The sequence below is a fragment of the Staphylococcus pasteuri genome (assembly GCF_030547725.1).
GTDB classification, from domain to species: domain Bacteria; phylum Bacillota; class Bacilli; order Staphylococcales; family Staphylococcaceae; genus Staphylococcus; species Staphylococcus pasteuri.
In genome coordinates, this window is the sequence record NZ_JAUOQO010000007.1 from 57672 (window position 1) to 115342 (window position 57671).

Annotated in this window: 72 protein-coding genes and 1 pseudogene (2 of these 73 cut by a window edge); 62 read left to right on the forward strand and 11 right to left on the reverse strand. The window is 31.9% G+C overall.

The features are described from left to right. Positions 1-394: the beginning of an MFS transporter gene (locus Q4528_RS09190; protein ID WP_046467151.1), read on the reverse strand. The gene continues 812 nt to the left of window position 1, outside the view; 394 of the gene's 1206 nt are visible here — the first part of the coding sequence; it begins with the start codon at positions 392-394; its stop codon lies beyond the left edge, outside the window. Beyond that, positions 391-825 (reverse strand): MarR family winged helix-turn-helix transcriptional regulator, encoded by a 435-nt coding sequence (locus tag Q4528_RS09195; RefSeq protein ID WP_017638533.1) that lies wholly within the window; start codon positions 823-825, stop codon positions 391-393. The genes Q4528_RS09190 and Q4528_RS09195 overlap by 4 nt, the downstream gene beginning before the upstream one ends. A 178-nt stretch (positions 826-1003) precedes the next feature. On the opposite strand from Q4528_RS09195, the gene Q4528_RS09200 reads away from it, so the two are divergent. Further along, positions 1004-1765: a VOC family protein gene (locus tag Q4528_RS09200; RefSeq protein WP_072291831.1), complete on the forward strand. Its 762-nt coding sequence runs from the start codon at positions 1004-1006 to the stop codon at positions 1763-1765. Here the strand turns inward: Q4528_RS09200 and Q4528_RS09205 are convergent. Continuing rightward, positions 1762-2013, reverse strand: a complete 252-nt coding sequence (locus Q4528_RS09205; protein WP_046467153.1) for a hypothetical protein — start codon at positions 2011-2013, stop codon at positions 1762-1764. The two genes, Q4528_RS09200 and Q4528_RS09205, sit on opposite strands and share 4 nt — an antisense overlap. Before the next feature lie 211 nt (positions 2014-2224). Here Q4528_RS09205 and Q4528_RS09210 point away from each other — a divergent pair, with 211 nt between their 5' ends. Both Q4528_RS09210 and Q4528_RS09215 read left to right on the forward strand, forming a co-directional pair. Then, positions 2225-3475: a lipid II:glycine glycyltransferase FemX gene (locus Q4528_RS09210; RefSeq protein ID WP_017638530.1), complete on the forward strand. Its 1251-nt coding sequence runs from the start codon at positions 2225-2227 to the stop codon at positions 3473-3475. 118 nt (positions 3476-3593) lie between these two features. After that, positions 3594-6758 carry an efflux RND transporter permease subunit gene (locus Q4528_RS09215; protein ID WP_046467154.1) on the forward strand — a complete coding sequence of 1055 codons (3165 nt, stop codon included), beginning with the start codon at positions 3594-3596 and terminating at the stop codon, positions 6756-6758. Positions 6759-6802: 44 nt separating this feature from the next. Here Q4528_RS09215 and mspA read toward each other — a convergent pair whose 3' ends face one another. Next, positions 6803-7120 carry a membrane stabilizing protein MspA gene (gene mspA, locus Q4528_RS09220; RefSeq protein WP_017638528.1) on the reverse strand — a complete coding sequence of 106 codons (318 nt, stop codon included), beginning with the start codon at positions 7118-7120 and terminating at the stop codon, positions 6803-6805. A gap of 99 nt (positions 7121-7219) precedes the next feature. After that, positions 7220-7387: an SE1832 family protein gene (locus Q4528_RS09225; protein WP_017638527.1), complete on the reverse strand. Its 168-nt coding sequence runs from the start codon at positions 7385-7387 to the stop codon at positions 7220-7222. 127 nt (positions 7388-7514) lie between these two features. Between Q4528_RS09225 and Q4528_RS09230 the strand changes: the two genes are divergently transcribed. Beyond that, on the forward strand, positions 7515-8426 hold the full coding sequence (locus Q4528_RS09230; RefSeq protein ID WP_046467155.1) for an AEC family transporter: 912 nt from the start codon (positions 7515-7517) through the stop codon (positions 8424-8426). Between the two features lie 107 nt (positions 8427-8533). Here the strand turns inward: Q4528_RS09230 and Q4528_RS09235 are convergent, their stop codons facing one another. The 3 genes from Q4528_RS09235 to Q4528_RS09245 form a co-directional block, all read right to left on the reverse strand. After that, the gene (locus Q4528_RS09235; protein WP_046467156.1) at positions 8534-9325 is read right to left on the reverse strand and encodes a glucose 1-dehydrogenase; all 792 of its coding nucleotides are present in this window, start codon (positions 9323-9325) and stop codon (positions 8534-8536) included. A gap of 22 nt (positions 9326-9347) precedes the next feature. After that, positions 9348-10211: a GRP family sugar transporter gene (locus Q4528_RS09240; RefSeq protein WP_303521325.1), complete on the reverse strand. Its 864-nt coding sequence runs from the start codon at positions 10209-10211 to the stop codon at positions 9348-9350. A 189-nt stretch (positions 10212-10400) separates the two neighbouring features. Continuing rightward, the gene (locus Q4528_RS09245) at positions 10401-11294 is read right to left on the reverse strand and encodes a GNAT family N-acetyltransferase (RefSeq protein ID WP_070453648.1); all 894 of its coding nucleotides are present in this window, start codon (positions 11292-11294) and stop codon (positions 10401-10403) included. Between the two features lie 166 nt (positions 11295-11460). On the opposite strand from Q4528_RS09245, the gene Q4528_RS09250 reads away from it, so the two are divergent. Beyond that, complete coding sequence (locus Q4528_RS09250; RefSeq protein ID WP_046467158.1) at positions 11461-13599, forward strand: DNA topoisomerase III; 2139 nt, start codon at positions 11461-11463, stop codon at positions 13597-13599. A gap of 111 nt (positions 13600-13710) precedes the next feature. Next, complete coding sequence (locus Q4528_RS09255; protein ID WP_017638521.1) at positions 13711-15045, forward strand: NCS2 family permease; 1335 nt, start codon at positions 13711-13713, stop codon at positions 15043-15045. Positions 15046-15113: 68 nt separating this feature from the next. Here the strand turns inward: Q4528_RS09255 and Q4528_RS09260 are convergent, their stop codons facing one another. Continuing rightward, positions 15114-15506, reverse strand: a complete 393-nt coding sequence (locus tag Q4528_RS09260) for a hypothetical protein (protein ID WP_017638520.1) — start codon at positions 15504-15506, stop codon at positions 15114-15116. Positions 15507-15861: 355 nt separating this feature from the next. Between Q4528_RS09260 and rpsJ the strand changes: the two genes are divergently transcribed. From rpsJ to Q4528_RS09440, 36 genes are all read left to right on the forward strand, one after another. After that, positions 15862-16170 (forward strand): 30S ribosomal protein S10, encoded by a 309-nt coding sequence (rpsJ, locus tag Q4528_RS09265; RefSeq protein WP_001118667.1) that lies wholly within the window; start codon positions 15862-15864, stop codon positions 16168-16170. 27 nt (positions 16171-16197) lie between these two features. Further along, entirely contained in the window at positions 16198-16869 is a 672-nt protein-coding gene (gene rplC, locus Q4528_RS09270; RefSeq protein WP_017638519.1) for a 50S ribosomal protein L3, read from the forward strand. 28 nt (positions 16870-16897) lie between these two features. Further along, the gene (gene rplD, locus Q4528_RS09275; protein WP_046467159.1) at positions 16898-17521 is read left to right on the forward strand and encodes a 50S ribosomal protein L4; all 624 of its coding nucleotides are present in this window, start codon (positions 16898-16900) and stop codon (positions 17519-17521) included. Next, positions 17521-17796 carry a 50S ribosomal protein L23 gene (rplW, locus tag Q4528_RS09280; RefSeq protein ID WP_002450524.1) on the forward strand — a complete coding sequence of 92 codons (276 nt, stop codon included), beginning with the start codon at positions 17521-17523 and terminating at the stop codon, positions 17794-17796. Before rplD ends, rplW begins: the two co-directional genes overlap by 1 nt. 28 nt (positions 17797-17824) lie before the next feature. Beyond that, complete coding sequence (gene rplB, locus Q4528_RS09285) at positions 17825-18658, forward strand: 50S ribosomal protein L2 (protein ID WP_017638517.1); 834 nt, start codon at positions 17825-17827, stop codon at positions 18656-18658. A 67-nt stretch (positions 18659-18725) separates the two neighbouring features. Then, positions 18726-19004 (forward strand): 30S ribosomal protein S19, encoded by a 279-nt coding sequence (rpsS, locus tag Q4528_RS09290; protein ID WP_002450522.1) that lies wholly within the window; start codon positions 18726-18728, stop codon positions 19002-19004. A gap of 28 nt (positions 19005-19032) precedes the next feature. After that, positions 19033-19386, forward strand: a complete 354-nt coding sequence (rplV, locus tag Q4528_RS09295) for a 50S ribosomal protein L22 (RefSeq protein ID WP_029055861.1) — start codon at positions 19033-19035, stop codon at positions 19384-19386. A gap of 23 nt (positions 19387-19409) precedes the next feature. Beyond that, the gene (gene rpsC / locus Q4528_RS09300) at positions 19410-20066 is read left to right on the forward strand and encodes a 30S ribosomal protein S3 (RefSeq protein ID WP_017638515.1); all 657 of its coding nucleotides are present in this window, start codon (positions 19410-19412) and stop codon (positions 20064-20066) included. Positions 20067-20068: 2 nt separating this feature from the next. Next, positions 20069-20503, forward strand: a complete 435-nt coding sequence (rplP, locus tag Q4528_RS09305; protein ID WP_002450520.1) for a 50S ribosomal protein L16 — start codon at positions 20069-20071, stop codon at positions 20501-20503. Then, entirely contained in the window at positions 20493-20702 is a 210-nt protein-coding gene (gene rpmC / locus Q4528_RS09310; RefSeq protein ID WP_000644737.1) for a 50S ribosomal protein L29, read from the forward strand. Before rplP ends, rpmC begins: the two co-directional genes overlap by 11 nt. Positions 20703-20727: 25 nt before the next feature. Then, complete coding sequence (rpsQ, locus tag Q4528_RS09315; RefSeq protein ID WP_002432741.1) at positions 20728-20991, forward strand: 30S ribosomal protein S17; 264 nt, start codon at positions 20728-20730, stop codon at positions 20989-20991. 31 nt (positions 20992-21022) lie between these two features. After that, positions 21023-21391, forward strand: coding sequence for a 50S ribosomal protein L14 (gene rplN, locus Q4528_RS09320; RefSeq protein ID WP_017638514.1), 369 nt, complete (start codon positions 21023-21025; stop codon positions 21389-21391). Positions 21392-21426: 35 nt separating this feature from the next. Continuing rightward, positions 21427-21744, forward strand: a complete 318-nt coding sequence (gene rplX / locus Q4528_RS09325) for a 50S ribosomal protein L24 (RefSeq protein ID WP_002466469.1) — start codon at positions 21427-21429, stop codon at positions 21742-21744. A 25-nt stretch (positions 21745-21769) separates the two neighbouring features. Then, positions 21770-22309, forward strand: a complete 540-nt coding sequence (rplE, locus tag Q4528_RS09330; RefSeq protein WP_026083545.1) for a 50S ribosomal protein L5 — start codon at positions 21770-21772, stop codon at positions 22307-22309. Between the two features lie 22 nt (positions 22310-22331). Continuing rightward, positions 22332-22517 (forward strand): type Z 30S ribosomal protein S14, encoded by a 186-nt coding sequence (locus tag Q4528_RS09335; protein WP_001829713.1) that lies wholly within the window; start codon positions 22332-22334, stop codon positions 22515-22517. 30 nt (positions 22518-22547) lie between these two features. Further along, entirely contained in the window at positions 22548-22946 is a 399-nt protein-coding gene (rpsH, locus tag Q4528_RS09340; RefSeq protein WP_002450517.1) for a 30S ribosomal protein S8, read from the forward strand. Positions 22947-22970: 24 nt separating this feature from the next. After that, positions 22971-23507: a 50S ribosomal protein L6 gene (gene rplF / locus Q4528_RS09345; protein WP_017638511.1), complete on the forward strand. Its 537-nt coding sequence runs from the start codon at positions 22971-22973 to the stop codon at positions 23505-23507. 31 nt (positions 23508-23538) lie between these two features. Continuing rightward, positions 23539-23901 carry a 50S ribosomal protein L18 gene (gene rplR / locus Q4528_RS09350; protein ID WP_017638510.1) on the forward strand — a complete coding sequence of 121 codons (363 nt, stop codon included), beginning with the start codon at positions 23539-23541 and terminating at the stop codon, positions 23899-23901. Between the two features lie 20 nt (positions 23902-23921). Continuing rightward, on the forward strand, positions 23922-24422 hold the full coding sequence (gene rpsE / locus Q4528_RS09355) for a 30S ribosomal protein S5 (protein ID WP_002450514.1): 501 nt from the start codon (positions 23922-23924) through the stop codon (positions 24420-24422). A 16-nt stretch (positions 24423-24438) separates the two neighbouring features. Beyond that, on the forward strand, positions 24439-24618 hold the full coding sequence (gene rpmD, locus Q4528_RS09360) for a 50S ribosomal protein L30 (RefSeq protein WP_002432330.1): 180 nt from the start codon (positions 24439-24441) through the stop codon (positions 24616-24618). A gap of 16 nt (positions 24619-24634) precedes the next feature. Then, the gene (gene rplO / locus Q4528_RS09365) at positions 24635-25075 is read left to right on the forward strand and encodes a 50S ribosomal protein L15 (protein ID WP_017638509.1); all 441 of its coding nucleotides are present in this window, start codon (positions 24635-24637) and stop codon (positions 25073-25075) included. Beyond that, positions 25075-26370: a preprotein translocase subunit SecY gene (gene secY / locus Q4528_RS09370; RefSeq protein ID WP_017638508.1), complete on the forward strand. Its 1296-nt coding sequence runs from the start codon at positions 25075-25077 to the stop codon at positions 26368-26370. Before rplO ends, secY begins: the two co-directional genes overlap by 1 nt. Positions 26371-26387: 17 nt before the next feature. After that, on the forward strand, positions 26388-27038 hold the full coding sequence (locus tag Q4528_RS09375; protein ID WP_029055863.1) for an adenylate kinase: 651 nt from the start codon (positions 26388-26390) through the stop codon (positions 27036-27038). 194 nt (positions 27039-27232) lie between these two features. Continuing rightward, positions 27233-27451 (forward strand): translation initiation factor IF-1, encoded by a 219-nt coding sequence (gene infA, locus Q4528_RS09380; protein WP_001829792.1) that lies wholly within the window; start codon positions 27233-27235, stop codon positions 27449-27451. A gap of 31 nt (positions 27452-27482) precedes the next feature. Further along, positions 27483-27596 carry a 50S ribosomal protein L36 gene (rpmJ, locus tag Q4528_RS09385; RefSeq protein WP_000868342.1) on the forward strand — a complete coding sequence of 38 codons (114 nt, stop codon included), beginning with the start codon at positions 27483-27485 and terminating at the stop codon, positions 27594-27596. A gap of 22 nt (positions 27597-27618) precedes the next feature. Then, positions 27619-27984, forward strand: coding sequence for a 30S ribosomal protein S13 (rpsM, locus tag Q4528_RS09390; RefSeq protein ID WP_002450510.1), 366 nt, complete (start codon positions 27619-27621; stop codon positions 27982-27984). A gap of 23 nt (positions 27985-28007) precedes the next feature. Further along, positions 28008-28397, forward strand: a complete 390-nt coding sequence (rpsK, locus tag Q4528_RS09395; RefSeq protein ID WP_002450509.1) for a 30S ribosomal protein S11 — start codon at positions 28008-28010, stop codon at positions 28395-28397. 76 nt (positions 28398-28473) lie between these two features. Further along, positions 28474-29418 (forward strand): DNA-directed RNA polymerase subunit alpha, encoded by a 945-nt coding sequence (locus tag Q4528_RS09400; RefSeq protein WP_002450508.1) that lies wholly within the window; start codon positions 28474-28476, stop codon positions 29416-29418. 16 nt (positions 29419-29434) lie between these two features. Continuing rightward, a complete protein-coding gene (gene rplQ, locus Q4528_RS09405) occupies positions 29435-29803 on the forward strand; it encodes a 50S ribosomal protein L17 (protein ID WP_017638506.1) in 369 nt (122 codons plus the stop codon). Between the two features lie 331 nt (positions 29804-30134). Beyond that, positions 30135-30944, forward strand: a complete 810-nt coding sequence (locus tag Q4528_RS09410) for an energy-coupling factor transporter ATPase (RefSeq protein ID WP_303521341.1) — start codon at positions 30135-30137, stop codon at positions 30942-30944. Beyond that, the gene (locus tag Q4528_RS09415) at positions 30941-31801 is read left to right on the forward strand and encodes an energy-coupling factor transporter ATPase (protein WP_017638504.1); all 861 of its coding nucleotides are present in this window, start codon (positions 30941-30943) and stop codon (positions 31799-31801) included. Before Q4528_RS09410 ends, Q4528_RS09415 begins: the two co-directional genes overlap by 4 nt. Then, a complete protein-coding gene (locus Q4528_RS09420; protein ID WP_046467162.1) occupies positions 31791-32597 on the forward strand; it encodes an energy-coupling factor transporter transmembrane component T family protein in 807 nt (268 codons plus the stop codon). Before Q4528_RS09415 ends, Q4528_RS09420 begins: the two co-directional genes overlap by 11 nt. A 5-nt stretch (positions 32598-32602) precedes the next feature. Then, on the forward strand, positions 32603-33406 hold the full coding sequence (gene truA / locus Q4528_RS09425) for a tRNA pseudouridine(38-40) synthase TruA (protein ID WP_046467163.1): 804 nt from the start codon (positions 32603-32605) through the stop codon (positions 33404-33406). 268 nt (positions 33407-33674) lie between these two features. Then, positions 33675-34112 (forward strand): 50S ribosomal protein L13, encoded by a 438-nt coding sequence (rplM, locus tag Q4528_RS09430; protein ID WP_029055868.1) that lies wholly within the window; start codon positions 33675-33677, stop codon positions 34110-34112. 19 nt (positions 34113-34131) lie between these two features. Next, a complete protein-coding gene (rpsI, locus tag Q4528_RS09435) occupies positions 34132-34524 on the forward strand; it encodes a 30S ribosomal protein S9 (protein ID WP_002450501.1) in 393 nt (130 codons plus the stop codon). 264 nt (positions 34525-34788) lie between these two features. Then, positions 34789-35523: a MerR family transcriptional regulator gene (locus tag Q4528_RS09440; RefSeq protein ID WP_046467164.1), complete on the forward strand. Its 735-nt coding sequence runs from the start codon at positions 34789-34791 to the stop codon at positions 35521-35523. 41 nt (positions 35524-35564) lie between these two features. Here the strand turns inward: Q4528_RS09440 and Q4528_RS09445 are convergent. Next, positions 35565-36344, reverse strand: a pseudogene (locus Q4528_RS09445) (NAD-dependent protein deacylase). Between the two features lie 221 nt (positions 36345-36565). Between Q4528_RS09445 and Q4528_RS09450 the strand changes: the two are divergent. The 14 genes from Q4528_RS09450 to Q4528_RS09515 all read left to right on the forward strand — a co-directional run bounded on the left by Q4528_RS09450 (position 36566) and on the right by Q4528_RS09515 (position 48992). Beyond that, positions 36566-37321 carry a DeoR/GlpR family DNA-binding transcription regulator gene (locus tag Q4528_RS09450; protein ID WP_046467165.1) on the forward strand — a complete coding sequence of 252 codons (756 nt, stop codon included), beginning with the start codon at positions 36566-36568 and terminating at the stop codon, positions 37319-37321. 285 nt (positions 37322-37606) lie between these two features. Next, on the forward strand, positions 37607-38035 hold the full coding sequence (gene lacA / locus Q4528_RS09455) for a galactose-6-phosphate isomerase subunit LacA (protein ID WP_046467166.1): 429 nt from the start codon (positions 37607-37609) through the stop codon (positions 38033-38035). A 17-nt stretch (positions 38036-38052) separates the two neighbouring features. Continuing rightward, positions 38053-38568, forward strand: coding sequence for a galactose-6-phosphate isomerase subunit LacB (lacB, locus tag Q4528_RS09460; protein WP_017638473.1), 516 nt, complete (start codon positions 38053-38055; stop codon positions 38566-38568). A gap of 12 nt (positions 38569-38580) precedes the next feature. Beyond that, on the forward strand, positions 38581-39513 hold the full coding sequence (gene lacC / locus Q4528_RS09465) for a tagatose-6-phosphate kinase (protein ID WP_046467167.1): 933 nt from the start codon (positions 38581-38583) through the stop codon (positions 39511-39513). A gap of 3 nt (positions 39514-39516) precedes the next feature. Next, a complete protein-coding gene (gene lacD, locus Q4528_RS09470; protein ID WP_017638475.1) occupies positions 39517-40488 on the forward strand; it encodes a tagatose-bisphosphate aldolase in 972 nt (323 codons plus the stop codon). Positions 40489-40519: 31 nt separating this feature from the next. Further along, positions 40520-40831 (forward strand): PTS lactose/cellobiose transporter subunit IIA, encoded by a 312-nt coding sequence (locus Q4528_RS09475; RefSeq protein ID WP_023373578.1) that lies wholly within the window; start codon positions 40520-40522, stop codon positions 40829-40831. 5 nt (positions 40832-40836) lie between these two features. Then, entirely contained in the window at positions 40837-42552 is a 1716-nt protein-coding gene (locus Q4528_RS09480) for a lactose-specific PTS transporter subunit EIIC (protein ID WP_096807743.1), read from the forward strand. An 18-nt stretch (positions 42553-42570) separates the two neighbouring features. Further along, positions 42571-43983, forward strand: a complete 1413-nt coding sequence (gene lacG / locus Q4528_RS09485; RefSeq protein ID WP_046467169.1) for a 6-phospho-beta-galactosidase — start codon at positions 42571-42573, stop codon at positions 43981-43983. Positions 43984-44088: 105 nt separating this feature from the next. Beyond that, a complete protein-coding gene (locus tag Q4528_RS09490; protein ID WP_046467170.1) occupies positions 44089-44949 on the forward strand; it encodes an alpha/beta hydrolase in 861 nt (286 codons plus the stop codon). 226 nt (positions 44950-45175) lie between these two features. Further along, a complete protein-coding gene (locus tag Q4528_RS09495; RefSeq protein WP_072291832.1) occupies positions 45176-46183 on the forward strand; it encodes an NADP-dependent oxidoreductase in 1008 nt (335 codons plus the stop codon). Between the two features lie 66 nt (positions 46184-46249). Further along, the gene (locus tag Q4528_RS09500; protein ID WP_017638480.1) at positions 46250-47257 is read left to right on the forward strand and encodes a zinc-binding alcohol dehydrogenase family protein; all 1008 of its coding nucleotides are present in this window, start codon (positions 46250-46252) and stop codon (positions 47255-47257) included. A 346-nt stretch (positions 47258-47603) separates the two neighbouring features. Then, positions 47604-48140 (forward strand): alkaline shock response membrane anchor protein AmaP, encoded by a 537-nt coding sequence (amaP, locus tag Q4528_RS09505; protein WP_017638481.1) that lies wholly within the window; start codon positions 47604-47606, stop codon positions 48138-48140. A 12-nt stretch (positions 48141-48152) separates the two neighbouring features. After that, positions 48153-48392, forward strand: coding sequence for a DUF2273 domain-containing protein (locus tag Q4528_RS09510; RefSeq protein ID WP_002450482.1), 240 nt, complete (start codon positions 48153-48155; stop codon positions 48390-48392). Between the two features lie 84 nt (positions 48393-48476). Beyond that, on the forward strand, positions 48477-48992 hold the full coding sequence (locus Q4528_RS09515) for an Asp23/Gls24 family envelope stress response protein (protein WP_017638482.1): 516 nt from the start codon (positions 48477-48479) through the stop codon (positions 48990-48992). A 138-nt stretch (positions 48993-49130) separates the two neighbouring features. Here the strand turns inward: Q4528_RS09515 and Q4528_RS09520 are convergent, their stop codons facing one another. After that, positions 49131-51089, reverse strand: coding sequence for an IucA/IucC family protein (locus tag Q4528_RS09520; RefSeq protein ID WP_303521353.1), 1959 nt, complete (start codon positions 51087-51089; stop codon positions 49131-49133). 102 nt (positions 51090-51191) lie between these two features. Between Q4528_RS09520 and Q4528_RS09525 the strand changes: the two genes are divergently transcribed. The 6 genes from Q4528_RS09525 to Q4528_RS09550 form a co-directional block, all read left to right on the forward strand. Next, positions 51192-52364 (forward strand): MFS transporter, encoded by a 1173-nt coding sequence (locus tag Q4528_RS09525; RefSeq protein WP_029055876.1) that lies wholly within the window; start codon positions 51192-51194, stop codon positions 52362-52364. Then, positions 52364-54121 carry an IucA/IucC family protein gene (locus tag Q4528_RS09530; RefSeq protein ID WP_046467173.1) on the forward strand — a complete coding sequence of 586 codons (1758 nt, stop codon included), beginning with the start codon at positions 52364-52366 and terminating at the stop codon, positions 54119-54121. Before Q4528_RS09525 ends, Q4528_RS09530 begins: the two co-directional genes overlap by 1 nt. A 3-nt stretch (positions 54122-54124) precedes the next feature. Next, positions 54125-55192: an alanine/ornithine racemase family PLP-dependent enzyme gene (locus Q4528_RS09535; RefSeq protein WP_046467174.1), complete on the forward strand. Its 1068-nt coding sequence runs from the start codon at positions 54125-54127 to the stop codon at positions 55190-55192. 258 nt (positions 55193-55450) lie between these two features. After that, the gene (locus Q4528_RS09540) at positions 55451-56449 is read left to right on the forward strand and encodes an ABC transporter substrate-binding protein (RefSeq protein ID WP_046467175.1); all 999 of its coding nucleotides are present in this window, start codon (positions 55451-55453) and stop codon (positions 56447-56449) included. Between the two features lie 11 nt (positions 56450-56460). Continuing rightward, positions 56461-57492, forward strand: a complete 1032-nt coding sequence (locus Q4528_RS09545) for a FecCD family ABC transporter permease (RefSeq protein WP_017638488.1) — start codon at positions 56461-56463, stop codon at positions 57490-57492. Then, a protein-coding gene (locus Q4528_RS09550; protein ID WP_017638489.1) for a FecCD family ABC transporter permease crosses the window boundary here: on the forward strand, positions 57489-57671 show its beginning. 783 nt of this gene lie beyond the right edge of the window; 183 of the gene's 966 nt are visible here — the first part of the coding sequence; the start codon lies at positions 57489-57491; its stop codon lies beyond the right edge, outside the window. The genes Q4528_RS09545 and Q4528_RS09550 overlap by 4 nt, the downstream gene beginning before the upstream one ends.

Genomic DNA, 57671 nt, shown 5'->3' on the forward strand with positions numbered 1-57671 from the left:
TGACATAAGCTGCGATAGTACCTGTTGCGGTTGTAGCAATTGCAGTTGCAATACCGTTGATTAAACGTACAAACATTAAGAAATAAATATTACCAGGAATAAAATACAATGCTTGAGTTATCACAAGACAGAAAAGACCAAACATTAAAATTCTTTTAGGACCAAATGTGTTTACATATTTACCAGTTCCAAAACGACCAATTAATGATCCCACAATAAATAACCCCACGACTAGTCCAGCTAAACTATCAGATGCATGATATTCAGATTTACTATAGCCTGCGATGACTACAATCAATAAATACATACATAAGTACACGAAAAAATTTATGATGAAATTAAGATTGAAGCGTTTAGTAAAGATAGGTGCTTTATTAGATGAAGTTTCACTCATTCTTGACTCTCCTTTAGTATTGTTTCATAAATAATTGACATTGAATTAGTAATTTCTGTCAGTTGTTGCTCATTTATACCAGATTTTTCAATAATTTCATCCTGTATTTCATTTACCTCTTTATTGATAGTTTCAAAAAATTGTCGACCTTCTTCAGTTAAACTTAACCATTTTTGTCGTTTATCATTTCCAGTAGTATAAGAAATTAATTCTCTTTCGAGTAAAACTTTAATAAATTTTCTAGCAGTCGGTTTTTCTATAGCACGACGATAAGATATATTAACTAAGGTCGTTGGTTGAAATTGCGCAATATCCTTTAAAACGAGCCATTGGCCAGTATGAATGTTATGTCGTTCTAATATAGGCTGAGTTAATTTAATATAAGGTCGATAAATACTAATAAAACTATTGAAAAATTTGTTGTTAATCATGAGCACACCTCAAAATTTATAATTTAGTTAGCTTAGCTAACCTTTTTGAAACACAAGATTCATTATAAAACTAAAAGCAATATTTTTCAATACCAATTTAAAGTAAGTTTTTAGAAGTATAATACTTCCAATTTTGTTAAAATAAGAACTGAGAAATGAATAAAAAGGGGACAAAAAGATGGATTTGAAATTTGATCATATCATTCATTATATTGATCAATTAGAGCAATTTAAGTTTCCAGGTAACCTTATCACGTTGCATTCAGGTGGAAAACACAATAAATTTGGAACATTTAATAAGTTATCGTATATAAATGGAAATTACATAGAATTTTTAGATGTAGAAGATCAAGAAAAATTGCAGAAATTAGCTAAAACTGAAGAGGGAAGAGTATCATTTGCTACTAAAATAGCTCAAGATCATTTTAAACAAGGATTCAAAACCATTTGTTTAAGAACAAATAATATAGACGCTATTAAGCAAACACTGGAAGAACGTAATATAGAAGTTATTGGTCCAGTAAATATGGAGAGAGAAACTAAAAAAGGTGAAAAGATAACTTGGCGACTTTTATATATTGCTGATCCTAGTTATATGGTTAAACCACCATTTTTCATACAATGGGATCAAGGTGAAGCTAATCGAGATGCACAGTTAGAACCTTTATATCAAACCCAATTCTCTATAGAGATGATAATAGTTACTACTAGTCAACGAGAAAAGACAGTACAAAACTGGCAAAATTGGTTTGATATGCAAGTTGTAAATGAAACTGATAAATACACTGATTTAATTTTAAAGGAAGATCAAATGTACTTTAGAATTGAAGAGGGTAAAGAATCTGGTTATCACACTGTCGTGTTTAAAGACGCTGAGGCAACATCACCATATTCAATATATATAAGAGGTGCAAAATATCGTTTTGAACCTAATAATTAATATAGATAAGTATAAGCACTTTGTATGATAATGGCGATATGGACAACTACAATAATAATCGAAGTAATACTTAAATACATGCTAAATTGAGTTGTTCTAATAAGTAAAAAGAACAATGATAAAACGAAACTAAATGCAGCCAGTATGACTCTTAAGCTAAAATATTGGACTGTTAAATCATTATTCAAACTAATGACAATGATAAGAGCGTTTAAGATGATAAATAAAATTAATAGCGTTGGACGCAATTTGAACACCTCTTTCGTAAGAATTTTAGTGTTTTATTATACCAATTTTAAAACTGCTTTAAAAATTATTTAGCTGAAATAAAATAACTTATAGGAATTAAAGAACATGTTTTTAATGTTGTTGTAGATTCATTTATGTGTTTTATCGACACTCATAGATAGACGTTGTATAATTATAGTTATTGTTAATAAAAAGGAGATATTATAAACCATGGAAAAGATGAATATCACTAATCAAGAACATGACGCATTTGTAAAATCTCATCCAAATGGCGATTTACTGCAACTTACGAAATGGGCAGAAACAAAGAAATTGACTGGATGGTATTCAAGAAGAATTGCGATAGGTGAAAATGGTGAAATTAAGGGCGTTGGACAATTATTATTCAAAAAAATTCCGAAACTACCATTTACATTATGTTATGTATCTAGAGGATTTGTAACTGATTACGATAATAAAGAAGCATTATCACAATTATTAGAAGAAGCGAAAAAAGTAGCTAAAGAAGAAAAAGCTTACGCAATTAAAATAGATCCAGACGTTGAAGTAGAACACGGTGCTGAAGCATTGAAAAATTTACGTAATTTAGGATTTAAGCATAAAGGATTTAAAGAAGGTTTATCTAAAGATTATATTCAACCAAGAATGACAATGATCACACCAATTGATAAATCTGATGAAGACATTATTCAAAGTTTTGAAAGACGAAATCGCTCTAAAGTGAGATTAGCATTAAAAAGAGGTACGAAAGTTGAAAGAGCTGGTAGAGAAGGATTAAAAACATTCGCACATTTAATGCAAATTACAGGAGAACGAGATGGATTCTTAACTAGAGATATTAGTTACTTTGAAAATATATATGATGCATTACATGAAGATGGCGATGCAGAATTGTTCTTAGTTAAATTAGAACCAAAACCAGTGCTTGAAACAGTGAATTCAGAAATTAAAGAATTAGAAAATGAAATTGAAAAACTTCAAAATAAAAAGCAAGATAAAAAAACACTAAATAAAATCAATGATGCTAATAATAAAATTAAAAAATCTCAAGATTTAAAAGATGATTTATTAAGACTTGAAAAAGAACATCCAGAAGGTATTTATTTATCAGGTGCATTATTAATGTTTGCAGGTAGTAAATCTTATTACTTATATGGCGCTTCATCTAATGACTTCCGAGATTTCTTACCTAATCATCATATGCAATATACTATGATGAAATATGCTCGTGATCACGGAGCTAAAACATATGATTTTGGTGGAACGGATAATAATCCAGACAAAGATTCAGACCATTATGGATTATGGACATTTAAAAAAGTATGGGGAACTTACTTAAGTGAAAAAATTGGTGAATTTGATTATGTTTTAAATCAACCACTTTACCAACTTATTGAACAAGTTAAACCAAAATTAACAAAAGCTAAAATTAAACTATCACGAAAATTAAAGCGTAAATAGATTTTTTATTATCTGAACGATTCTATAAATAAAGAACGTTCAGATTTTTTTAGAATCATTTTTTAAAGTAATAGAATATAGCACTATATATAAATTGATAAAAGGGGACACTAATTATATGATCAAAAAGTTATTGCAATTTTCTTTAGGCAATAAGTTCGCAATATTCTTGATGGTATTACTCGTTATTTTAGGAGGGGTGTATGCTAGTGCCAAGTTAAAACTTGAATTATTACCGGACGTAGAGAATCCTATGATCTCAGTTCAAACAACAATGCCTGGTGCCACACCACAAACTACTCAAGATGAGATTAGCAGTAAAATAGATAGTCAAGTTAGATCGATGGCATATGTTAAAAGCGTTAAAACTGAATCTATCCAAAATGCTTCAATTGTAACTGTAGAATATAATAATGATACAGACATGGATAAAGCTGAGGAACAGTTAAAAAAAGAAATTGATAAAATTAAATTCAAAGACGGGGTCAGTGATCCTGAATTAACAAGAAATTCTATGGATGCATTTCCTATCGTAGCTTATTCTTTAACAGATAAAGATAATGATTTAAAATCAGTAACTAAAAAATTAAACCAGCAACTTATTCCAAAATTACAAACAATCGATGGTGTTCAAAATGCTCAATTAAATGGCCAAACAAATCGTGAAGTAACATTAAAGTTCAAGCAAAAAGAACTTGATGAAAAAGGTGTTACAGCAGATGATGTCGAAAACTATTTAAAAACAGCGACTCGAGAAACGCCGCTAGGGCTTTTCCAATTTGGAGATACTGACAAATCTATCGTTGTCGATGGACAGTTTACATCAGTCAATGCACTGAAAAACTTAAAAATCCCTGCAACGATTGCCGGACAAGGACAAAGTAGTGATAGCAGCGACGATGGAGAGAGCGACAGCTTAATGCCATCTGATCAATCATCAGCGTCCGCTGGTAGTTCTAAACAAAGTTCATCAGGCTCTATGCCTACATTTAAATTAAAAGACGTAGCTAATATTACGGTTGGTGATGAACGTACATCCATTTCGAAAACGAATGGAAAAGATGCAGTAAATTTACAAATAACAAAAGCTCAAGATGCTAATACCGTTCAAGTTGCAAAAGATGTACAGAAAAAAGTAGATGAATTTGAAAAAAATAATAGTGAAATGAAAGCTATTAAAACGATGGATACTGCTAAACCAATTGAAGATTCTTTATATACAATGATTGAAAAAGCAGCATTAGGAACAATCGTAGCTATCGTAGTTATATTGTTATTCTTAAGAAATATACGAACAACAGCTATTTCAGTCATTTCAATACCAATGTCAATATTAATTGCACTCGTAGCATTGAAATTATCTAATGTGTCACTAAATATATTGACTTTAGGAGCATTAACAGTAGCTATTGGACGAGTGATAGATGATTCTATCGTTGTGGTTGAGAATATATATAGACGTTTATCTGATAAAAATGAACAACTCAAAGGTGATTCATTAATCATAAGCGCAACAACTGAAGTGTTTAAACCAATACTATCTTCAACATTGGTTACTATTATTGTATTCTTACCATTAGCATTTGTGTCAGGGTCTGTTGGTGAAATGTTCAGACCATTCGCACTCGCAATTACATTCAGTTTATTAGCTTCATTATTAGTTTCAATCACAGTAGTTCCTGCACTAGGTTCTACGTTATTTAGAAAAGGAATCCAAACTAAACCTCAAAAACAAAAGCATGGAGTAGTCAGTGAGGGATATCAAAAGGTATTAAATTGGTCACTTAATCATAAGTGGATCGTCATCATAATTAGTATTGTATTACTAGCTGGAAGTATTGGCTTAGGTGCTGCAAAATTAGGTACAAGTTATATTTCATCAGGTGATAATAAATTCATGGCGTTAACTTATACGCCTAAACCAGGTGAAACTGAAAAATCAGTGCTTGAACATGGTGAACAAGTTCAAAAATATTTAAAATCTAAAGATAAAGTTAACACTGTTCAATATTCAGTAGGCGGGCCAACACCATCTGATCCTACTGGTAGTACAAATAGTATGGCGTTGATGGTAGATTATGATAAAGATACGCCAAACTTTGAAGAAGAGCCAGATAAAGTATTAAAACATGTTGATTCATTTAAACATCCTGGTCAATGGAAGAACCAAGATTTAGGTACTGGGGCTGGAAATGATTCTATTGAAGTAACAGTTAAAGGTCCTTCAACAGATGCTATTAAAGGTACTGTTCATAAAATTGAAAGTACTATGAAAGATGTAAAAGGTATTAATAATGTTAAATCAGATTTATCTCAAACATATGATCAATATGAAGTAAAAGTTGACCAAAATAAAGCGGCAGATAATGGAATATCAGCTAGTCAGCTTGCGATGAATTTAAATGAAAACTTACCAGAGAAAACAGTTACAACAGTTAAAGAAAACGGTAAGAAAATAGATGTTAAAGTAAAACAAAACAAGCAAACTGATTGGTCACAAAGTAAATTAGAAAATATTAAATTGAAAAAACCAACAGGTGGTTCAATTAAATTAAGTGAAATTGCTAGTCTTAAAAAATCAACTACACCAAGTAAATTGACTCAAGAAGATGGTGATTATTCAACTACAGTTTCAGGTAAGATTACGACAAGTGATGTAGGTGGTACTTCACAAAAAGTAATGTCTAAGATTAATAAAATTGATAAACCACATAGCGTAAAAGTGAATGTTGGAGGCGCAACTGATGACATCAACTCTGCTATATCTCAACTTGCAATAGCTATGTTAGCAGCAATAATTATAGTGTATCTCATTTTAGTAATTACATTTAAAGGTGGATTAGCACCATTCACTATTTTATTCTCATTACCATTTACAATTATAGGGGTTGTATTATCACTTGTGATTACAGGTGAAACTATCTCAGTACCTAGTTTAATTGGTATGTTGATGTTAATTGGTATCGTTGTTACAAATGCCATTGTATTGATAGACAGAGTTATTAATAATGAAAAATCAGGCATGGATATGAAAACTGCTTTAATTGAAGCGGGAGGAACGAGAATTCGTCCTATATTAATGACAGCAATAGCAACTATAGGTGCTTTAGTACCGTTGTTATTTGGTGAAGATAGTTCTATCTTAATATCTAAGGGAATGGCAGCAACTGTTATTGGAGGACTAATATCTTCAACAATATTAACGCTTGTTGTTGTTCCAGTAATTTACGAAATTTTATTCACAATTAAAGATAAAATTTATCGTAAACTAAACAGAAAATAATTAAAAAAGCATCATTCCTTCAAAAAGGAATGATACTTTTTACTTTAGTATAAAATTAAAGTTAGAATGATATAAATCACGAACAAACCGATTGATAATATATTTAAAATATTAACGCCTTTATCATCATTCTTAAGTGTTTTAAATGCAGTAACTTCTACATTTCCAACTAAAAGTAGCAACACTATAAATACCCACCAGTTCTCACTAGGGAACTGCATCGTTGTAATTGCTACAACAAATAACAATAATATACCCATTATGATTCTTAAAATTCTAGTGAAAATTGAATTCATCTTGAATATACTTATGTAACTTACAATTAAGTATAGTAAAGGCAATAAAATTAAGTATAATTTCATGAGTTGACATCCTTTCTTTTCCGAATATATATTAGCACGTTCACATACTTATGACTAGGATGTCTAAAGAAATGTAGTTAAATTGTGACATGTAATTAATTATTGTTCATTTATTTGCTTTCTTACATTGGCCATTTCTTTCTCAATTTCTTCAAGCTGATTGACTAAAGGATCGATATTTTGATTTAATGACTCGCGCTTTTCTAAGTCACCTTGTAGTCTAGTATAATCATATTTTAGTTCTGTTAATTTACTTTCTAAATCCATTATACAATCGCTCCTTAAATTAAAGTATGATTAAATTATAGCATGAAACAAACTAGTTCTAAAATTTATAGCAAATGTGTTAAAGTTATCAATTGAAAGTGTTGAGATACGTGAAAGAAGGGCTAATATGACAGAACAATTTGTAATGATCATTCTTTTAATTGCTTTAGGCTATTTTTTAAAGCGTATTAATTATTTGAAAGCAACAGATAGCCAAGTGCTTTCAACAATAGTATTAAATGTAACTTTACCTTCTTTAGTTATCGTGAATTTAAATAAAGCTGATTTAAACCTATCATTTTCTATTTTGCCTATTATGATGATTATCTACGGTGTGGTCTCAAAAATAATTGTTATTTGGAGTTTCCGTAAATACGATAATCAAATGCGTGGTTCTGTTGGTATGATGATTGGAGCTATGAATATTGGATTATTTGCTTATCCATTAGTAGATGCTATATGGCCAAGTAAGGGAATGGTTTATTTTGGCATGGTTGATATTGGTGGCGCAGTTATTATGTTTGGTCTCACTTACTTTGTTGGAAGTTACTTTAGTGAGGGAAGTGACCAATTCAATTTTAAATTCTTAGTTAAGAAATTAATTCAATCTGTACCACTGGTTACTTATATTGTTATGTTTATACTTAATATGGCGAATATTCATTTACCTAAAGTGTCTATTGATTTCTTTTCAATTTTAGGAAAAGCTAATATGCCACTATCTATGATTTTATTAGGCGTAATGTTGAACTTTACTATTGAAAAAGCTTATTTACCTGCAGCAATCAAATATCTTTCTCTTCATTATGGAATTGGTCTTATTGCTGGATTAATTGTATATTTCTTCTTACCAGTTTCAGATCAGATGATTAAAACGACATTGCTTATCACATGGTTATTACCAGTTGGTGTGGCAATTATTCCTTATTCAATACAATTCAAATATAAAACACTACCCTTAATAGGGATGGTAACTAATTTATCTATTGTTATAAGTATTGTTATTATATATGTTTATCAAGCGTTCTTTGTTTCATAATAAATAGAAATAGTTATTTATATATATAAAGCCATGCAATTCATGAGTACACACTACATTAATTTAATGTATGTTACACATGAAAATTGCATGGTTTATTGTTTGACTTAGCCTTTACCTCCCATGAAAGCTGGATAGTTTGTCATACCACCATCTACATAAATAGTAGTTCCGTGGATATAACTAGCTAAGTCTGATGCTAAGAATAATGCAGCATTAGCGATATCTTGAGCATCTCCAATTTCTCTAGCTGGAATCATTTCTAATGTTTCCTCACGAGTTTTTGGATCAGAGAATTTTTCTTTAGTATGTTCAGTAACAACAGCTCCAGGGGATATATTATTAATACGAATTCCATATTGTGCATATTCCATTGACATGGTTTCCATCATTAATTTTAATCCACCTTTACTTGAAGCATAGTGAACATAATTTGGCCATGGAATAGTATCATGAACACTTGAAGTATTAATAATAACACCTTTTTTATCTTCTTTTCTGAAGTGTTTTACTGCTTCACGTGAACCTATAAACGCACCTGTTAAGTTGATATCTATCACTTTTTGCCATTCTTCAATCGTCATTTCATGCGATGGTGTTGCTTTTTCAAAACCAGCATTGTTAATCATGATATCTAAAGTACCGAAATGGTCTACAGATTGATTGATTAAATTAATGACATCTTCTTCTTTAGCCATATCTCCTTGAACGAGTAACGCATCTCCACCAGCTTGTTTGATGATATTTACAGATTCTTGTAATGATTCATCGTGTTTATCTGAACGATAGTTAAGTACGACTTTTGCTTTGGCTTTACCAAAATTTTCTGCAAAAGACTTACCAATACCACTACCAGCTCCTGTAATGATAACAACTTTATTTTCTAATTCTTTAAACATGGAAATGCCTCCTAAAAATGTTTTATTTTAGGTTACCTAAAATAATTGCTGCAATAATGATGAGTATGATACCTGACCAAATACCCATCATCTGACGACGGTCTTTTTTCTCTCCTAAAATAAAAATGCCACCAAGTGTAGATACGATAACTAATAATTGAGATAATGAAAAACTAGTTGCAACACCTACTTTAGGTTGAGAATAGAACATAAATAAGTTACCAATTGCCCATACAATACCAGGAATTAAATTGAGGGCAGTAGACTTGATAGACGTTTTGTGATTCATTGAAAGAATGAAACCGCCAATAGCCATACCAACAGATTGGAAGAATAGTGCTTTTGTACCACTTACATTGAAAATGTCTCCTAACACGACATAGCCAACATAACCTACTGTTGAAATTAGAAGGATACCCATTGCTTTTTTAAATTCAGGATCATTTGATTTACCTTCATTTTTAGCTTTTAATGATGTTAATGCGATACCTGAAACTAATAAGACCATAGAAATCAGTCCGAATACGACTTGTATCATTGTGCTCCATTCGCCTAGGAATATAACACTAAATAAAGTAGTACCAACTAATTGCATACCAGTAGAAATTGGCATTGTTTTTGAAACACCAATTAAATTAACAGATTTTAATTGGTTACCTTGACCAAATGCCCATAATGCACCTGAGAATAATCCAACAATAATAACAGTTAAATCATCAAATGCTGCATTACCTGTTAGTAATAAAATAATACCAACAATGAGTGCACCTAAAGTAGTACCTCTAATTTGATTATAGGGGCCTCCACCTACGAATACATTGATTATTACAACACTACCCCAAAATACTGCAGGTAATAATGCTATTAAAATATCAAGAAACTGCATATGTTTCTCACTCTCCTAAATAAACGAATTAAGTGCTTCCCCTTTAATAACACTTGAAGTTAATTCTAAAACAATTAAGTTGAATAGTAAAAAACATCGGCTTATTTTAGAAAAGTAAAAAGGGGAGTAGGACCGAAATAAATTTTGGAAAATTATTATTTCAGTCCTACTCCCAAGTTTAATCAATAATTAAGTTTCTGGATTAGTAGCATTTTCATGAATGTATTGTGGTTCTAATTTATACTTTTTATATTCATAATTAGTAGTAAATCCAAGTTCATTAAAACGTTCTACGAGCTTACTATTTTTGTTTCGAATTTTAAAATAAACTTTATGCAGTTCATAATGAGAAAAAGCGTAATGCAAAGCATACTCCAATAAATCAAAAGCAATTCCTTTCATTCGATAATCTATGTGAGAACTGAAATATTTAATTTCTGCTTTAGATTTTTGAGGATTAACATGTAGATATAAATAACCTTTTAAAAGTCCTTCGCTTACAAAAAGAAATAGCTTATTATTTTCATCTAATGTATTAACAATATCATCTGCTTTCATTGCATCATGTTTAAATGTCTTATGATGCATTTTTGCCAATGCTCTATGGAAACCTTTTTGATATTCTATAATATTTTGTTCATTTTCTAATTCCCCAATATCTTGATGTGCCTCTAAATAATAATCAGTAAAATTATAACTTGCTTTTATTTGCTTAATAAAAGGTTTATAAGTTTGAACGCCTTCTTCAAATGAAAAGTTATATATAGCATTATCAGGTTGATTTTCTGTCATTGCATTGAATAGGTTTTGAAATAACTGTGGAGTGACGTCAAAATTTGGCTCTATAAAAGGGCCAATTATTTTAAACTTATGCGTTTCATAAGAAATCGCAATGATTAATGCTTTTATTTGATTATTATCAGAAATGGCAAAAGCGCCAGGAGTTTTAATTGCTTCTTCTAATAAATGATCAAATTCTGCAAATTGTTGAGGTATTTTATATAAATAGGAAGTTACTTGGTAATCAGCAGTTTCAATAAAAGCTTTTATTTTTTTAGGGTCCTTCAACTGAATAATATCCATGTTCTTACCTCCGTACCGTATTTATTAATTTAATTATATGAGTAATTGCATTGAAATGAAAGTTAATATATATACGTACATGTTACAATTAAGGTAACTATTCTTAAAGCAAATTAATCAAACATAAACTTAAAATGTATTAAATATAGAAAGGGAACTATAACTCATGCAATCATTAATTTTAGCGGAAAAACCATCAGTAGCTCGAGATATTGCAAATGCACTCAATATCAATCAAAAAAGAAATGGCTATTATGAAAATAATCAATATATTGTTACTTGGGCATTAGGACATTTAGTGACTAATGCTACGCCAGAACAATATGATAAGAAATATCAAGAATGGAAACTTGAAGACTTACCAATAATTCCAAAACATATGAAAACAATAGTTATAGGTAAAACTAGTAAACAGTTTAAGACTGTAAAATCACTAATACTTAACCAGAATGTGAATAAAATTATAATTGCTACTGATGCAGGAAGAGAAGGAGAGCTTGTAGCAAGATTGATTTTAGATAAAGTGGGAAATAAAAAGCCAATCAAACGATTATGGATTAGTTCAGTAACTAAAAAAGCAATCAAAGATGGATTTAACCACTTGAAAGATGGAAGACAATATCAACATTTATATGAAGCAGCTTTAGCAAGAAGTGAAGCGGATTGGGTGGTTGGTATTAATGCAACAAGAGCATTAACAACAAAATATGATGCACAGTTATCACTTGGACGCGTACAGACGCCAACAATTCAACTAGTACAATCTCGTCAAAATGAAATTAATCAATTTAAACCACAAACCTATTACACTCTTACAGCTATAGTGGATGGTTTTGAATTTAATTATGTTTCAAAACAACAAAGAATTACTGACCAACAAAAATTAAAAAATATTATGAATCAAATAAATAAACAGCAAGGTAATATAGAAAAAGTTGAATCTAAAATTAAGAAAACATTTCCTAAGCCACTTTATAATTTAACTGATCTACAACAAGACGCTTATAATCGATTTAAAATGGGGACCAAAGAGACACTAAATACGTTACAAAGTTTATATGAAAGACATAAATTAGTAACGTATCCACGTACAGATTCCAATTATTTAACTGCAGATATGGTTTCTACAATAAAAGAAAGATTACAAGCCTTATTAGCTACAGACTATAAAGAAAGTGTTCGTAATTTAATAGGAAAGTCATATTCCGCTAAAATGCATATATTTAATGATCAAAAGGTTTCAGATCATCATGCTATTATACCTACTGAGATAAGACCTGATTTTTCACAATTAAGTAATAGAGAAAGTAAAATTTATATGCTTATTGTAGAAAGATTTCTAGAAAGTTTAATGCCTCCTTATGAATATGAAAGTATTAAAGTACACTTAACTGTTAATGGTTATCAATTTGAATTACAAGAAAAAGTTACAAAACAATTAGGGTATAAGGCTTTAAAAGAAAATGAGCAATCAGTTGTTACTCAGCATCCTTTTAAAAACAATCAAGTCGTCACTGTCTCAAATTCTAAAATTAAAGATCATCAAACAACACCACCTGACTATTTTAATGAAGGAACATTATTAAAAGCGATGGAAAATCCTCAAAACTATATTCAACTTAAGGATAAAAAACATGCACATACTCTGAAGGAAACAGGCGGTATTGGAACTGTTGCGACACGTGCGGATATCATTGAAAAACTATTTAATATGAATGCAATAGAATCAAGAGATGGTAAAATTAAAGTAACTTCAAAAGGTAAACAAATTTTAGAATTAGCACCTCAAAAATTAACATCACCATTATTAACTGCTGAATGGGAAGAAAAATTATTGCTTATTGAAAAAGGTAAATATAATAAACAGCAGTTTATAAAAGAAATGAAAGAATTAACAACAGAAGTAGTGAACACAATTAAGAATAGCGAACAAAAATATAAACATGATAATTTAACTACAACAGAATGTCCTACTTGTGGCAAACTTATGATTAAAGTTAAAACTAAAAATGGACAAATGTTGGTATGCCAAGATCCATCTTGTAAAACAAAGAAAAATGTCCAAAGAAAAACAAATGCACGTTGTCCTAACTGTAAAAAGAAAATGACTTTATTTGGTAAAGGTAAGGATGCGACATATAGATGTACATGTGGTCATTCAGAAACACAAGCTCAAATGGATAAACGTATGAAAGAAAAATCAAGCGGTAAAGTTTCTAAAAAAGAAATGAAGAAATACATGAATCAACAAGAAGAATTAGACAATAATCCGTTCAAAGATGCTTTGAAAAATCTAAAACTATAAATAAATTCGAACAAAAGGAAAAAGAATATAACTAAAGTTCGTATTTAGTATTGTCATTTTAGAGATTTGGTATTAAACTTATTAAGTATTTCAAAAAAAGGAGCATTAGCCGTGAAAAAATACTTCAAGTTCGATGAACATGGTACTAACTTTAAAAAAGAAATTTTAGGTGGTATCACTACGTTTTTATCAATGGCGTACATACTAGCTGTAAACCCTCAAGTATTAAGCCTAGCAGGAGTCAAAGGTGTATCTGAAGATATGAAAATGGATCAGGGAGCCATTTTTGTTGCGACTGCTTTAGCTGCGTTTGTAGGTTCGCTATTTATGGGACTCATAGCAAAATACCCTATAGCATTAGCACCTGGCATGGGATTAAATGCATTTTTCGCATTTACAGTAGTTCTTACAATGGGGATACCATGGAAAGTCGGATTAACTGGCGTTCTATTCTCAGGTATATTCTTTGCAATATTAACAGTAACCGGATTAAGGGAAATAATTATTAACGCAATACCTTATCAAATGAAGATGGCTGTTTCTGCTGGAATAGGGTTGTTTATAACCTTTGTAGGTTTACAAAGTTCAGGAATTATTGTGAAAAATGATTCAACATTAGTTACCCTAGGGCATTTAACGAAAGCACCAGTATTATTAGCAATATTTGGTATTGTTATTACCGTTATTTTATACACTAAAAAAGTACCGGGTTCTATATTTATAGGTATGATAATTACTGCAATAGTAGGAATGATAACTGGACAAATACATACGCCAACTGGCATTGTAGGTCACGTTCCAAGTATTAAACCAACTTTCGGAGCTGCATTTGAATCATTTAAGGATCCAGGTCAATTATTTACTATTCAATTTTTAATTGTTATTCTAACATTCCTATTTATTGATTTCTTTGATACTGCAGGAACATTAGTAGCTGTTGCAACTCAAGCAGGAATTATGAAAGATAATAAACTTCCTAGAGCAGGTAGAGCGTTATTTTCAGATTCATTAGCTACAATTGTTGGTTCTATATTCGGTACAACAACGACTACTTCTTATATAGAATCTACGTCAGGTGTTGCAGTTGGTGCAAGAACAGGATTCGCAAGTATTGTTACAGGTTGCTGTTTCTTACTAGCTTTATTCTTTAGTCCACTAATTGCAGTTGTAACAAGTGCTGTAACTACACCGGCATTGGTAGTGGTAGGTGTACTAATGGCTGCAAACTTTGCGGAAATCAATTGGAAAAAATTCGAAGTCGCCGTACCTGCTTTTATAACAATCATCATGATGCCTTTATCTTATTCAATTGCAACAGGTATAGCTTGTGGATTTATCTTTTATCCAATAACAATGATTATTAGTAAAAGACATAAAGAAGTACATCCAATTATGTATGTATTAATGGTATTATTTATCTTATACTTTGTATTCGTACATGGCTAAATTAAAAAAAGACGTTCGTACTATTTTAAGTACGAACGTTTTTTTTTAGTTGCGAAATGAATTCAAGTTTATTTAGACTTATGACCATCTTTATATTGAGTATAAATAACGCGAGCATTTTTATTAGGAACATAAGTTGGAGCAGCTAAGACTATAAATACAAAGAAAATCATTAATACGAATAAAGCCCAATGTATAATCATACCAATAAATGGAATGAATGCGACAAACGAACCAATAATACCTAAAATAGGTATAATGACCATTGGTTTAATTGTGTTTTGTTTATCAACTAATAGAATAATCGTTAAAACCAAATAGAGAAAAGCGTTAAATAATAGAGGTTGCCAACCAAAACTTAAAATTACACTGCCACCTAAAAAAGGAATCCCATAAAAGAACTCACATATAACTAGGAAGACGCCAATAATGGATAGGGCAAGCTTAATACCGTTTTTCAAATGATTCACCCCCGTTCTCTACTATTATAATAGAAAATGATTAAGGTTAATATTAATATGATTAAATTTAGTCTTGTAATTACATATTTAAATATAAAAATTTCCCTAAAAAGGTTGAACAAGAGATACATTTAAAGTACAATAACAAAGTATGTGTTAGACAAAACAGAAAAAAGTTAATGAAAACAATTGATTTATCAGTGTTTTTCATGTAACATATCTAATGTTGGACTTTAAATAACGCGATGAAGCGAAAGGTTACTGACACACCCGGCCGCTTTGCCATGGCGCTGTGTGAGATAGTTTTCGTGGAGAAGTCTATCACTTAAATGTAGACGAATAAGGAGGGAAAATTATGGCAAAACAAAAAATCAGAATCAGATTAAAAGCTTATGATCACCGTGTGATTGATCAATCAGCAGAAAAAATTGTTGAAACTGCTAAACGTTCTGGTGCAGATGTTTCTGGACCAATTCCGTTACCAACTGAAAAATCAGTTTATACAATCATCCGTGCCGTGCATAAGTACAAAGATTCACGTGAACAATTCGAACAACGTACACATAAACGTTTAATCGATATTGTTAACCCAACACCAAAAACAGTTGATGCTCTAATGGGCTTAAACTTACCATCTGGTGTAGACATCGAAATTAAATTATAATAGAAAAAATTAGGAGGTGGACTTTCGATGACCAAAGGAATCTTAGGAAGAAAAATCGGGATGACACAAGTGTTTGGAGAAAACGGTGAATTAATCCCAGTAACAGTAGTAGAAGCAGGACAAAACGTTGTATTACAAAAGAAAACTGAAGAAGTTGACGGTTACAACGCAATCCAAGTAGGATTTGAAGATAAAAAAGCATATAAAAAAGGTTCAAAAACTAACAAATATGCTAATAAACCAGCTGAAGGTCATGCTAAAAAAGCTGACACAGCACCTAAGCGCTTCATTCGTGAATTCAGAAACGTTAATGTTGATGAATACGAAGTAGGTCAAGAAGTCTCAGTTGATACATTCGAAACTGGTGACATCATTGATGTTACAGGTGTTTCAAAAGGTAAAGGTTTCCAAGGTGCTATTAAACGCCACGGACAATCTCGTGGACCAATGGCTCACGGTTCTCATTTCCACAGAGCACCAGGTTCTGTAGGTATGGCTTCAGATGCTTCAAGAGTATTTAAAGGTCAAAAAATGCCAGGCCGTATGGGTGGAAACACAGTTACTGTACAAAACCTAGAAGTAGTACAAGTTGACACTGAAAACAGTGTAATCTTAGTAAAAGGTAATGTACCTGGACCTAAAAAAGGTTTAGTAGAAATTTCAACTTCAATTAAATCAATTAAAAAAGGTAATAAATAATCAATAAGCGAAAGGAGGAAAATGCATAATGGCTAATTATGATGTTTTAAAAGTAGACGGATCAAAAAGTGGTTCAGTTGAATTAAGCGATGCAGTCTTTGCAATCGAACCAAACAATAGTGTCCTTTTCGAAGCTATCAATTTACAACGTGCTTCATTACGTCAAGGTACACATTCAGTTAAAAACCGTTCAGCAGTACGCGGCGGTGGACGTAAACCATGGAGACAAAAAGGAACAGGTCGTGCTCGTCAAGGTACAATTCGTGCACCTCAATGGCGCGGTGGTGGTATTGTATTCGGACCAACTCCAAGAAGTTACGGATATAAAATGCCTAAGAAAATGCGTCGTTTAGCATTACGTTCTGCATTGTCATTTAAAGTTAAAGAAAATGGATTTATAGTTGTTGATGCATTCGGATTTGATGCACCAAAAACAAAAGAATTCAAAAATGTTTTAACTACATTAGAACAACCTAAAAAAGTATTAGTTGTTGTTGAAAACGAAGATGTTAACGTTGAATTATCAGCACGTAACATCCCTGGTGTTCAAGTAACAACTGCTCAAGGTTTAAATGTATTAGATATCACAAGTGCTGACAGTTTAGTAATTACTGAAGCTGCTGCTAAAAAAGTTGAGGAGGTGCTCGGATAATGGAAGCTAGAGATATTCTTAAGCGCCCCGTAATCACTGAAAAATCTTCAGAAGCAATGGCGGAAGATAAATATACTTTTGATGTTGATACTCGTGCTAACAAAACACAAGTTAAAATTGCTGTTGAAGAAATCTTCGACGTAAAAGTTGATAATGTAAACATCATCAACTATAAACCTAAGAAAAAACGTATGGGCCGTTACCAAGGCTACACAAATAAAAGAAGAAAAGCGATTGTTAAACTAAAAGAAGGTTCAATCGACTTATTCAACTAAAACATTACCAATAAGGAGGTAAACGACAATGGCTCTTAAAAAATATAAGCCAATAACTAATGGTCGTCGTAATATGACTTCATTAGATTTCGCTGAAATTACGAAAACTACACCAGAAAAGTCATTATTACAACCGCTACCGAAAAGAGCGGGACGTAACAACCAAGGTAAATTGACTGTTCGCCATCACGGTGGAGGACATAAACGTCAATACCGAGTTATCGATTTCAAACGTAACAAAGATGGTATCAACGCTAAAGTTGATTCAATCCAATACGATCCAAACCGTTCAGCTAACATTGCTTTATTAGTATATGCTGACGGAGAAAAACGTTATATTATCGCACCTAAAGGATTACAAGTAGGACAAGTAGTTGAAAGTGGTGCTGAAGCAGATATCAAAATTGGTAATGCTTTACCATTACAAAACATTCCTGTAGGTACTGTAATTCATAATATTGAGTTAAAACCTGGTAAAGGTGGACAAATCGCTCGTTCAGCTGGTGCTAGTTCACAAGTGTTAGGTAAAGAAGGTAAATACGTATTAATCAGATTACGCTCTGGTGAAGTTCGTATGATTCTTTCAACTTGCCGTGCTACAATTGGACAAGTTGGTAATATCCAACACGAACTAGTAAATGTTGGTAAAGCTGGTCGTTCAAGATGGAAAGGTATCCGTCCAACAGTTCGTGGTTCTGTAATGAACCCTAACGATCACCCACACGGTGGTGGTGAAGGACGTGCTCCAATCGGTAGACCATCTCCAATGTCACCTTGGGGTAAACCTACGCTTGGTAAGAAAACTCGTCGTGGTAAAAAATCTTCAGACAAACTTATCGTTCGTGGACGTAAGAAAAAATAATAAAATTAACTTATTTGGGTGTGCGGCTTAATTGCTGCACGCACAGAATAAGAAGGGAGGCGCCCAAATGGCTCGTAGTATTAAAAAAGGACCTTTCGTTGATGACCACTTAATGAAAAAAGTGGAAGCACAAGACGGAAGTGAAAAAAAACAAGTAATTAAAACATGGTCTCGTCGTTCTACAGTTTTCCCAAATTTCATTGGTCATACTTTCGCAGTATACGATGGACGTAAACATGTACCTGTATATGTAACAGAAGATATGGTAGGTCACAAATTAGGTGAATTCGCACCAACTCGTACATTTAAAGGTCATGCTGTTGACGATAAAAAAACAAGAAGATAATTTTTAAAAAGTAGAGGAGGAAATCCTAATGGAAGCAAAAGCGGTTGCTAGAACAATAAGAATCGCACCTCGTAAAGTAAGACTAGTTCTTGACTTAATTAGAGGTAAAAATGCTGGAGAAGCTATTGCAATTTTAAAATTAGCAAACAAAGCTTCATCACCAGTGATCGAAAAAGTATTAATGTCCGCTTTAGCAAATGCTGAACATAACTACGACATGAACACAGATGAATTAGTAGTAAAAGAAGCTTATGCTAATGAAGGACCAACTTTAAAACGTTTCCGCCCACGTGCGCAAGGACGTGCAAGTGCGATAAACAAACGTACAAGCCACATTACAATCGTCGTAAGTGACGGTAAAGAAGAAGCTAAAGAAGCTTAATAACTTTCTAAGGAGGGAATACTGTGGGTCAAAAAATTAATCCAATCGGACTTCGTGTTGGTATCATCCGTGATTGGGAAGCAAAATGGTATGCTGAAAAAGATTTCGCTTCATTATTACACGAAGATTTAAGAATCCGTAAATTTATTGATAATGAATTAAAAGAAGCATCAGTTTCTCACGTAGATATCGAACGTGCAGCTAACCGTATTAATATCGCAATTCACACTGGTAAACCAGGTATGGTAATTGGTAAAGGCGGTTCAGAAATTGACAAACTTCGTAACAAATTAAATGCTTTAACAGATAAAAAAGTACACATCAACGTAATTGAAATCAAAAAAATTGATATTGATGCAAGATTAGTTGCTGAAAATATCGCACGTCAATTAGAAAACCGTGCTTCATTCCGTCGTGTACAAAAACAAGCTATTACAAGAGCTATGAAACTTGGTGCTAAAGGTATCAAAACTCAAGTATCAGGTCGTTTAGGCGGAGCAGATATCGCTCGTGCTGAACAATATTCTGAAGGAACTGTTCCACTTCATACATTACGTGCTGACATCGATTACGCACACGCTGAAGCAGATACTACTTATGGTAAATTAGGCGTTAAAGTATGGATCTATCGTGGAGAAGTTCTTCCTACTACTAAGAACACTAGTGAAGGAGGAAAATAATCATGTTACTACCAAAACGTGTTAAATATCGTCGTCAACATCGTCCTAAAACAACTGGTCGTTCTAAAGGCGGTAACTATGTAACATTTGGTGAGTATGGTTTACAAGCTACTACAACGTCTTGGATCACATCTCGTCAAATCGAATCAGCTCGTATTGCAATGACTCGTTATATGAAACGTGGTGGGAAAGTTTGGATCAAAATCTTCCCTCATACACCATATACTAAAAAACCTTTAGAAGTACGTATGGGTGCTGGTAAAGGTGCGGTTGAAGGCTGGATTGCAGTCGTTAAACCTGGTAGAATCTTATTTGAAGTCGCTGGGGTACAAGAAGAAGTTGCCCGCGAAGCACTACGTTTAGCAAGTCACAAACTTCCAGTAAAAACTAAGTTTGTAAAACGTGAAGAATTGGGTGGTGAAACAAATGAAAGCTAAGGAAATTAGAGACTTAACCACTTCAGAAATCGAAGAACAAATCAAATCTTCAAAAGAAGAGCTTTTTAACCTACGCTTTCAGTTAGCTACAGGTCAATTAGAAGAAACGGCACGTATTCGCACAGTAAGAAAAACGATTGCTCGTCTAAAAACTGTTGCTCGTGAAAGAGAAATTGAACAAAGTAAGGCTAATCAATAATTAATTGAAAGAGGAGGTTACAAAAGTGAGCGAAAGAAATGATCGTAAAGTTTATGTAGGTAGAGTTGTTTCTGACAAAATGGACAAGACTATTACTGTACTTGTTGAAACTTACAAAACACACAAATTATACGGTAAACGAGTAAAATACTCAAAAAAATACAAAACTCATGATGAAAACAATTCAGCTAAATTAGGAGACATTGTTAAAATTCAAGAAACTCGTCCTTTATCAGCAACAAAACGTTTTCGTTTAGTAGAAATTGTTGAAGAGTCAGTAATTATTTAATACAAGATTAGAGATAAGGGAGGTTTAACTAATGATCCAACAAGAGACACGTTTAAAAGTAGCAGACAACTCTGGTGCTCGTGAAGTTCTTACAATCAAAGTATTAGGTGGATCTGGTCGCAAAACAGCGAACATCGGCGATGTTATCGTATGTACTGTTAAAAATGCAACACCAGGTGGCGTTGTCAAAAAAGGCGAAGTTGTCAAAGCTGTTGTAGTACGTACTAAATCAGGTGTACGCCGTAACGATGGTTCATATATCAAATTTGATGAAAATGCATGTGTTATCATTCGTGATGACAAAGGCCCACGTGGTACTCGTATCTTTGGTCCGGTTGCTCGTGAATTACGTGAAGGTAACTTCATGAAGATCGTATCATTAGCACCAGAAGTACTATAAAATCAATTAACCAAAATATATAAGGAGGTGCCCACATGCATATCAAAAAAGGTGACAACGTAAAAGTTATCGCAGGTAAAGACAAAGGTAAAGAAGGTAAAGTAGTTGCTACTGAACCTAAACGTGACCGTGTCGTTGTGGAAGGTGTTAATGTTATTAAAAAACACCAAAAACCAACTCAATTAAACCCTGAAGGTGGAATTTTAGAAACAGAGGCAGCTATCCATGTTTCTAACGTACAATTATTAGACCCTAAAACAAACGAACCAACTCGTGTAGGTTACAAATTTGTTGATGGTAAAAAAGTTCGTATTGCAAAAAAATCTGGCGAAGAAATCAAATCTAATAATTAATTACTAGTTGAAAGGAGGATCCACTTTGAACCGTTTAAAAGAAAAATTTAATTCTGAAGTTACTGAGAACTTAGTAAAAAAATTCAACTATAGTTCAGTAATGGAAGTACCTAAAATTGACAAAATCGTAGTGAACATGGGTGTTGGTGACGCTGTTCAAAACTCTAAAGTGTTAGATAACGCTGTAGAAGAATTAGAACAAATCACTGGTCAAAAACCATTAGTAACTAAAGCTAAAAAATCAGTTGCAACATTCCGTTTACGTGAAGGTATGCCTATCGGTGCGAAAGTTACACTTCGCGGAGAAAGAATGTATGAATTCTTAGACAAACTAATTTCAGTATCATTACCACGTGTACGTGACTTCCAAGGTGTTTCTAAAAAAGCATTCGATGGTCGCGGTAACTACACATTAGGTGTTAAAGAACAATTAATTTTCCCTGAAATCGATTATGATAAAGTAAGCAAAGTAAGAGGAATGGATATTGTTATCGTAACTACTGCTAACACTGACGAGGAAGCTCGTGAATTGTTATCAAACTTCGGTATGCCATTTCGTAAATAATCTCTAAAAGGAGGCTAATTAAGTGGCTAAAACTTCAATGGTTGCTAAGCAACAAAAAAAACAAAAATTCGCAGTTCGTGAATACACTCGTTGTGAACGCTGTGGTCGTCCACATTCTGTATATCGTAAATTTAAATTATGCCGTATTTGTTTCCGTGAATTAGCTTATAAAGGCCAAATTCCTGGCGTACGTAAAGCTAGCTGGTAATAAAAAGAGTCTGAAAGGAGGCAACAATCAATGACAATGACAGATCCAATCGCAGATATGCTAACTCGTGTAAGAAACGCTAACATGGTTCGTCACGATAAATTAGAATTACCTGCATCTAATATCAAAAAAGAAATTGCCGAAATCTTAAAAAATGAAGGTTTCATTAAAAACGTTGAATACGTAGAAGACGATAAACAAGGTGTTATTCGTTTATTCTTAAAATATGGTCAAAACAATGAACGTGTTATCACAGGATTAAAACGTATTTCAAAACCAGGTTTACGTGTATATGCTAAAGCTAACGAAGTACCTAAAGTACTTAATGGTTTAGGTATTGCATTAGTATCAACTTCTGAAGGTGTAATCACTGATAAAGAAGCAAGAAAACGTAATGTTGGTGGAGAAATTATCGCATACGTTTGGTAATAAATAATAAGGAGGTGCCATAACATGAGTCGTGTTGGTAAGAAAATTATTGACATCCCTAGTGACGTAACAGTAACTTTTGACAATAATCATGTCACTGTTAAAGGTCCAAAAGGTGAATTATCAAAAACATTAAATGAAAGAATGACATTTAAACAAGAAGAAAACACAATTGAAGTTGTAAGACCATCTGATTCTAAAGATGACAGAACAGATCATGGTACAACTCGTGCTTTATTAAATAATATGGTACAAGGTGTTTCTCAAGGTTTCGAAAAAACACTTGAACTTGTTGGTGTAGGTTACCGTGCTCAAATGCAAGGTAATGATTTAGTACTTAACGTTGGATACTCTCACCCAGTAGAAATTAAAGCTGAAGACGGCATTACTTTCGCTGTTGAGAAAAATACAACTGTTAAAGTTTCTGGTGTATCTAAAGAGCAAGTTGGAGCAATCGCTTCTAATATCCGTTCAGTAAGACCTCCAGAACCTTATAAAGGTAAAGGTATTCGTTACCAAGGTGAATACGTACGCCGTAAAGAAGGTAAAACTGGTAAATAATAGATAACACTCTAAAGAAAGGAGTATTAAAATGATCAGTAAAATTGATAAAAATAAAGTGCGTTTGAAAAGACATTCACGTGTTCGTACTAAATTATCAGGTACAGCTGAAAAGCCACGTTTAAATGTATATAGATCAAACAAACACATTTACGCACAAATCATCGATGATGTTAAAGGCGAAACATTAGCTCAAGCTTCATCTAAAGATAAAGATATCGCTAGCGAATCAGCAACTAAAGTTGATTTATCAACAAAAGTTGGCGAAACAATTGCTAAAAAAGCAAATGATAAAGGAATTAAAGAAATCGTATTCGATCGTGGAGGTTACTTATACCACGGACGCGTTAAAGCATTAGCAGAAGCTGCTAGAGAAAACGGTTTAGAATTTTAATTTAAAGGAGGGACAAATACATGGCTCGTAGAGAAGAAGAAACGAAAGAATTTGAAGAACGCGTTGTTACAATCAATCGTGTTGCTAAAGTTGTTAAAGGTGGACGTCGTTTCCGTTTCACTGCATTAGTAGTAGTTGGAGACAAAAATGGTCGTGTAGGTTTCGGTACTGGTAAAGCTCAAGAGGTACCTGAAGCAATCAAAAAAGCTGTTGAAGCAGCTAAAAAAGATTTAGTTGTAGTTCCACGTGTTGAAGGTACTACACCTCACACAATCACTGGCCGTTATGGCTCAGGTAGCGTATTTATGAAACCTGCAGCTCCTGGTACTGGTGTAATCGCTGGTGGTCCAGTTCGTGCGGTATTAGAATTAGCAGGTATCACTGATATCTTAAGTAAATCATTAGGTTCTAACACACCAATTAACATGGTTCGTGCAACTTTAAATGGTTTACAAAACCTTAAAAACGCTGAAGATGTTGCGAAATTACGCGGCAAAACAGTTGAAGAATTATATAATTAAGGAGGGAAAATAAGTTATGGCTAAATTACAAATTACCCTCACTCGTAGTGTTATTGGTCGTCCTGAAACACAACGTAAAACTGTTGAAGCTTTAGGTCTTAAAAAGACTAACAGTTCAGTAGTTGTTGAAGATAACCCTGCTATTCGTGGGCAAATCAACAAAGTTAAACATTTATTAACTATAGAAGAAAAATAATTAAGGAGGTGCCGACATGAAATTACATGAGTTAAAACCAGCAGAAGGTTCTCGTAAAGAACGTAACCGTGTAGGTCGTGGTGCAGCAACTGGTAATGGTAAAACAAGTGGCCGTGGACATAAAGGTCAAAAAGCACGTTCAGGTGGTAAAGTAAGACCTGGATTTGAAGGTGGACAATTACCATTATTCCGTCGTTTACCAAAACGCGGTTTTACTAACATAAATCGTAAAGAATATGCTATTGTTAACTTAGACCAACTTAATCAATTCGAAGATGGTACTGAAGTAACTCCAGCTTTATTAGTAGAATCTGGTGTTGTTAAGAATGAAAAATCTGGTATTAAAATACTAGGTAATGGCTCACTAGATAAAAAATTAACAGTGAAAGCTCATAAGTTCTCAACTTCAGCAGCAGACGCTATTGATGCTAAAGGTGGAGCACACGAGGTGATCTAATGTTTCAAACGCTTGTGAGCTTCTTTACAACTAAAGAAGTTCGAAACAAGATTTTCTTTACTCTAGCAATGTTAGTTATATTCAAGATTGGGACTTACATTCCAGCTCCTGGAGTAAATCCTAATGCTTTTGATCAAGCAGCAAAAGGTTCTCAAGGTGTCACTGATTTACTTAATACATTCGGTGGAGGAGCCTTGAAGAACTTTTCAATATTTGCGATGGGTATTATGCCTTATATTACTGCATCTATCGTAATGCAATTATTACAGATGGATATTGTTCCTAAGTTCTCAGAATGGGCGAAACAAGGTGATGTAGGTAGAAGGAAAATCAACAATGTAACACGTTATTTCGCTATAATATTAGCATTCATTCAGTCAATTGGTATGTCATTTCAATTTAATAATTTATACGGAGGACGCTTAATTGTAAGCCAATCTGTACTAACTTATTTATTGATTGCACTTACTTTAACAGCAGGAACTGCATTCTTGATATGGCTTGGTGACCAAATCACTCAGTTTGGTGTTGGTAATGGTATTTCACTTATCATCTTTGCAGGTATTTTATCAACTTTACCTTCAAGCATTATTCAAGCAGGTCAACAAGCATTTGTTGGTCAAGAAGATACTTCATTAGCTTGGTTAAAAATAGTAGCATTAATTGTAGCATTAGTATTGTTAACAGTAGGTGCTATATTTGTACTTGAAGCAAAACGTAAAATTCCTATCCAATATGCGAAGAAACAAACAGCTCAACGATTAGGTTCACAAGCAACTTATCTACCTTTAAAAGTTAACTCAGCTGGTGTTATTCCTGTTATTTTTGCGATGGCATTTTTCTTATTACCAAGAACGTTGACGCTATTCTTCCCTAAAGCTGAATGGGCTCAACAAGTTGCAGATACTGCAAATCCATCAAGTAACATAGGAATGGTAATCTATATTGTATTAATTATTGCGTTTGCATACTTTTATGCATTTGTACAAGTTAATCCAGAAAAAATGGCTGACAACCTTAAAAAACAAGGTAGTTATGTCCCAGGTATTAGACCTGGTGAACAAACGAAAAAATATATTACTAAAGTTCTTTATCGCTTAACGTTTGTTGGTTCTATTTTCTTAGCAGTCATTGCGATTTTACCGATCTTAGCTACGAAGTTCATGGGCTTACCAAGATCTATTCAAATTGGTGGTACTAGTCTTCTTATCGTTATCGGTGTTGCTATTGAAACTATGAAATCTTTAGAAGCACAAGTAAATCAAAAAGAATATAAAGGCTTTGGTGGTAGATAATTTGTAGGAGGGCACTTATGAATATCATTTTAATGGGCTTACCTGGTGCAGGTAAAGGTACTCAAGCGAGTGAAATTGTTAAGAAATTCCCAATACCACATATATCGACTGGTGACATGTTCAGAAAAGCGATTAAAGATGAGACTGATTTAGGTAAAGAAGCTAAATCATACATGGATCGTGGAGAATTAGTCCCTGATGAAGTTACTGTGGGTATCGTTAAAGAAAGAATTTCTGAAGACGATGCAAAAAAAGGATTCTTATTAGACGGTTTCCCTAGAACTATTGATCAAGCAGAAGCTTTAAATTCAATTATGGCTGAACTTGATAGAAGTATTGATGCTGTCATCAATATTGAAGTCCCAGAGGAAGAACTAATGAATCGTCTTACAGGTCGTCGTATCTGTGAGAAATGTGGTACGACTTATCATCTTGTATTTAATCCTCCAAAAGTTGAAGGTATTTGTGATCTTGATGGTGGTAAATTATATCAACGTGAAGATGATAATCCGGAAACTGTTTCAAATCGTTTGAAAGTTAATGTTAAACAATCTAAACCAATATTAGAGTATTACGATAATAAAGGTGTATTGAATAACATTGATGGTTCAAAAGATATTGAAGAGGTTACTACTGATGTCATTGATATCTTAGATCAATTACAATAGATCAGCTTTTACGATCTATGATGATGTGAATGTTTAATTAAACTGTAGTATAAAATTTAATATGAGTGACAAATGACGATAATAATTCCCGTAATTTTTGTTAAACTTATTAAAACTAGTCACAAATAGATTCGTATCGTTGAAGTTGTCTATTGACGATAACCTTACTATTGCAAAAAGGGGGAAGTTAATCAATGGCTAAACAAGATGTTATTGAATTAGAAGGTACTGTATTAGATACTTTACCAAACGCAATGTTTAAAGTAGAATTAGAAAATGGTCATGAAATTTTAGCACACGTAAGTGGTAAAATTAGAATGAACTACATTCGAATTCTACCTGGCGACAAAGTAACTGTTGAGATGTCTCCGTATGATTTATCACGCGGTAGAATTACTTATCGTTATAAATAATCGTCACTCCATAATATAGGGAGGTATTAAAATGAAAGTAAGACCATCAGTAAAACCAATTTGCGAAAAATGTAAAGTCATTAAACGTAAAGGTAAAGTAATGGTAATTTGTGAAAATCCTAAACACAAACAAAGACAAGGTTAATAAAAGAGAGGTGTAAATGTATATGGCACGTATTGCAGGAGTGGATATTCCACGTGAAAAACGCGTTGTTATTTCTTTAACTTATGTATATGGTATCGGTACTTCTACTGCGAAAAAAATCGTTGAAGAAGCTAACGTATCAGCAGACACTCGCGTAAAAGATTTAACTGACGATGAATTAGGTCGCATCCGTGAAGTAGTAGATAGCTACAAAGTTGAAGGTGACTTACGTCGTGAGCAAAACTTAAACATTAAACGATTAATGGAAATTTCATCATACCGTGGTATTCGTCACCGTCGTGGCTTACCAGTTCGCGGTCAAAAAACTAAAAACAACGCTCGTACGCGTAAAGGCCCAGTTAAAACTGTAGCGAACAAGAAAAAATAATCGGTAAAGGAGGCAAAAAATAAATGGCACGTAAACAAGTATCTCGTAAACGTAAAGTGAAAAAGAATATTGAAAGTGGTGTTGCACACATCCGTTCAACATTCAATAATACAATTGTAACGATTACTGATGAATTTGGTAATGCATTATCTTGGTCATCAGCTGGTGCATTAGGATTCAAAGGATCTAAAAAATCAACACCATTCGCAGCGCAAATGGCGTCTGAAACAGCTTCAAAAACAGCTATGGAACATGGCTTAAAAACTGTAGAAGTAACAGTTAAAGGACCTGGACCAGGCCGTGAATCTGCTATCCGTGCGTTACAATCAGCAGGACTTGAAGTAACAGCAATTAGAGACGTTACTCCAGTACCTCATAATGGTTGTCGTCCACCAAAACGTCGTCGCGTTTAATTTATTGTTGTGTTGTTACAGGTCACTGAGCAAACATTATAAATCTAGTCGACGTATATAAGGAGGATATTTGTAAATGATAGAAATCGAAAAACCTAGAATTGAGACAATTGAAATTAGTGAAGATGCTAAATTCGGTAAGTTCGTTGTTGAACCACTTGAACGTGGCTACGGTACTACACTAGGAAACTCCTTACGTCGTATCCTACTATCTTCATTACCAGGATCAGCAGTAAAGTACATCGAAATTGAAGGCGTGTTACACGAATTCTCAGCAGTAGATAATGTAGTTGAAGATGTTTCTACAATTATTATGAACATCAAAAAATTAGCATTAAAAATCTATTCTGAAGAAGATAAAACTTTAGAAATCGATGTTAAGGATGAAGGCGAAGTTACTGCAAGTGATATTACTCACGACAGTGATGTAGAAATTCTAAATCCAGAACTAAAAATTGCTACTGTTTCTAAAGGTGGACATTTAAAAGTTCGTCTTGTTGCTAATAAGGGTAGAGGTTACGCATTAGCTGAAACAAATAATACTAGTGATTTACCAATTGGTGTAATTCCAGTAGACTCACTATATTCACCTGTTGAACGTGTAAACTATACAGTTGAAAATACACGTGTAGGTCAAAGTAGTGATTTTGATAAATTAACTTTAGATGTTTGGACTAATGGTTCAATCACTCCTCAAGAATCAGTTTCATTAGCAGCAAAAATAATGACTGAACACTTGAATATCTTTGTAGGTCTAACTGATGAAGCTCAAAATGCTGAAATCATGATTGAAAAAGAAGAAGATCAAAAAGAAAAAGTATTAGAAATGTCTATCGAAGAATTAGACTTATCTGTACGTTCATATAACTGTTTGAAACGCGCAGGAATCAATTCTGTACAAGAGTTAGCTGATAAATCTGAAGCTGACATGATGAAAGTGCGTAATTTAGGTCGTAAATCTCTTGAAGAAGTTAAATATAAATTAGAAGATTTAGGATTAGGATTAAGAAAAGAAGATTGATAAAGGAGGTTAACTCATGGGTTACAGAAAATTAGGTCGTACTTCTGATCAACGTAAAGCTATGTTACGTAACTTAGCTACAGCACTTATCGTAAGTGAACGTATTGAAACAACAGAAGCTCGTGCAAAAGAAGTTCGCAGTGTAGTAGAGAAATTAATCACTTTAGGTAAAAAAGGAGATTTAGCTTCTCGTCGTAATGCAGCTAAAACATTACAAAATGTTGAAATCTTAAATGAAGATGAATCAACTCAAACTGCTCTTCAAAAATTATTCGGTGAAATCGCTGAACGTTATACAGATCGTCAAGGTGGTTACACTCGTATTCTTAAAGTAGGCCCTCGTCGTGGTGACGGTGCTGAATCAGTAATTATCGAATTAGTATAATTTAATTATAAATACACTAACTACTTATATATAAAGCAAATGAGTGCAACGATAAAATCTGCCACATACAGATTTTGTCTAGCTCAGAGTACCCCATCAAACTAAATATTAAATTAAAGCGTGAACTCAACAAAACTGATGGGGTGCGCGCTTTTTTATTTTAAGCTGAGATACTATTTCTCAGCTTTTTTAATTATAAAATTATTTTAATTGGTGTTTAATCATTTAAATAAGAAAATGAAAATGTTAATAAACAAATTGTCGAAGTATACATATGTTTATAAATCATGTAAAATATTAAAGGTAATTACTACATTGGGGAGGAATAAATGTGATGGATCAAGATAATATTATTGAATTTAGTAATGTATCATTTAAATATCAAAGTGATTCTGTCTTCACGTTAAATGATGTATCATTTAATATTCCTCGTGGCCAATGGACAAGTATAGTAGGACACAATGGATCTGGTAAATCAACTGTTACTAAACTAATGGTAGGAATTGAAAACTGTGATGAAGGTCATATTATTCTAAATAACCAATGTGTAACTAAAGAAACGATTACACAAGTAAGAAAACAAATAGGCATTGTCTTCCAAAATCCAGATAATCAGTTTGTTGGTTCAACTGTTAAATATGATGTTGCATTTGGTTTAGAGAATCTGTCTATACCATATAATGATATGCATGAAAAAGTAGACAAAGTTTTAAAACAAGTTGATATGTTTGATTTAGCTGATTATGAACCTCACTCGTTATCTGGTGGTCAGAAACAAAGAGTAGCTATAGCTAGTGTGTTAGCATTAAGTCCTTCTATAATTATTTTAGATGAAGCTACTTCAATGTTAGACCCAGTGGCAAAGAAATCTTTACTTGATTTAGTTAGAGAACTACAACGTGAACAACACATAACGATTATTTCTATTACACATGATTTATCAGAAACAATGAGTGCTGATAATATTATAGTTATGAATCAAGGTAAAGTGTATAAACAAGGTAAACCTAATGACATATATGATGATATAGTTAATTTAAATAAAATTGGTCTTGAATTACCGTTTTCTATGAAGATGAATCAACTATTAACTGGAAAATCAACATTCGTTACATATGAAGGGTTGGTTGATTTATTATGAGTTTTAAAATGAATAAAGTGAGTTATACTTATCAACTTGGCACACCTTATGAATATACTGCTATAAAAAATATTTCAGTTGAATTTGAAAAAGGTCATTATTATACGATTGTCGGTCAAACTGGTAGTGGTAAGTCAACGTTAATTCAACATATTAATGCTTTATTAAAACCGACTAGTGGTGATATAAATTTTAATGGTATTTATATTAATCACAAATCAAAGGATAAAGTTTTGAGACCAATACGCCAGAATGTTGGAATGGTTTTTCAATTTCCTGAATCACAGCTTTTTGAAGATACTGTTGAAAAAGAAATTGAATTTGGGCCTAAAAATTTTAATATGAATATTCAGCAAGTTAAAGAAAAAGCATTTGATATGTTACTTGATTTAGGGTTTTCAAGAAATGTGATGTCGTTATCACCATTTCAAATGTCTGGAGGTCAAATGAGAAAAATAGCTTTAGTTTCAATATTAGCTATGGATCCAGATATTATAGTAGTCGATGAACCAACAGCTGGTTTAGACCCTAAAAGTAGACATCAAGTAATGTCATTGCTTAAAAAATTACAAAATGAACAAAATAAAACTATTATTTTAGTTACGCATGATATGAATGATGTAGCAAGATATGCTGATGAGGTCATTGTGATGCAAAAAGGTGAAATCAAGGTTAAAACAAGTCCGCGCAAGTTATTTAGTGAACCAGATAATCTAAAAAAGTGGAATATAACTATGCCTGATGTTGTCCGTTTACAGCAAGATTTTGAAACTAAATATCAAACTAAACTATCTTCAACCGCGTTAACTGAAGAAGAATTTGTTGATTTATATAGGGAGTGGCAAAATGAAAAATAAATTAATTATTGGACGTTATCTCCCTAGCAATTCATTTATACATCAGTTAGACCCAAGAACAAAATTGATATTTGTATTTGCTTTTATTATATTTATTTTTCTATGTCACTCTTTCGGAACATATGCATGGCTTTTTGTTCTTATTTTAATCATTATGAAAATGGCTAAAATTAATTTTATGTTTTTGATTAAAGGTTTAACACCTATATTTATCTTTCTAATTTTTACATTTTTAATGCATGTATTCTTTACTAAAGGTGGTACTATTCTTTTTCAATGGAACTTTATAACTATTGAAAGTAAAGGGATATTAGAAGGTATTTTTATCTCTTTAAGATTGATATTTATTGTAATGATAGCTACTATAATGACTTTATCGACTAGTCCAATAGATTTAACTGACGCATTTGAAAAGTTATTAACGCCACTCAAATGGCTTAAAATACCTTTACATCAATTAAGTATGATGATGTCTATTGCATTAAGGTTTATACCTACATTAATGGACGAATTAGATAAGATTATTTTAGCTCAAAAATCTAGAGGTTCAGAGATAAGTTCAGGTGGGTTGGTAACAAGAATTCAGGCATTTGTCCCGTTACTGATTCCATTGTTTATTTCTGCTTTCCAGAGAGCCGAAGAATTAGCGATAGCTATGGAAGTGAGAGGGTATGATGCTCATGCTGAGAGAACTAGCTATAGAATGCTCCAATGGCGTCTGAGAGATACATGTACATTATTATTACTTATTCCTATATTAGCTATCCTATTGTTAATTAAATTTTTTGGAGTGTAAAAGTATTGCGTATATTAGTAGAAATAGAATATCAAGGTAATCAATTTTTAGGATTTCAAATTCAACAACAAGGTCGCACAATACAACAACAATTTGAAAAAATTCTTAAAAGAATGCATAAACGTCATGTAAGAATACATCCCTCTAGTCGAACAGATAGAGGAGTGCATGCTTATCAACAGTATTTTCATTTTGATACTGACTTAAACATTGAAAATAATAAATGGCAATATGCACTGAATAGTGCATTGCCGGATGATATATATGTTAAAAGCGTTCAACACGTAGATGAAGATTTTCATTGTCGTTATGATTGTGTAGGGAAAAAGTATAGATATAAAGTATATCAAGCCGAACATCGGAATCCATTTGAAAGTGGATTAAAAACGTATGTATCTGAAATATTAGATCTAGATAGCATGAATAAAGCAGCACAATTATTTATTGGTACTCACGACTTTACTGGTTTTTGTTCCCAAAAAACTGAAGTTCAAAGTAAAGTAAGAACATTATATGAAAGTAAAATTATTAAAACAGAAGATGGTTTTGATTATATAGTAACTGGTTCAGGCTTTCTGTATAATATGGTTCGTGTATTAGTGGCATTTTTAATAGAAGTTGGAAAAGGTAAAAGAAAACCCGACGAAATACCGGTATTACTTGAAGAGAAAAACCGCAATAAAATACCTTTTACTGCACCATCTGACGGTCTATATTTAGAGAAAATATATCTGTCTGATCATGAATTAATGGATGAATTTGGTAATCATATTAAAATCCATTATAAAAAATCATTACAAAATGATTGAATTGCATTGACAAAAGGTCTATGAAATTATAAGATTATTAACGGTATTGTTTTATATCCACCCCACGATAAGCCCCGGAATCTTATTGTGTTACAAGATATATAAGCAAAATAGAACAACAGTTAACAAAATAAATGAAATCTACGCTTTAAATCGTAACAAATTTTTAATTCAAACAAATAGAATTTAGACAATACAAAGTAACTTAGGTTAATCAATTTTGTCTAGAGACTAAAACGAAGCATTTATTTTTAGGAGGACAATTATTATGCGTCAAACATTTATGGCAAATGAATCAAACATTGAGCGCAAATGGTATGTTATCGATGCTGAAGGCCAAACATTAGGTCGTTTATCATCAGAAGTAGCATCTATCTTACGCGGTAAAAATAAAGTAACTTATACACCACACGTTGATACAGGTGATTATGTAATCATCATCAACGCTTCAAAAATCGAATTCACTGGTAACAAAGAGCAAGACAAAATGTATTACCGTCACTCAAATCACCCAGGTGGTTTAAAATCAATCTCTGCTGGTGAATTAAGAAGAACAAACCCAGAACGTTTACTTGAAACTTCAATTAAAGGTATGCTACCAAGCAGCCGTTTAGGTGAAAAACAAGGTAAAAAATTATTTGTATATGGTGGCGCTGAACATCCACACGCTGCACAACAACCAGAAAACTACGAGTTACGTGGTTAATTAGAAGGAGGAAATTACATTGGCACAAGTTGAATATAAAGGCACAGGCCGTCGTAAAAACTCAGTAGCACGTGTACGTTTAGTACCAGGTGAAGGTAACATCAAAGTTAACAACCGTGACGTACGTGACTACTTACCATTTGAATCATTAATCTTAGACTTAAACCAACCATTCGATGTTACTGAAACTAAAGGTAACTATGACGTTTTAGTTAATGTTCACGGTGGTGGATTCACAGGACAAGCACAAGCTATCCGTCACGGAATCGCTCGTGCATTATTAGAAGCAGATCCTGAATACAGAGGTTCTTTAAAACGCGCTGGATTATTAACACGTGACCCACGTATGAAAGAACGTAAAAAACCAGGTCTTAAAAAAGCTCGTCGTTCTCCTCAATTCTCAAAACGTTAATATATACAAATTATTGCGAAGTTTTTCGCTATCAGATTTGTTTACAATTAATAAGAACGATAAATCAAGCACTTCTCGAATCTTCGAGAAGTGCTTTTTTTGTTGGGATAAAATAAATTTTAAATTAATACTTGAAAGTGACGTTACGTTATCCCTTATGTTTAATTTATGGAGGGATTAAGATGAATAGTACTAATCAAGTTATGAGTTATTTAGTTATTTTAAAGGAAAAGAAAAGAAAATTTTTAAGCGGGGTGAGAAATTTTGGAATTTCAATATAGTTTAAAACAAATTATGGATATTACTGGAGTAACAAAGCGAACATTACATTATTATGATGAGATTGGTTTATTAAAAGTACAAAAGAACGAAAATAATTATAGGGTTTATAATCAAAATGATTTAGTTAGACTTCAAAAAATATTATTACTTAAAAATTTAGATATGAGTATAAAAGAAATATATAAAGTTATTGATTATAATGATGAACAATTAAAATCTGTATTAGAAAATCAAAAAGTGAGTCTAACGCAAAAAATAAATAATTTAGAAAATTTGAGAATAGCAATTGAAAAATTCATTAATAATATACCAATTGTAGAAATTGAAGAATTGAATCATGTACCTTACAAACAATATCAAGAAGAAGCAAAGATAAAATATGAAAATTTAGATGTTTACAAAACGTATACTAATAAACATAATGACCAATTACTTTCAAATAAAGAAAATATAGAAAGATTAGATCAGATTTTTGAAAAGTTTAATGGCTTAGCAATAAATAAAGTTAATATTAGTGAAGCTAAAGATGTTGTATATGAGTGGAAAGACCTGATGAATCTATATACTCATTTTGATAATGAATTACTATGTTTGATTGCTGACACTTATCATAACGATGTGAGATTCAAAAATTATTTCAAGAAATTTAATAATCCTTATCTAACTAGTTTTATTTCAGAAGCAGTCAATTATCATTTATCACAAGTTCAATCATAAAATAAACGCACTTCTCGAAAAATCGGGAAGTGCTTGTTGATTTAACTATTCAGTTGATCAATGACCTCAACCATATCCTCATTGATGACAAGTGAGGCTTCATTATCATAAGGAGTTGCATCTTTATTGATAATAACTAGATTGTCACCTTTAAAATTTGATACTAATCCAGCAGCAGGTTGCACAACTAGTGAAGTACCAAGTACAACCAACGCATCTGCATTTTCGATTTTTTGTAATGCATTCATAATCACTGATTGGTCCAACATTTCACCATACAGAACAATGTCAGGTCTAATAGTACTACCACATGCGTCACATTGTTTTAACTGTCTATCAAGCACGTCTTTTTTAGTGTATGACTTATGACATTTAGGACAATAGAATCTGTTTAATGTTCCATGTAATTCATCAACATGCTTACTGCCTGCATCTGAATGAAATCCATCAATATTTTGAGTAATAACCCCTAGAGATTGACCGTTGTGTTATAAATGAGCAATCCATTCATGTACACTATTAGGTAATTTATCAGCATAAATTAATCTTTTATGACAGAAATTGATAAATCCATCAGGATCGTCTTCAAAATAATCATGGCTTAATAGATATTCTGGTGAATAGCCGTCTTTTGAAATTTCATCAAATAGGCCTCCCATAGATCTGAAATCTGGAACGCCACTTGCTACAGATACACCAGCACCCGTAAAGAATACAATTTTCTCAGAGTTATCAATTAGTTGTTTTAAACTTTCAATTTTATTATTCAAAAATACACCTTCTTGTAAAAAATAGATTATACAGCATATCACTTTTAACATATGACTTCTTTACATTTATATATTATAGTAATAATGTTAAAGATATTGAAGTGATTTTATACATACTATTAAAATACAGTTGAACAATGTATTTTGCATACAATTAAAATTAGTAAATGATTAGGTAGATTCAGTATTTTTACTATTGAATAATCATGAATATTGATAAAAGATGGAAATTGAATGATGACACTGGCCTAATGTAAGGAGGTATTTATTTAGTGAATAAGCACGAACGTTTAGATGAGATTGCTAAGCTAGTCAATAAAAAAGGAACAGTGAGGACCAATGAAATCGTTGAAGGTTTAAATGTTTCTGATATGACAGTAAGAAGAGATTTAGTTGAATTAGAAAACCAAGGTGTTTTAACGAAAATACATGGTGGAGCACGTAGTAATTCAAATTTTCAATATAAAGAAATGTCACATAAAGAAAAGCACACACACCAAATTGAAGAAAAAAGATATATTGCTAAAAAAGCAGCCAGTTTAATTGAAGATGGTGATACATTATTTTTTGGACCAGGAACGACGATTGAAGTTCTTGCCGAAGAAATAAACCATCATTCTTTAACGGTGATAACAAATTGTTTGCCCGTTTATAAGATATTATTAGAGAAACAAACAACCAATTTCAGAGTTTATTTACTAGGTGGAGAAATGAGACATTTAACAGAAGCGTTTGTAGGTGAAATGGCAAACTCAGTATTAGAGAAGCTTCGTTTTTGTAAAATGTTTTTTAGTAGCAATGGCGTTAATAAAGGTAGTGTGATGACGTCTTCTTTAGATGAAGCCTACACACAGCAACTTGCAGTAGAACATTCAGTTGAAAAATATTTAATAGTAGATCATACCAAAATAGGAAAAAATGATTTTACTTCAATTTGTCACTTGGATGATCTGACCGCAGTTATAATGGATAATCAAGATCAAGAGAAGCTAGAACAAATTAAAACATATATAGAAGTAGTAGAATAATATATTACTTTCAGAATAAATGACCTCGAATCAAACGATTCGAGGTTTTTTATTTGAAATAATTACTTATTAAACGAATTTCAACATAATAAAACATTTTTCTGTGAAAAATCGAATATTTAGCTACAAATGTTTGGAAAAGTGTTTAATTCAAACAAAATACAAACATATTATGTTTAATTTATGTTGGTTTAAGTTTATAATTTAAACGTAAAGATTTGAAAGCCTTTTCTTTAAATATATATAAGATGCTTTTAATGACTATATTTGATAAGGAGAATTGCTATGACAATCATAATTGGATCAGATGTGGATGGTAAGCGTTTAAAAGATTTAATTAAAACATATTTAGTAGAAAGTAATTTTGATATTTTAGACGTTAATGAAGGTAAAGATTTAGATTTTGTAGATTCTACACTTGCCATTGCTAAAGAAGTACAAAAGAATGATGACAATTTAGGAATCGCAATTGATGCGTTCGGAGTTGGGAGCTTTATGGTTGCTACAAAAATTAAAGGTATGATCGCTGCGGAAGTGTCAGATGAAAGGTCTGCATATATGACAAGAGGTCATAATAACTCAAAAATGATTACGTTAGGTTCAGAAATCGTAGGGGACACATTGGCACAAAATGTAGTTAAAGGTTTTGTTAATGGACACTACGATGGCGGGCGTCACCAAATACGCGTAGATATGCTTAATAAAATGTGCTAATTAGAGGAGGATTAACAATGAAAATAGCATTAGGTTGCGATCATATTGTAACTGATACAAAAATGGAAGTTTCACAGTTTTTGAAATCAAAAGGTCACGAAGTTATCGATGTAGGAACATATGATTTCGCGCGAACTCATTATCCAATTTTTGGTAAAAAAGTGGGTGAACAAGTAACAAGTGGGAATGCGGATCTAGGTATTTGTATTTGTGGAACTGGTGTTGGTATAAACAATGCAGTTAATAAAGTACCAGGTGTTAGAGCCGCACTTGTAAGAGATATGACTTCTGCCCTTTATGCCAAGGAAGAGCTAAATGCAAATGTCATTGGTTTTGGAGGTAAAATCATTGGTGAACTTTTAATGTGTGACATTATCGAAGCCTTCATTGAAGCAGAGTATAAACCTTCTGAAAAAAATGAAAAATTAATTGCGAAAATTAAACATTTAGAAACACATAACGAAGACCAAACGAACCCTAATTTCTTTAATGAATTTTTAGAAAAATGGGATAAAGGCGAATATCACGATTAAAGGAAGACACATATGATATTAACACTAACTTTAAATCCGTCTGTAGATATTTCATATGTTATTGAAGATTTTCAGCTTGATACTGTGAATCGAGTATCGAACATTGATAAAACTGCTGGCGGAAAAGGACTCAATGTAACTCGAGTATTGAATCAACTAAACGAATCAGTTATAGCTAGTGGATTAATCGGAGGTCAACTAGGCGAATTTATTGAACAACAATTAGAAGACTCACATATTAAACATTCTTTTTTCAAAATTAAAGATGTTACTAGAAATTGTATTGCTATTTTACATCAAGGTAAGCAAACGGAAATTTTGGAAAAAGGGCCAACTATTAGTAAAAAAGAAGGACAAAACTTCTTAGAACACGTTGATGAATTGATTCGACAAACTAAAGTGGTTGTTATTTCAGGAAGTCTACCTAAAGGTTTAAATAACAATTACTATTTGAAGATTATTGAAAAATGTCATGATGAACAAGTTCCATTAATACTAGATAGCTCTGGAGAAACATTAGTATCTTCTTTAAAAGGATTACATAAGCCAACTGTTATAAAACCCAATATTGATGAACTATATCAGTTATTAGATCGACCTGTTGATGAAAGTATAGATGGGCTAAAACAAGCAGTAAATGATTCATTATTCAAAGATATAGAATGGGTCATTGTTTCATTAGGAGCAAAGGGTATGTTCGCTAAGCATCATAATCAATATTACAAAGTCAACATACCTTCTATTAAAGTATTAAATCCAGTTGGTTCTGGAGATTCTACAGTTGCCGGTATAGCTTCTGCATTGTTAAACAATGAAAGTGATGATGAACTTCTCAAGAAAGCTAACACATTAGGTATGCTCAATGCTCAAGAATCACGTACAGGATATGTCAATATCAAAAACTATGACGAATTATATCATCAAATTGAATTATTAGAGGTGTAAATAATGGTAAAAACTCAAAATAAAACGACAGCAATTTCACAATTAAGTAATGAAAATGGTGTTATTTCAGCATTAGCATTTGACCAACGTGGTGCTTTAAAGCGAATGATGTCTAAATTTCAAACAACTGAACCAACAGTTGAACAAATTGAAAAATTAAAAGTACTTGTAGCTGAAGAACTTACACAATATGCATCATCTATTTTATTAGACCCAGAATATGGTTTGCCAGCTACTGAAGCTAGAAATAAAAACTGCGGATTATTATTAGCATATGAAAAAACAGGTTATGACGTAAATGCTAAAGGTCGCTTACCTGACTGTTTAGTTGAATGGTCAGCTAAACGTTTAAAAGAACAAGGCGCGGATGCAGTCAAATTCTTACTTTACTACGACGTTGATGATGATGAGTATATCAATGTTCAAAAACAAGCATATATTGAAAGAATTGGTTCTGAATGCGTTGCAGAAGATATCCCATTTTTCTTAGAAGTTTTATCATATGATGACAATATTTCAGATAATAGCAGTGTTGAATACGCAAAAGTTAAACCTAGAAAGGTTAACGAAGCTATGAAATTATTCTCTGAACCACGTTTTAATGTGGACGTACTAAAAGTTGAAGTACCAGTAAATATGCAATATGTTGAAGGGTTTACTGATGGAGAAGTTGTTTATACCAAAGAAGAAGCGGCTCAACATTTTAGAAATCAAGAAGCATCAACGAATCTTCCATACATTTATTTAAGTGCAGGTGTTTCTGCAGAATTATTCCAAGAAACATTAAAATTTGCACATGAATCAGGGGCTAAATTTAATGGTGTACTATGCGGTCGTGCAACATGGGCTGGTGCAGTTCAAGTATATATTGAACAAGGTGAAGCCGCTGCACGTGAATGGTTAAGAACAACAGGATTTAAAAATATAGATGATCTTAACAAAGTACTAACTCAAACAGCGACATCTTGGAAATAACATAATTTAAATTGAGGGGAGTATATCGCTCATGAATAGAGAAGAAGTACAATTAATTGGTTTTGAAATAGTTGCTTTTGCAGGAGATGCACGGTCTAAATTTTTAGAAGCATTGACTGCTGCACAAAATAAAGACTTCGATAAAGCTGAAGCTTTAATTGAAGAAGGAAAAGGTCTTATTGCAGACGCGCACAAAGCACAAACAAGTCTTTTGGCTAAAGAAGCCCAAGGAGAGGATATCGCATATAGTGTGACAATGATGCATGGTCAAGACCATTTAATGACAACTATATTATTAAAAGATGTGATGTCACATTTAATTGAATTATATAAAAGAGGGTGAAGACCTTGATGAAAAAGTTAATTGCTCAAATTGAAAAGGGTAAACCATTTTTTGAAAAGTTATCGAGAAATATTTATTTAAGAGCCATTCGTGATGGCTTTATATCAGCAATGCCTGTTATTTTATTTTCAAGTTTATTCCTATTGATTGCATTTGTACCGAATGTATTTGGCTTTAAGTGGGATAAAGAGATGGAAGGCATTTTAATGAAGCCTTATAACTACACAATGGGTCTTGTAGCATTATTAGTTGCTGGAACAACTGCCAAATCTTTAACAGATTCATATAACCGCAAGTTAGAAAGTACGAATCAAATTAACTTTATTTCTACTATGCTTGCGTCAATTTGTGGATTTTTATTCTTAGCACCTGCTAAAGAAGGTGGATTCTTAAACGCATTTTTAGGAACAAAAGGTTTATTAACAGCGTTTATTTCTGCATTTGTAACTGTTATTGTTTATAACTTCTTTATTAAACGTAATATTACTATCAAAATGCCTAAAGAAGTACCTCCAAACATATCTCAAGTATTTAAAGATATTTTTCCATTTTCAGCAGTTATTTTAATTCTTTATGGATTTGATTTAACTGTTAGAGCAACAATCGAAACTAATGTTGCAGCAGCGGTTCTTAAAGTATTCGAACCATTATTTACTGCAGCAAACGGATGGATTGGAATCACAATTATCTTTGGTGCATTTGCTTTGTTCTGGTTTGTTGGTATACATGGTCCATCTATTGTAGAACCAGCTATTGCAGCTATTACATATGCAAACATTGAAGCAAACTTTAAGTTAATTCAAGCGGGTGAACACGCAGACAATGTTATTACCTCTGGTACTCAAATGTTTATCGTAACTATGGGTGGTACAGGTGCAACATTAGTAGTTCCATTTATGTTTATGTGGATAGCTAAATCTAAACGAAATAGAGCTATAGGTCGTGCGTCTGTGGTACCTACATTCTTTGGTGTTAACGAACCAATTTTATTTGGTGCACCTTTAGTATTAAACCCTGTATTCTTTATTCCATTTGTTTTAACACCAATTGTTAACGTATGGATCTTTAAATTTTTCGTAGATGTATTAGGGATGAACAGTTTTTCTGTTAACTTACCGTGGACTACACCGGCACCTTTAGGTATCGTCATGGGTACACAATTTGCATTATTATCATTTGTCTTAGCATTAGTATTAATTATTGTGGATATTATTATTTATTATCCATTCTTAAAAGTTTATGATAATGAAATTTTAGAAGAAGAAGCTGGTAATAAAGAAAGTAATAGCGAATTACAAGATAAAGTAGCAGCTAACTTTGATACTAAAAAAGCAGATGCAATATTAGCTTCACATTCTAATACAGAAGCAGAGTCAACATCTGACTTAACTAATAATATTACAGAACAAACGAATGTATTAGTCCTTTGTGCTGGGGGAGGAACAAGTGGATTACTAGCTAATGCACTTAATAAAGCAGCAGAAGAATATCATGTTCCAGTTAAAGCAGCTGCTGGAGGATATGGTGCACATAACGATATTATGAAAGATTATCAATTAATCATTTTAGCCCCTCAAGTAGCATCCAATTTTGAAGATATTAAACAAGACACTGATAAATTAGGTATTAAATTAGTTAAAACTCAAGGTGTCGAGTACATTAATTTAACACGTGATGGACAAGCAGCATTAGCATTTGTACAAAAACAATTTGAAAATTAGATAGGAGCGTTTTTCATAATGACTAAACAATTACCTGAAGATTTTATTTTTGGTGGAGCGACTGCCGCATATCAAGCAGAAGGAGCAACTCAAACTGATGGTAAAGGACGTGTTGCATGGGATACTTATCTAGAAGAAAATTACTGGTATACTGCTGAACCAGCAAGTGATTTTTATAATCGATACCCAATTGATTTAGAATTAAGTGAAAAATTTGGTGTTAATGGTATCCGTATATCAATTGCATGGTCAAGAATTTTTCCTAAAGGATTTGGGAAAGTTAATCCAAAAGGAGTAGAATACTATCATAATTTATTCAAAGAATGCCATAAACGTCATGTAGAGCCATTTGTTACGTTACATCATTTTGATACGCCAGAAGTATTGCATAAAGATGGTGATTTTTTAAACCGTAAAACCATTGAATATTTTGTAGATTATGCTGAATATTGTTTCAAAGAGTTTCCAGAAGTAAAATACTGGACTACTTTTAATGAAATTGGACCTATTGGTGATGGACAATACTTAGTTGGAAAATTCCCACCAGGAATTACATACGATTTCGGAAAAGTATTTCAATCACATCATAATATGATGGTTGCACATGCTAAAGCAGTAAAGTTATTTAAAGATGGTGGTTATAAAGGAGAAATTGGTGTTGTACATGCATTGCCGACTAAATATCCATTAAATCCTAACAACCCAGAAGACGTTAGAGCAGCAGAATTAGAAGACATCATTCACAATAAATTTATTTTAGATGCAACATACTTAGGTAAATATTCAAGAGAAACTATGGAAGGTGTTCAACATATTTTAGCTGTTAATGGTGGTAAATTAGATATTAAAGAAGAAGACTATCAAATTTTAGACGCTGCTAAAGATTTAAATGACTTTTTAGGTATCAATTACTACATGAGCGATTGGATGAAAGCATATGATGGTGAATGTCTCATCACACATAATTCAACTGGAGATAAAGGTGGATCAAAGTACCAATTAAAAGGTGTTGGCCAAAGAGAATTTGATGTCGATGTACCTAGAACGGACTGGGATTGGATGATTTATCCTCAAGGTTTATATGATCAAATTATGAGAGTTGTAAAAGATTATCCGAATTATCATAAAATCTATATCACTGAAAATGGATTAGGCTATAAAGATGAATTTATTGAATCTGAAAAAACAGTTCATGACGATGCTAGAATTGACTACATTAAGCAACATTTAAATGTTATTGCTGATGCAATTAAAGATGGCGCTAATGTAAAAGGTTATTTCTTATGGTCATTAATGGATGTATTCTCATGGTCAAATGGTTATGAAAAACGATATGGATTATTCTATGTAGATTTTGATACACAAGAACGTTATCCGAAGAAAAGCGCATATTGGTATAAACAAGTAGCTGAAACAAGAGAAATAAAATAACTTATAAAACAAGGTGTATTTAAAATAATGCGCCTTGTTTTTATGTGCGGTGGTTGTAAAAATACTATATACTAATAGAATATATAAAATAGAAGAGGTAATCTAATGAAAGCAAAATGGCTATTAATTATAAGTATTTTAATCATCGCATTCATTGCAATTGCTACAGTGATGATTACACGTCAACATCATTCTACTAAAGTAAACGATCAACGTTTTATAAAAAGTCATACGGCTACTATCTTTTTACATGGATATGGTGGAAGCGAAAAGTCTGAAACGTTTATGGTAAAACAAGCAACTCAACAGGGTGTAACCCAAAATGTAATTACAGCTAAGGTAGATAGCAATGGTGAAGTTAACTTCAAAGGACATATGAAGTCAAAAGCTATAAACCCTATTATTAAAATAGAATTGGAAGATAATAAAAATGGGGACACATCACAAAACGCAAAAAATATTAAAAATGTTTTATCCCAGTTAAAAACAAAATATGAAATAAAGAAATACAATTTCGTAGGTCATTCAATGGGCAACTTATCCTTTGCATATTTCATGAAAATGTATGGTACAGATAAAAAGTTACCACAATTAAATAAAGAGGTTAATATAGCAGGTACTTTTAACGGCGTATTAAATCTAAATGAAAAAGTAAATGAAATTAGTGTTGATAAAAATGGTAAGCCAAACAAAATGACTGATAATTTTAAAGAATTATTACCGCTGAAAAATATTTATAAAAATAAAGATATCAAGGTATTGAATATATATGGAGATTTAAAAGACGGCACACATTCGGATGGACGTGTCTCTAATAGTTCATCAAAGTCACTTCAATACTTAATTGGCAATAGTGTTAGTAGTTATAAAGAATCTAAATATACAGGTGAATCTGCTCAACATAGTCAATTACACGAAAATAAAAAAGTTGCCGATGAAATCATAGAATTTTTATGGGCTAAATAAAAAAAGGTACAGTTTCTAACTGATATGAATTCGTACTTAATTATTAAAATTAATCGGTTAAGTCGAAAACAGCTAGAGATTGTACTTTTTTATATTTTTTAAGAAATCACTACCACGATTCATTCTTAATTTAAAATTTTATTTTCTTATACAATTAAGTTGGCATGATTTAGACATCTTGAATTGAGGTATTTAAATATTATCAATAATTAAAAAGGATGATTTCATGGATAATAAACAAATTATTTTTAATAAATACCCTGAAGGTATGCCACAAGATGATACATTCAAATATGAAGACATAGATATTACTGAGCCTAAAAATGGTGAAGTACAACTAAAAACATTATATATTTCAGTGGATCCATATATGCGTGGAAGAATGTCTAAAGGAGATTCTTATGTTCAACCATTTGAAATAGGACAAACTATAGAAAGTCACGTTGTAGCACAAGTAACTGCATCACAAGTAGATGGATTTAAACAAGGTGATATTGTTACCGGCGTATTACCATGGAAAAAATATAATACTGTAACTAGTGATAAAGTACGAGTTGTACCATCTACTGAGGTACCGTTAGAATTATATTTAAGTGTATTAGGTATGCCAGGACAAACTGGTTATCATGGATTATTAGATATTGGTCGTCCTCAAGAAGGTGAAACTGTTGTTGTATCAGCGGCATCTGGAGCGGTCGGTTCTGTTGTAGGTCAAATTGCTAAAATTAAAGGATGTCGTGTTGTTGGTATTGCTGGTGGACCAGAAAAAGTATCTTACCTAACAGACACATTAGGGTTTGATGCAGGTGTTGATTATAAAGACAATCAATTTTCAAGTAATCTAGAACAAGCATTACCTGATGGCGTTGATGTATATTATGAAAATGTTGGTGGCCAAATTAGTGATGAAGTATTCAAACATTTAAATCGTCATGCGCGTATACCTGTATGCGGTTCTATTTCTGCATATAATCACCCTGAAGAAGACATTGGACCAAGAATTCAAGGAACATTAGTGAAAAAACAAGCTATGATGAGAGGATTCTTAGTAGCCGAATTTGCCGATGATTTCAAAAACGCAAGTGAACAATTAGCTGAGTGGGTACAACAAGGTAAAATTAAAACACAAACATCAGTTGAAGAAGGTTTTGATAAAGTTCCTAATGCTTTCAGAAACTTATTTACTGGAAATAACTTCGGTAAGCAAGTAATTAAAGTAGCAGATGTTGAATAAATTCTTTAAAATTAAAAGAAAACAAAGCTCATATTTATTTATAAATATTGATAGAGGTGGCTTAATATGAAAGCAATAGGATTTGAAAACCCATTTACTTTAGATCAAGGTAATCAGTTTAAAACTTTTCAGTTGAATACACCCTCACCTTCAGGACATGATATTTTAGTGAAAGTACAAAGTATAAGTGTCAACCCAGTTGATACGAAACAAAGACTGTTGCCTGTCGAACAATCACCAAGAATACTAGGCTTTGATGCAGTTGGCACTGTTGAAGCTGTTGGAAATGAGGTCACAATGTTCAAAGTAGGAGACACTGTGATGTATTCTGGTTCACCGAATCAACATGGTTCTAATGCTGAATATCAATTGATACAAGAAAACTTAGTTGCACACGCACCTAATAATATTTCAGCTGAACAATCAGCGAGTTTGCCTTTAACAGGGCTCACTGCATCAGAAACATTATTCGACTGCTTTAATATCTCATATAATCCAGACGATAATAAAGGTAAGTCTTTATTAATTATTAATGCTGCAGGTGGAGTTGGAAGTATCACTATACAAATAGCTAAATATTATGGATTACATGTGATAACAACTGCATCTAGAGAAGAAACCCAAAAATGGTGTTATGATTTGGGCGCTGATATTGTTTTAAATCATAAAGAAGATTTAAAACAACAACTCATAGAACATGATATTAATGAAGTAGATTATATCTTCTGTACATTTAATACTGATATGTATTATGAAAAAATGATTGATATGATTAAACCACGAGGTCATATTGCAACTATAGTAGCCTTTAATGATAAACAAGATTTAAACTTACTTAAGCCTAAAAGCATTACGTTCTCACATGAATTTATGTTTGCTAGACCTATTCATCAAACAAACGACATGATTAAACATCATGAATATTTAAAAGATATAGCTATTAAAGTAGAACAGGGACATTATCAACCAACTACGACACAAGTATTAAATGGTCTAACTGAAGATAATTTATATAAAGCGCATCAAATATTAGAGAGTCAATCAATGATAGGTAAGTTAGTCATTAATATTTAAATTGAATAAAAATAAGTTGACTAAAGGAAAGTCGATTGAATATCACGAGTATTCAATCGACTTCTTTAGTTAATATATGGTTTAAAGATTATATTATGAAATAATAGTAAAACGTATTTGTTCTATTAGTAATTAATAATACTAAAGATAAAAAATATTTTAAGATTTTTTGAAATAAACGTTTTCAATAACAATTAATTGGGAATAAAGCATATAAGTAGTACTTAATTAAATATTAAAACTGATAAATTAGTTTTAAATTATTGGTTTTACTTTATTTATGATAGGGTACTCATTTTGTGTGATACTAAAAAGTAAAATATTAATTGAGGAGGTGTCATACGAGGTGAAAAGACTTAAAAACTTTATCCTTGGCTTACTTATCGTAGTCATTGTTGGTTTCTTATTGTTTATGTATGTTAAAGACAGTCGTATTTCTCAATACCAAGACTACTTCTTACAATTCAATTGGTTCCAACCACTATTGATTGGGCTAGCAGGATTATTAATATTAATCGGTTTAATATTAGTATTAAGCATATTCAAACCTACGTATCGAAAACCTGGATTGTATAAAGAATTTGATGATGGACATGTATATGTATCAAGAAAAGCTGTTGAAAAAACTGTTTACGATACTATTGCAAAATACGATCAAGTTAGACAACCTAATGTTGTCTCAAAAATGTACAATAAGAAAAAGAAATCATTTATTGATATAAAAGCAGATTTCTTTGTACCAAACAATGTACAAGCTACATCTTTAACAGAAAGTATTCGTTCAGATATTAAACAGAATGTTGAACACTTTACTGAAATGCCAGTAAGAAAATTAGAAGTAAACGTCAAAGATCAGAAAACTTCTGGTCCAAGAGTGTTGTAAGGGAGGGATATCATGGCTAACAATAATAACCAAAATGGACAAGACTCTACGCAACAACTTATTAACATATTGAAAACTTTTAAATGGAGAATCATTGGATTTTTAGCATTTTTACTTATAGCTATATTATTCCTAACTTTAGGTTTTTGGAAAACAATCTTAATAATTGTTTTATGTTTAATAGGAATTGGTATTGGGTATATTAAAGACCGTACACAAGACTTTTTGAATTTTCTAAATAGATGGAGTTAACGTAACTCTAGACATTTAAGATATTCATATTAACTTTTTATAAAACTAACAATTAAACATTTTATTGATAAAGGAGAATGCAAAATGGCAGTAGATAACAATAAAGCAAAACAAGCATACGATAACCAAACAGGTGTTAACGAAAAAGAAAAACAAGAACAACAAAAACAACAACAAGAAAATCAACAACCACAATTTGAAAATAAATTAACTTTCTCTGATGAAGTTGTTGAAAAAATCGCTGGTATCGCAGCTCGTGAAGTTAAAGGTATCTTAGACATGAAAGGCGGATTCACTGATAGCTTTACTAACGCTTTCTCAAGTGGTAATAACGTTACAACAGGTGTTTCAGTTGAAGTTGGCGAAAAACAAGCTGCAATCGACTTAAAAGTAATCTTAGAATATGGTGAATCAGCACCTAAAATCTTCCGTAAAGTAACAGACTTAGTTAAAGAACAAGTTAAATATATTACTGGTTTAGAAGTTGTAGAAGTTAACATGCAAGTTGACGATGTAATGACTAAAAAAGAATGGCAACAAAAACATGAAAAAGATAACAACCAAAACAACAACAATAACGACAGACAAGGTTTACAATAATCTGTCATTCAAGTTAGTTGGTTGAACAATCATTAAATAAAAGAATCCGAGAGACCTTCATATGAGTGTCTCTCGGATTCTTTTATTTGTTATATAATTTATTAATGACAACCTGACAACTGTTATAAATTCTATACATTAAACATGTAATGGATTGTTCACTTTAATATAAGTATATTCATGTGCTTCATCTTCTAAGCGCATCGTTGTAACACATTTATAATCAATCGTTTTGGCAAACATAACGTCTTTGATTTCTGAAATTCTTTCTTCTGAAATATGAGTAATATCGTTTAAAATTTGCTCTATGATAGTTGCAATATCTTTCCAAATATTTGCTTCTAAATCATTAACATTTGATGATTGTGCAACAGTTAATACTAACTCACCTAAATGATTTTGTACTGTTGAATAGAATGCTTTATTAAATACAGTTGTTTTAGAGTTAGTTAAAATGCGAGATTTTTCATGAAAATCATCTGTTGAATATCCCATATCATTTAAATATGCTTTATCAATGCGTAATCCTTCAAAATCTCTTACATATAAGTGATTTAAAGAACCATCTTCATTAAAATGAACAATTGAATTTTGTAAATGTGCTTCAAGCGCAATTCCATATTTGGTTAATAGCGGCATTACAATACCTAAAAGCGCTTTACTATATTCTTTCATCCATGCTCGAGCAGCACTTTCATATGACGTATGTTGATAATGAGTTTGATATAACTTTATCAGAGATACGATTGGTGCTTCTGTATTGTATGGATAATAAGATACTAAACTAGATGGAATCATAGATATTATTCCATTTTTAAGTTGATTATTAATATTTGTTCTGAATAATGTACCTAGTTGTTCGCTACGTTCTGTTTGTAACGGGTCTTGATCATGAGAATTATAAAAGTGAATGCCAGCAATTTCATCAACAATTGATGAATCATACGGTTTGAATGTTGCATCACTATTTAAAATTTGATTTAAAATTTTTGTCATAAGAGGTCCGTTATGTGTTGTTTGTTCAGACAATGTACGAATCTCTCCTGTGATATGAACATTGGTTGATAGTTTGATATGTGGGTCACTATTAGGCGCTTTAGGCATTAATGTTCTAAATGATAAACCGGCATAATAAGATAAAGTATATTGTGATTTGATAATCATTTGTTGAGCAATTTCATCGTGATAATCTCGGTCTAGAACTTCATCATATTGCCAAGGGTGGACAATCATAACTTGATAATCATCTATATTAAGCTGATGATGTTGTTGCATTTCCTCTTGAAGTTTTTGATACATACTTGGGAACAATTGCTTAATAGTGTCGTTATATGACATTGATAATGATTGAACATTACAAAAACGATGATGTATCAGTATTACTTTAAGCGAGATAGGTTGTGAGAATTCTGATGAATACATAAATGTTTCATTTGAATTCATACCTTTTCTCAATTTAGCACCGGGATGTAGTGGGTGACCTTCTATAACAGCTTGTTCAGATCGTAAATAGCTGTCCTCATCACTTTTTATAATGTCGAATAAAGTTCTTGACTCGTCTTGCATTGAATACGACTGGTAGCTCATTGCGAATATCATATTAGCCGCACTATTATTTAAATCATCTTTAAATTGATTACTTGCCTCATTATTTAATTCTGGTGCTTCAATTAATATCCAATCTAGAATATCATTTGGATGTTCTACGCGATGAAATGTCTGATCTGATTCTGTATTAGATTTATAAAAAAATGGACCTTTCACATCTACACGATTGAAAGCATGCTGACCACTAATAGGGGCATATAGTAATTTTTGTGCAGACTTAAATTCTATTTCTAAAACATTAGTAGTTTCGCAAGTTAAGGATTCAATTTTATCAGAATTAAGTATTCTACTATGATCATTACCATGAACAAGATTTTCTCTATGTATAGATGTAACTAATCGCTGTGTAACCTTATCGCGACCATTAGCAATTTGATTAATAAAATGGTTTGCCCATTCTGGATGTGATTGACTTAAGAAATCATATGCATCTTGCTCATCCTTAGTCATATATAAATTATTTTTATTTGTGTTTTTAATTGAATTCATATTTCACCTCTAAAAAAATATTTTACAAAAATTAATAAGATTTGTATAATCCATATTAATGATAATGATTATTATTATCAATTAAAAAGACAGGTGAAATTTATGGCAAAATTTTTCTTTTCCAGTTCATTTCTTCTGTTTTTGGGGAATTGGATTGGGCAAATCGGTCTCAACTGGTTTGTGCTTACTACATATCATAACGCAGTTTATTTAGGTTTAGTTAATTTTTGCCGACTCGTACCGATTTTAATATTAAGTGTATGGGCTGGTTCTATTGCTGATAAATATGATAAAGGAAATTTATTACGTATTACAATATCTTCATCATTTTTAGTTACAGCAATATTATGTGTATTAACTTATACCATTGATAATATTCCTGTGTATTTTATCTTAATATATGCTACGTTACGTGGAATGTTAAGTGCTGTTGAAACACCGGTTAGACAAGCCGTTTTACCAGAGTTATCTAATAAAATTACAACAACACAAGCTGTCTCATTCCACTCATTTATTATCAATATTTGCCGTTCAATTGGTCCTGCAATTGCTGGTGTTATATTAGCAGCTTATCATGCACCAACAACGTTTTTAGCCCAAGCACTTTGCTATCTCTTAGCAGTTGGTCTATGTATACCGATTCATATTAAAGCAACAGAATTAGGTAAAAATAATAAAGAGATGTCACTTAAAGTAGTGATGAATTATTTCAAACACAATTTAGAAGCAAGTAAAATCTTTATCACATCTCTATTAATTATGGCAACTGGTTTTTGTTATACGACAATTTTACCTGTTCTTACAAATCATGTATTTCCAGGTCAATCTGAAATATTTGGTATAGCTATGACTTGTTGTGCGATAGGCGGTATTGTGGCCACTATTATTTTACCTAAAATACTTGATCATATTAATGCAGTAAAAATGTATTATTTGAGTTCTTTTCTATTTGGCTTAGCATTATTAGGAATTATTATTCACAATTTAGTTGTGATGTTTATTTGTATTTCGTTAATTGGATTGTTTAGTCAATGGGCAAGAACAACCAATAGAGTTTATTTCCAAAATAGTGTTAAGGATAGCGAAAGGGGTAAGGTATTAAGTATTGTTATGATGGATCGCGGCATGATACCTTTAGGAAGTTTAATTATGAGCTTCTTTGCGGATCAATTCGGTGTATTAAATACATTTTTAATTATGGGCATTAGTACTGTAGCTATTTCAGTCATCTTTTACTTAATGCAACGAATTACTAAAATTGGAGGAATTTCATAATGGAGCGCAATGAATGGTTACTTGCGGATGAAAATATTCAGCATCGGATATTGAATGCAATCATCAAAGAACAAATATGTCCAGAAGATGCCAAAATAAATAAATCATTTGAAAACATCGAGTTACAATATCATGGCCGTGTATTAACTGGCCGTATTTTAAGAAAAAGTATGTTGGAAAGGTATGTATTTGATGGACAGTTTACATATCAATGTGCTGAACAAAAAATCCAAATTAGTAACCTAGAACAGCTACTAAAAATATTAAATGACCAATTTGATATCAAAATATCTGATCGTTTATACCGAGAATTAATTCATAGTAGAGACAGTTTTGTTGAAACATATAAACAATTCAATAATAGAAAATCACTTATACATCAAAGTATGAAATTTTCTATGTTACCAGATACTATAAACTTTTTTACTTGGTTACAACATTTAAATGCTAATGATACTACTGATGATTTAAGTTATTCAGAAAGTTTAGTTATTGAAGGACATCCAACTCACCCTCTAACTAAAACGAAATTACCGCTGACTAAGGATGAGGTTCGTAGATATTCACCGGAATTCGAAAAAATTATACCATTACATATTATGCTAGTTTCTTCTTCGGAAATGGTTACGACATCCATGGAAGGGGATGACCAATTTATAATAAATAATGTCATCCCAGAATTAAAAGATAAAATACAACATTTTTTAAATCCTTTTGATTTGAGTGTGGATGACTATAGAGCAATATTTGTCCACCCTTGGCAGTATGACCATGTGATTGGAGATAAATTTAAAACGTGGATAAGTGAAAAAATATTAATCCCAACTTCATTTACAGTAGATTCAAAAGCAACATTATCATTTAGAACTATGGAATTATTAAAACGACCTTTCCATGTTAAGCTTCCAGTAAATGTTCAAGCTACTAGTGCTGTACGAACTGTATCTACTGTAACAACTGTAGATGGTCCGAAATTAAGTTATGCATTACAAGATATGCTGAATATTTATCCTGAGTTAAAAGTAGCTGCAGAACCATTTGGAGAATATATTAATACAGATCCTGATTTAGCTCGACAACTCGCTTGTATTATTCGAGAAAAACCAGAATTAAATCAAGTAGGTTCAACGATTGTCAGTGCGAGTTTAGTTAATCGTAATCCAGTTGATCTTGAGGTGGTTGTAGATAGTTATATTAAATGGCTGGACAATGAACTTACTAAAGATAATATTGAACGTTTTATGCGTGAATATACACGTACTTTAGTGAAACCACTCATTGCGTATATTCAAGATTACGGTATTGCATTAGAAGCTCATATGCAAAATACAATAGTTAATCTTGGACCTGACTATCAAATTACATTTTTAGTAAGAGATCTAGGTGGATCACGTATAGATATCAAAACGCTTCAGCAAAAATTACCGCACATTGAAATAACAAATGAAAGTTTAATAGCTGAAAATATTGAAGCGGTTATAGCTAAATTCCAACATGCAGTGATTCAAAATCAATTGGCTGAATTAATCCATCATTTTAATCAATATGATTTTGTTAATGAGAACATCTTATTTAAGATTGTGCAACAAGAAGTAGAATCAGCTATTGATAGTAATAAAAATCATGCGCATGCATTATATCAAGTACTATTTGGTTCAACGATTTCAGTTAAAGCATTATTAAGTATGAGAATGGAAAATAAAGTTAAAAAGTATTTAAATACAGAATTGGACAATCCAATAAAAAAAGAGGTGTAGTACATGGCAAATTTAAAAATAAATTTATCAAAAATACAATATAATGCCAAAGTACTTCAAACAATTTTAGATTCTAAGCAAATACATTTTACACCAGTGATTAAATCTATAGCTGGAGATAGACAAATTGTACAAAAATTAATTGATTTAGGAATCACACATTTCGCAGATTCCAGATTAGAAAATATCAGTCAATTAAATGATTTTAATTGTTCTTATACTATATTACGATCCACAAAACAATCTAAGTTAGCTGACATGATTCAATGTACAAAAATAAGTATACAAACTGAATTAAACACTATTTTTGAAATCAATCGTATTGCTAAAAAACTAAATATAAAACATCAAGTGATTTTAATGGTTGATTGGAAAGATGGTAGAGAAGGCATACTAACTTATGATGTCGTAAAATATATTGAACAAATTTTACAACTATCTCATATTCAATTGGTAGGAGTATCATTTAACTTCATGTGTTTCAAATCAAAATTACCAATTGAAGATGATGTGTTTATGATTAATAAATTTGTTAGTGCTATAGAACGAGAATTAGGTTACCGTATGACCATAGTTTCAGGTGGCAACTCAAGTATGTTACCGTTAACAATGTATAATGATTTAGGTAAAATAAATGAATTACGAATAGGAGAAACACTATTTAGAGGTGTCGATACTACTACAGATAGAGCAGTAGCACATTTATATCAAAATACCATTGTACTCGAAGCGGAAGTTATAGAAATTAAACCACGTTTAAATCACATAACAAATCAATCATATTTACAAGCTATTGTTGATATTGGATATATAGATACAGATACTACTCACATTACTCCGATAGCAAATGATATTCATATATTAGGTGCGTCTAGTGACCATTTAATGATTGATTTAAATAATCAGGATCATTATCAAGTAGGTGATATGATTCAATTCGAATTAAGTTATGAAGCATTATCACGCTCAATGTATAATAAAAATCTTGAAAAAGTTTATATACTAGATTCAAAAGTAGAAACCCTCATAGAAAGTTTTAATCAGTCTTTATGTTCAATGCATAAATCATAATTAAATATAAATTTTAATAATTAAGAGTACCGACACATGCAAACTTAGTTAAATTTGCACACAGTGTTGATTACTCTTTTTTTATTCTCCTAAAAAATCCAATTCCATCAAATTATTAATACGAAAAGTAATATATATTTAAAATGTATTCAGAGGACTCAAATTAATTTCAAAAATTATAAAAAGTATGTTGACAATGATAATCGTTATCAATAAACTGTTATATGAAAGCATATACATACAATAAGGAGTGGAATCATGAAGGGAATAAAGATTTTTAGCATAATTGGCATATTATTTGCTTTAATTTTAGTTACTGCCTGTGGAAATAACGACAGTTCAAATAGCTCTAGTAGTAAAGAACCTAAAGATGGTGTGAAAATTAAACACGCTGAGGGCACTACTAAAGTACCTAAGCATCCTAAACGAGTAGTTGTACTTGAATACTCATTTGTTGATGCATTAGCAGCATTGAATGTAAAACCAGTGGGTATTGCTGATGATAATAAAAAAGAACGTATTATCAAACCACTTAGAGATAAAATTGGAAATTATACTTCAGTAGGTACACGTAAACAACCTAACTTAGAAAAAATTAGTAAATTAAAACCAGATTTAATCATTGCAGATAGCAACAGACATAAAGGTATCTACAAAGATTTAAGTAAAATTGCGCCGACAATAGAATTGAAAAGCTTTGATGGTGACTACGATGATAATATAGATGCTTTCAAAACAATCGCTAAAGCACTAGGTAAAGAAAAACAAGGTGACAAACGTTTAGAAGAACATGACAAGAAAATTGCTAAGTACAAAAAAGAAATTAAATTCAACAAAGATGAAAAAGTATTACCAGCTGTAGCAGCAAAATCAAGTTTCTTAGGACATCCAAGTGAATCATATGTAGGTCAGTTCTTAAAAGAATTAGGATTCAAAGAAGCCTTAACTCCTAAAGTAACTAAAGGTTTAAGTAAATACTTAAAAGGACCTTATCTTGAAATGAGTTCTGAAACATTATTAGATGTTAATCCTGGACGTATGTTTGTTATGACTGATAAAGCAAGTCCAGATGAACCAACATTCAAAAAAATGCAAAAAGATCCAGTTTGGAAAAAATTAGATGCAGTTAAACATGATCGAGTAAGTGTTGTAGACAGAGACCTATGGGCAAGAGCGCGTGGTTTAATTTCTTCTGAAGAAATGGCTAAAGAATTAGTAGAAATTTCTAAAAAGTATCAAAATAAAGAAGATAAGTAAGGTGGAAAATTATGACTATGAAGCATCAAAGTAGTCAATCCGCTATATTACAAAATAAAAGAAAACGCACTACACTCACATATATTGTGAGTGTGTGCTTTCTTTTTATTTGTATTTATTTAAATTTAGCGATTGGTTCTTCTCATATAGTATTTAAAGATATTGTTCATTATATTACAGGACATACGGATACGGAACAGACATTTTTAATACATAATTCAAGAATGCCTCGTATGTTAGCAGGATTATTAATAGGTGGCGCTTTAGGTCTAGCAGGACTATTAATGCAATCTATAACTCGAAATCCCTTAGCATCACCACAAATATTTGGTGTTAATGGTGGGGCATCTTTTGTCATTGTACTAATCACTGTTCTTGTGCCAGCTCTTGAAAATTATTCAATGATATTAGCAATGATTGGTGCATTTCTAGGTGGTTTAACCGTGTATACTTTGTCAGGTTCAACTAGATCTATGACACCAGTCAAACTTGCACTAGCTGGTATGGCAGTCCATTTATTTTTTAGTAGTATGACACAAGGTGTTATCTTATTAAATGAAGATTCAAACTCATCTGTTATGTTTTGGTTAGTAGGTTCATTGTCTGGCGTGAAATGGCCAGAAATTATTGTCATTTCACCATGGTTAATTGTAGCAATGATTATCACTATGCTTATGGGACGTCAATTAACAATCATGGAATTAGGTGATGATATTGCTAAAGGACTAGGTCAGAAAATTCAAGTCGTTAGATTAATATTAGGTTTATTAGTTGTTATATTAGCAGGTTTATCAGTATCAATTGCTGGTCCAATAGGTTTTGTAGGGTTAATTGTGCCACACATAGTAAAACGTTATATCAATAATAACTATATTTTAATGATTCCGCTCACTATAATCATTGGTGCAGATTTATTATTATTCTCAGATGTGTTATCAAGACTAGTCACTTATCCATTTGAGTCACCTGTAGGTATAGTAACTTCTTTCGTTGGTGCATTTTACTTCTTATTAATTACTGTTAGAGGGGTGAAACGCATATGACAAAAAAGAAGCATATGATTAGATATAGCATTGTATTTATACTATTAATACTAAGTACTTTATTTAGTTTGTGTGTGGGTTCAGTAATCGTTAATCCTATTGAAGCAATACAAGGTATATTTACACAAGATAATTTTATTTTGAATGAGTATAGAATTCCAAGAACTTTATTGGGATTG

What these genes read in the sequence shown, in the direction of transcription:
- rplD (WP_046467159.1), top strand. Translation starts at nt 16,898, where the DNA reads ATGGCTAATTATGATGTTTTAAAAGTAGACGGATCAAAAAGTGGTTCA.
- Q4528_RS09530 (WP_046467173.1), top strand. Translation starts at nt 52,364, where the DNA reads ATGGAGCGCAATGAATGGTTACTTGCGGATGAAAATATTCAGCATCGG.
- Q4528_RS09525 (WP_029055876.1), top strand. Translation starts at nt 51,192, where the DNA reads ATGGCAAAATTTTTCTTTTCCAGTTCATTTCTTCTGTTTTTGGGGAAT.
- rplR (WP_017638510.1), top strand. Translation starts at nt 23,539, where the DNA reads ATGATCAGTAAAATTGATAAAAATAAAGTGCGTTTGAAAAGACATTCA.
- Q4528_RS09540 (WP_046467175.1), top strand. Translation starts at nt 55,451, where the DNA reads ATGAAGGGAATAAAGATTTTTAGCATAATTGGCATATTATTTGCTTTA.
- mspA (WP_017638528.1), bottom strand. Translation starts at nt 7,120, where the DNA reads ATGAAATTATACTTAATTTTATTGCCTTTACTATACTTAATTGTAAGT.
- Q4528_RS09490 (WP_046467170.1), top strand. Translation starts at nt 44,089, where the DNA reads ATGAAAGCAAAATGGCTATTAATTATAAGTATTTTAATCATCGCATTC.
- rpsH (WP_002450517.1), top strand. Translation starts at nt 22,548, where the DNA reads ATGACAATGACAGATCCAATCGCAGATATGCTAACTCGTGTAAGAAAC.
- Q4528_RS09230 (WP_046467155.1), top strand. Translation starts at nt 7,515, where the DNA reads ATGACAGAACAATTTGTAATGATCATTCTTTTAATTGCTTTAGGCTAT.
- secY (WP_017638508.1), top strand. Translation starts at nt 25,075, where the DNA reads ATGTTTCAAACGCTTGTGAGCTTCTTTACAACTAAAGAAGTTCGAAAC.
- rplV (WP_029055861.1), top strand. Translation starts at nt 19,033, where the DNA reads ATGGAAGCAAAAGCGGTTGCTAGAACAATAAGAATCGCACCTCGTAAA.
- rpmJ (WP_000868342.1), top strand. Translation starts at nt 27,483, where the DNA reads ATGAAAGTAAGACCATCAGTAAAACCAATTTGCGAAAAATGTAAAGTC.
- rpsS (WP_002450522.1), top strand. Translation starts at nt 18,726, where the DNA reads ATGGCTCGTAGTATTAAAAAAGGACCTTTCGTTGATGACCACTTAATG.
- rplX (WP_002466469.1), top strand. Translation starts at nt 21,427, where the DNA reads ATGCATATCAAAAAAGGTGACAACGTAAAAGTTATCGCAGGTAAAGAC.
- lacG (WP_046467169.1), top strand. Translation starts at nt 42,571, where the DNA reads ATGACTAAACAATTACCTGAAGATTTTATTTTTGGTGGAGCGACTGCC.
- Q4528_RS09500 (WP_017638480.1), top strand. Translation starts at nt 46,250, where the DNA reads ATGAAAGCAATAGGATTTGAAAACCCATTTACTTTAGATCAAGGTAAT.
- infA (WP_001829792.1), top strand. Translation starts at nt 27,233, where the DNA reads ATGGCTAAACAAGATGTTATTGAATTAGAAGGTACTGTATTAGATACT.
- Q4528_RS09195 (WP_017638533.1), bottom strand. Translation starts at nt 825, where the DNA reads ATGATTAACAACAAATTTTTCAATAGTTTTATTAGTATTTATCGACCT.
- lacA (WP_046467166.1), top strand. Translation starts at nt 37,607, where the DNA reads ATGACAATCATAATTGGATCAGATGTGGATGGTAAGCGTTTAAAAGAT.
- Q4528_RS09510 (WP_002450482.1), top strand. Translation starts at nt 48,153, where the DNA reads ATGGCTAACAATAATAACCAAAATGGACAAGACTCTACGCAACAACTT.
- rplP (WP_002450520.1), top strand. Translation starts at nt 20,069, where the DNA reads ATGTTACTACCAAAACGTGTTAAATATCGTCGTCAACATCGTCCTAAA.
- Q4528_RS09495 (WP_072291832.1), top strand. Translation starts at nt 45,176, where the DNA reads ATGGATAATAAACAAATTATTTTTAATAAATACCCTGAAGGTATGCCA.
- rplM (WP_029055868.1), top strand. Translation starts at nt 33,675, where the DNA reads ATGCGTCAAACATTTATGGCAAATGAATCAAACATTGAGCGCAAATGG.
- lacD (WP_017638475.1), top strand. Translation starts at nt 39,517, where the DNA reads ATGGTAAAAACTCAAAATAAAACGACAGCAATTTCACAATTAAGTAAT.
- Q4528_RS09475 (WP_023373578.1), top strand. Translation starts at nt 40,520, where the DNA reads ATGAATAGAGAAGAAGTACAATTAATTGGTTTTGAAATAGTTGCTTTT.
- Q4528_RS09225 (WP_017638527.1), bottom strand. Translation starts at nt 7,387, where the DNA reads ATGGATTTAGAAAGTAAATTAACAGAACTAAAATATGATTATACTAGA.
- rplN (WP_017638514.1), top strand. Translation starts at nt 21,023, where the DNA reads ATGATCCAACAAGAGACACGTTTAAAAGTAGCAGACAACTCTGGTGCT.
- rplF (WP_017638511.1), top strand. Translation starts at nt 22,971, where the DNA reads ATGAGTCGTGTTGGTAAGAAAATTATTGACATCCCTAGTGACGTAACA.
- Q4528_RS09415 (WP_017638504.1), top strand. Translation starts at nt 30,941, where the DNA reads ATGAGTTTTAAAATGAATAAAGTGAGTTATACTTATCAACTTGGCACA.
- rpsM (WP_002450510.1), top strand. Translation starts at nt 27,619, where the DNA reads ATGGCACGTATTGCAGGAGTGGATATTCCACGTGAAAAACGCGTTGTT.
- Q4528_RS09420 (WP_046467162.1), top strand. Translation starts at nt 31,791, where the DNA reads ATGAAAAATAAATTAATTATTGGACGTTATCTCCCTAGCAATTCATTT.
- rpsJ (WP_001118667.1), top strand. Translation starts at nt 15,862, where the DNA reads ATGGCAAAACAAAAAATCAGAATCAGATTAAAAGCTTATGATCACCGT.
- Q4528_RS09245 (WP_070453648.1), bottom strand. Translation starts at nt 11,294, where the DNA reads ATGGATATTATTCAGTTGAAGGACCCTAAAAAAATAAAAGCTTTTATT.
- lacC (WP_046467167.1), top strand. Translation starts at nt 38,581, where the DNA reads ATGATATTAACACTAACTTTAAATCCGTCTGTAGATATTTCATATGTT.
- Q4528_RS09375 (WP_029055863.1), top strand. Translation starts at nt 26,388, where the DNA reads ATGAATATCATTTTAATGGGCTTACCTGGTGCAGGTAAAGGTACTCAA.
- rpmD (WP_002432330.1), top strand. Translation starts at nt 24,439, where the DNA reads ATGGCTAAATTACAAATTACCCTCACTCGTAGTGTTATTGGTCGTCCT.
- rpsE (WP_002450514.1), top strand. Translation starts at nt 23,922, where the DNA reads ATGGCTCGTAGAGAAGAAGAAACGAAAGAATTTGAAGAACGCGTTGTT.
- rplW (WP_002450524.1), top strand. Translation starts at nt 17,521, where the DNA reads ATGGAAGCTAGAGATATTCTTAAGCGCCCCGTAATCACTGAAAAATCT.
- rpsK (WP_002450509.1), top strand. Translation starts at nt 28,008, where the DNA reads ATGGCACGTAAACAAGTATCTCGTAAACGTAAAGTGAAAAAGAATATT.
- Q4528_RS09400 (WP_002450508.1), top strand. Translation starts at nt 28,474, where the DNA reads ATGATAGAAATCGAAAAACCTAGAATTGAGACAATTGAAATTAGTGAA.
- Q4528_RS09520 (WP_303521353.1), bottom strand. Translation starts at nt 51,089, where the DNA reads ATGAATTCAATTAAAAACACAAATAAAAATAATTTATATATGACTAAG.
- Q4528_RS09515 (WP_017638482.1), top strand. Translation starts at nt 48,477, where the DNA reads ATGGCAGTAGATAACAATAAAGCAAAACAAGCATACGATAACCAAACA.
- Q4528_RS09215 (WP_046467154.1), top strand. Translation starts at nt 3,594, where the DNA reads ATGATCAAAAAGTTATTGCAATTTTCTTTAGGCAATAAGTTCGCAATA.
- rplB (WP_017638517.1), top strand. Translation starts at nt 17,825, where the DNA reads ATGGCTCTTAAAAAATATAAGCCAATAACTAATGGTCGTCGTAATATG.
- rplC (WP_017638519.1), top strand. Translation starts at nt 16,198, where the DNA reads ATGACCAAAGGAATCTTAGGAAGAAAAATCGGGATGACACAAGTGTTT.
- Q4528_RS09200 (WP_072291831.1), top strand. Translation starts at nt 1,004, where the DNA reads ATGGATTTGAAATTTGATCATATCATTCATTATATTGATCAATTAGAG.
- rplQ (WP_017638506.1), top strand. Translation starts at nt 29,435, where the DNA reads ATGGGTTACAGAAAATTAGGTCGTACTTCTGATCAACGTAAAGCTATG.
- rpmC (WP_000644737.1), top strand. Translation starts at nt 20,493, where the DNA reads ATGAAAGCTAAGGAAATTAGAGACTTAACCACTTCAGAAATCGAAGAA.
- Q4528_RS09235 (WP_046467156.1), bottom strand. Translation starts at nt 9,325, where the DNA reads ATGTTTAAAGAATTAGAAAATAAAGTTGTTATCATTACAGGAGCTGGT.
- rplO (WP_017638509.1), top strand. Translation starts at nt 24,635, where the DNA reads ATGAAATTACATGAGTTAAAACCAGCAGAAGGTTCTCGTAAAGAACGT.
- Q4528_RS09545 (WP_017638488.1), top strand. Translation starts at nt 56,461, where the DNA reads ATGACTATGAAGCATCAAAGTAGTCAATCCGCTATATTACAAAATAAA.
- Q4528_RS09250 (WP_046467158.1), top strand. Translation starts at nt 11,461, where the DNA reads ATGCAATCATTAATTTTAGCGGAAAAACCATCAGTAGCTCGAGATATT.
- Q4528_RS09240 (WP_303521325.1), bottom strand. Translation starts at nt 10,211, where the DNA reads ATGCAGTTTCTTGATATTTTAATAGCATTATTACCTGCAGTATTTTGG.
- lacB (WP_017638473.1), top strand. Translation starts at nt 38,053, where the DNA reads ATGAAAATAGCATTAGGTTGCGATCATATTGTAACTGATACAAAAATG.
- Q4528_RS09535 (WP_046467174.1), top strand. Translation starts at nt 54,125, where the DNA reads ATGGCAAATTTAAAAATAAATTTATCAAAAATACAATATAATGCCAAA.
- Q4528_RS09210 (WP_017638530.1), top strand. Translation starts at nt 2,225, where the DNA reads ATGGAAAAGATGAATATCACTAATCAAGAACATGACGCATTTGTAAAA.